This window comes from Tessaracoccus lapidicaptus, assembly GCF_001693815.1.
GTDB classification, from domain to species: domain Bacteria; phylum Actinomycetota; class Actinomycetes; order Propionibacteriales; family Propionibacteriaceae; genus Arachnia; species Arachnia lapidicapta.
Genome location: NZ_MBQD01000024.1, coordinates 113,798 through 171,468, shown reverse-complemented (window position 1 = coordinate 171,468; position 57,671 = coordinate 113,798). Strand labels below are relative to the sequence as shown.

Below are 57,671 nucleotides of genomic sequence, written 5' to 3'. Positions count from 1 at the left end.
GGCTTCGCCTCGGGCGCCGTGCCGGCCCCCGCGCAGGTCACCGCCATCTCGGGCCAGATCGCGGCCGGATTCGAGTGCCCGGTCGCCGATCCGGCGACGTGCGAGATGCTCGCGCAGACCTTCGCCGCCGGCGCGGCGGCGGGCGTGGGCGCCGGCTTCCAGGCCGGGACCGGGGCGGCCTCCGCCGCGCTCAACACCCCCGACCCCACCACGGGACTGTCGTTGGTCCAGGGTGCCGAGGCGCTGGCCGTGGGGGCCGGGCAGCTGTCCGACGGGGTCGACCAGCTCGTGACGGAGCTCCCCGCCCAGACGGAGGCCCAGCTCGGCACGCTCAAGGCCGGGCTCACCCAGCTGCGCGACGGGGCGGACACCCTCGCCACCGAGGCCCAGCCCATCGTCGACAACGCCCCGGCCATCTCGTCGGGCGCGACCCAGCTCAACGCGGGCATCCAGCAGCTCGACGAGGAGATCGGCTCCCTCCCCGCCGGTGTGGCCCAGCTCAGCGACGGCGCGGACCAGCTCGCCGACGGCGCCTCGGAGCTCGCCACCGGGGCCGGCCAACTGAGCGACGGCGTCGGACAGCTGGAGACCGGCGCCGCGACGTTCGCCGCCGGCGTCACGCAGTACACCGAGGGTGTCGCGTCCGCGTCGGACGGCACGGCGCAGCTCGCGGACGGCCTCGCCCAGCTCGCCGACGGCGCGGCGCAGCTCGACGACGGCGTCGACACCTTCGCCACCGAGCTCGCCAAGGGCGCGGAGCAGGTGCCCAGCTACTCGGCCGCGGACCGCGAACGGCTGGCCACCGTCGCCGCGTCCCCCGTGGACCGCGCCGACGACCTCGTCCAGTCCTCCCGCGTCCCCGCCGTGACGCTGCTCCTGGTCTCCGCGCTGTGGCTCGGGGCGCTGGGTGCGTGGGTCGTGGCCCGGCCGGTGCCGCGGGACGTGGTGTCGTCGCGGGCGCCGAGCGTCGTGCTGTGGGCCCGCACCATGTGGCTGCCGCTCGCGGTGGTCGCGGCCCAGGGCGTCGTGCTCGGGCTCGTCGGGGGCGTGGTCCTGGAGGCCGGGTTCGTGACCACGCTCGCGCTGGCCGCGCTGCTGACCGTCATGGGTGCGTCGTTCGTATTCGCCAACCACGCCCTCGCCGGCTGGTTCGGCCACGCGGGCCGGGCGATCTCCGTGCTGCTGCTCGTCGTGACGGTGGCGCTCGGGCTGTCGTCGGCCGTGTCGTGGCTCGCGCCCGTGACGTTCGTCTCGCCCCTGCATAACGGTGTGCTGCTGGTTCGGGCCTGGCTGGGGGGCGGCTCCGGTGAGATCGGGCTGGCCGCGACCGCCGTGCTGATGGCGGTCGTCACGCTCGGCGCGTCCGTGCTCGCGGTGTCCGCGCGACGCCGGCTCACGGCAGAGCAGTTCCGTCGCCGCGCGGCGACGGTATCCACCGTCTGAGGTTAACGGAAGTGAGCCCGGACAGTGGGCTTCGGGCGAGACCCGGTTCGAAGTGCACGCATCCAACCCCGGGTTGCACGATCGTGCATGCAGGTTGCACCGACGTGCAACCCGGAGTTGGCTAGGGCTGGCGGCCAACGGGTCGTCAAGAGTCATGCGTCACAGATGACGCCGATCTGACAAGGCTGTCAGGAACGGAGTGAGGGATGGAAACCTCCTTGGGTGTTGTCTTCCTCTCGGAAGTCGTGGGATCAGCGATGCTGCTGCTGCTCGGTGGAGGTGTGGTCGCCAACGCGATCCTCACCAAGACCAAGGGCAACGGTCAGGGATTCCTCTTCATCAACTGGGGCTGGGGTATCGCGGTTTTCGCCGGCGTCCTGGTCTCGTACAAGTCCGGCGGTCACCTGAACCCCGCCGTCACGCTCGGCCTCCTCGCCTCGGGGTCCGACACCTACGCAGCCGGTGTTGAGGTCACGGCCGCGTCCACCGTCGTCTACCTGGCCGCCGAACTCGTCGGTGCCATGATCGGTGCCGTCCTCTGCTGGCTGGCGTACAAGGACCACTTCGACGAGGAGCCGGATCCGGCCCTCAAGCTCGCGGTGTTCTCCACCGGCCCCGGCATCCGCAACTACGCGATGAACGTCGTCACTGAAGCCATCGCCACCTTCGTCCTCGTGTTCGTGATCCTGGGCGCTGGCAACTTCACCGGTGCCGGCGGCACCGACCCGGCCAACCTCGGCTGGCTCGGCGCCTTCGGTGTCGCGGTCCTCATCGTCGGCATCGGCGCGAGCCTCGGTGGCCCCACCGGCTACGCCATCAACCCGACGCGTGACCTCGGCCCGCGCATCGTGCACGCCATCCTCCCCATCAAGGGCAAGGGCAGCTCGGACTGGGGCTACTCCTGGGTTCCGGTCGTCGGCCCCATCATCGGTGGCGTCCTCGCCGGTCTGCTGGCCGGCGTCCTCCTCCCCGCAGTCTGATTCTCGAAAGGATTTGAGTAAGTAATGGCTGACAAGTACGTTCTCGCAATCGACCAGGGGACCACGAGCTCCCGCGCCATCATCTTCGACCACAGCGGCAAGATCGTCTCCGTGGGCCAGAAGGAGCACGAGCAGATCTTCCCGCGGGCCGGCTGGGTGGAGCACAACCCCGTCGAGGTGTGGGACAACGTCCGCGCCGTCGTCGCCGAGGCCCTCAGCGGCGCCTCGATAAACCACCAGCAGATCGCTGCCGTGGGCATCACCAACCAGCGCGAGACCACCGTCGTGTGGGACAAGAAGACCGGCGAGCCCGTCTACAACGCCATCGTCTGGCAGGACACCCGCACCGCGAAGATCGTCGACGAGCTCGGCGGCGGTGACCAGGACAAGTACAAGGACCGCGTCGGTCTGCCCCTGGCCACCTACTTCTGTGGCCCGAAGGTCAAGTGGATCCTCGACAACGTCGAGGGCGCCCGCGAGCGCGCCGAGGCCGGCGACCTCGTCATGGGCACCATGGACACCTGGGTGCTGTGGAACATGACCGGCGGCGTCGACGGCGGCGTGCACGTGACCGATGTCACCAACGCCTCCCGCACCATGCTCATGGACCTCAAGACCCTCGATTGGGACGCCGACATCGCGGCCGACATGACCATCCCCATGTCGATGCTCCCCGAGATCAAGAGCTCCGCCGAGGTCTACGGCGTGGGCCGCTCGAGCGGCATGCTGCCCGACGTCCCGATCGCGGGCATCCTGGGCGACCAGCAGGCGGCCACCTTCGGCCAGGCCTGCTTCGAGCCCGGCATGGCGAAGAACACGTACGGCACCGGCAACTTCATGCTGCTCAACACCGGCGAGGAGATCGTTCCGTCGAAGAACGGCCTGCTCACCACCGTGTGCTACAAGATCGGCGACAAGCCCGCCATCTACGCCCTTGAGGGCTCGATCGCGGTCACCGGCTCGCTGGTGCAGTGGCTCCGCGACAACTTGAAGATGATCAGCTCGGCCCCCGAGGTCGAGGAACTGGCGGCCACGGTCGAGGACAACGGCGGCGCGTACTTCGTGCCCGCGTTCTCGGGCCTGTTCGCTCCGTACTGGAAGTCCGACGCCCGCGGCGCGCTCGTCGGTCTGACCCGCTACGTCAACCGCGGCCACATCGCCCGCGCCGTCCTGGAGGCCACCGCCTACCAGACGCGTGAGGTGCTGGAAGCCATGGAGGCGGACTCGGGCGTGAAGCTCGCCGAGCTCAAGGTCGACGGCGGCATGACCGCCAATGAGACCCTGATGCAGTTCCAGGCCGATCAGCTCGGCGTCGACGTGGTTCGCCCCGTCGTCGCGGAGACCACGGCTCTGGGTGCGGCCTACGCGGCCGGCATCGCCACCGGGTACTGGCAGGGCGAGCAGGACGTCATCGACAACTGGGCCGAGGACAAGCGCTGGACGCCCAAGGTCGACGAGACCGAGCGGGATCGCCTGTTCCGCAACTGGAAGAAGGCCGTCACGCGGACCTTCGACTGGGTCGACGAGGACGTCAAGGAGTGATCCGCAACTGACGTTGCCACACGGAGGGGCGCCGGGAGACCGGCGCCCTTTCGCGTCGGTGCGTTCGCTGAGTTCAGCCCGCTGGTTAGCTGAAGTCGCGCCCGGCCCGTTCGCTGAGGTCGCGCCCGCCCCGTCCGCTGAGGTCGCGGCCTCTCCGTTCGCTGAGGTCGCGCCCTTTCCGTTCGCTGAGGTCGCGCCCTTTCCGTTCGCTGAGGTCGTGCCTGGTCCGTTCGCTGAGGTCGCGCCCGGTGCGGAGCACCCGGGCGAGTCTCGAAGCCGACGCCGGAGGCGTCGATCCCGCAACCCTCAGCACGAATAGCAGGCTCACTCACCGCTGGGGCTTGCGTACGGCGTCGAGGGCGGAGTTCGACGGCGTGTCGTGCTGGTGTAGGTGGCCGCGCGACGGTGGCGGGGGTCGTGCCTGGTCCGTTCGCTGAGGTCGCGCCCGGTGCGGAGCACCCGGGCGAGTCTCGAAGCCGACGCCGGAGGCGTCGATCCCGCACCCCACAGCACGAATAGCAGGCCTACGCCCCACCGGGGCTTGCCTGCGGCGTCGAGGGCGGAGTTCGACGGCGTGTCGTGCCTGGTCCGTTCGCTGAGGTCGCGCCCGGTGCGGAGCACCCGGGCGAGTCTCGAAGCCGACGCCGGAGGCGTCGATCCCGCAACCCGCAGCACGAATAGCAGGCCTACTCACCGCCGGGGCGCGCGTACGGCGTCGAGGGCGGAGTTCGACGGCGTGTCGTGCTGGTGGGGGCGGCGGCGGCACAGCGGGGGGCGGCCGCGGCGGCGCCGCGTGGCGGCCGGCGGGGCGGCGGGGCGGCGGCGGAGCGACGACGGGGGCCGGTGTTGCGGGAGCGGCCCGGCGTCGGCGGGTCCGCGACTAGCCTGGGCCCATGGCGGAGCACGTAGTCATCCGGGCAGGCGAGCACGAGGTGCGCATGACGTCGCCCGACAAGGAACTGTGGCCCGGCGCCGGGATGGCCGACGGCGCCCCCGTCACCAAGCGCGACCTCGCCGACTACCTCCTCACGGTGGCCGACCAGTTCCTCCACCTCAACGGCGACCGCCCCATGACCCTGCAGCGGTTCCCGGAGGGCATCGACGGCGAGGAGTTCTTCTCCAAGCGCCCGCCCCAGGGCGCTCCGGACCATCTGCGTCGCGTGATGTGCACCTATCCGTCCCGCCGACGACACGAGCAGCTGGTCTTCGACGAGCCGGCGGACCTCGTCTGGGCCGCGCAGATGGGCACGCTGACCTTCCACCCGTGGCCGGTGCGCACGCCCGAGCTCGACAACCCCGACGAGCTGCGCATCGACCTGGACCCGCAGCCCGGCCGCGACTTCCACGACGCCGTCACCGCCGCGCTCGCCCTCCGCGACGTCATGGCGGAGGCGGGCCTCACGGCCTACGCCAAGACCTCCGGAAACCGGGGTGTCCACGTCTACGCCCGCATCCGGCCGACGCACGAGTTCCAGGACGTCCGGCACGGCGTCATCGGGATCGCGCGGGAGCTGGAGCGCCGCATGCCTGAGCTGGTCACGACGTCGTGGTGGAAGGAGGAGCGCGGCGAGCGGGTCTTCGTCGACTTCAACCAGGCCAACCGCGACCGCACCATCGCCGCGGCCTACTCGCCCCGCCCGCTGCCCGGGGCGCCCGTGTCGACGCCGCTGTCCTGGGACGAGCTGCCCGACGCCCACCCCCGCGACCTCACCCTCCGGACCGTCCCCGCGTTGCTGCGGCGCAGGCCGTGCCCGTGGAGCGACATCGACGACGAGCCGGGCGACGTCGCCGGCGCGCTCGCCCTGTGGGAGGCGGACCTGGAGCGCGGGCTGGGGGAGCTGAACTTCCCGCCCGACTATCCCAAGATGCCCGGCGAACCGCCGCGCGTGCCGCCCAGCAAGCGCCGCTCCGATCGCGCCGACGACGACTACCTGGCGCCGAAGGCCGAACGCGACGCCGAGTGGGGCACCGCCATCGCGCCGCCCTACGGCCCCATGCTGGCGAAGGCGGTCAAGAAGCTGCCCACCGGCGACTTCCTCTACGAGCCGAAGTGGGACGGGTTCCGCTCCATCATCTGGCGGTCCGGCGACGAGGTGGAGATCGGGTCGCGCAACTCGCGCCCCATGACCCGCTACTTCCCCGAGATCGTCCGCGCCGTCGTCGACAACTTCCCCGACCACTCGGTCATCGACGGCGAGATCATCCTCGTCGATCCCACCACGGGAGACCGGCTCAACTTCGACCTCCTCCAGCAGCGCATCCACCCAGCCGCGTCGCGGATCAAGAAGCTCAGCGAGGCCACGCCCGCGAGTTTCGTCGCGTTCGACCTGCTGGCGCTCGGGCAGGAGAACTTCGTCGAGCGGCCCTTCCGGGAGCGCCGCGCGGCACTGGAAAAGGCCCTGGCCGACGCCGAGGCGCCCATCCACCTCACGCGCGCGACGCTCGATCCCGCCGTCGCGGAGCAGTGGTTCGAGCAGTTCGAGGGCGCCGGGCTGGACGGGATCGTCGCCAAGCCGCTCGGCGAGCCGTACGTCGAGGACAAGCGCGTGATGAGCAAGTACAAGCACGAGCGGACCGCGGACTGTGTGGTGGCGGGCTACCGGCTCTACCGCGGCGAGTCCGACGCCATCGGCTCCCTGCTCCTCGGGCTCTACACCGACGACGGTGTCCTCAACTCCGTGGGCGTCATCGGGGCCTTCCCGATGGAGCGCAGGCGCGAGCTGTTCGCCGAGCTGCAGCCCCTGGTCACGACGTTCGAGGACCATCCGTGGGCCTGGGCGCAGCCGGAGGAGACGTCGCCGGACAACCGCGACCAGTCGTTCCCCCGGACGCCGACGGCGGCCGCACACTCGCGCTGGAACGCGAAGAAGGACCTGTCGTTCACGCCGCTGCGGCCCGAGCGGGTCGTCGAGGTGCGCTACGACCACATGGAGGGCGACCGGTTCCGGCACACCGCGCAGTTCGTGCGCTGGCGCGACGACCGGGAGCCGAAGTCGTGTACGTATGCCCAGCTCGATGAGCCCGTGAGTTACGACCTCGGCGAGGTGCTGGGCGGGTGAGCGCGGCGGCCGCTACTGCAGCGTGATCTCGGCGATCTCGGCGCGGTAGCCGCCTTCGACCTCCGGCAGGTTCGTCACGTACACCATGAGGTAGCGCGTGTCCGTGGGCGCCTCCAGCGCGATGGTCGCCGCCCCGCTGGCTCCGTCGTCGGACCCGACGACGGTCCAGTCCTGCTCCGTCCGTGTGGACGGCTCGGAGCCGGCGGGCACCCGCAGTTCGACGGCGGTCGGACCCCCGACCAGCGAGACGGTCGCCGACGTCACGGTCCGCGCCTCACCCAGGTCCAGCACCAGGCCGACGCCCGGCTTCAGCCCGCCCATGTCCGGGCGGCGCAGGTACCGCATGGTTACCCAGGTGGTCTCGGGGTCGCCGTCGATGACGTTGGCCACCCGGTCCGGGTTCTCCTCGGCGTTGCCGCCGTCGGCCTCGGGATCGAAGTCCGTGACCGACGTGATCGTGGGCGCCGCCGCGCTGGGCGAGCCGGAGGCCGTCGACCCCTCCGTGGGGGAGCCGCTCGCCGACTGCGACGACGTCGGGCTCGTGCCGGGGTCGCCGCCGCCGGTCCACAGGGCGATGAGCGAGGCGACGGCGATCAGGGCCAGGAGCGCCAGCAACGCGATAAGACCGCGCCGGGTACGGCCCTGGTCCTCGTCCCCGTCCGCCGTGGTGGGGGCGGCCGCCGCGCGCCGGGCAGCGGCATCGTCGACCGGCAGTCCCGCCCCGGCCGCCGGGGCTGCGGGCGGCACCTCGGCGATACGCTGCTCGCGCACCGGCGTCCAGATGGCCGTGGCGGCGGCCGCGCGGGGGGCGGTGGCGGTGCCCGGGTCGGCGGCATCCAGGGCTCGGACCCGTTCCTCAAGGTCCGGCGACGCGTTGGCGGTGCCGAGCACGGCGGACAGCGCGTCGGCGAGCTGCGCCACCGACGTGATCCGCGGATCCCCCGCGGACCCGCGCTGGGTCAGGGCTGCGGTGCAGATCCGGTCCAGTGCCGGCGAGATCCCGGCCTGCACCTGGTGGGGCGGCGCCGTCTCCCCCGCGACGATGGGGGCGGGCGGCATGCCGAACGCCGCGCCCCCGGGCCAGCGGCGCACGAGGGACGCGTACAGCAGCGCGGCGAGCCCCACGACGTCCGAGCGCTCCCGCGTCGACCATGCCGACTCCGGCCCGTCGCCCCGGGTGAGGGCGGCGTCGACGCCGAAGCCCCCGAGCCGCACCGCCCCTGCCGTCGTGATGATGACGGCGTCGGGCGAGATCCGCTCGTGGAACAGCCCCTGGGCGTGCACGGCGACCAGCGCGTCAGCGAGCTCGCGCACGATGTGGGCGGCCTCCAGGGCGCTGAGCGGCCCCGCGGCCAGCAGCTCGGTGAGGGAGCGGCCGGGCGCGTACTCGCGCACGACGAAGGCACCCACCCCCATGTCGGGGTCGATTACCTCATCAGCGTCCAGGACGCGGAGGAAACGGGAGTCCGTGGCCACCGCGCCCTTGCGCGCGGCGAGCATCAGGTCGGGGATGCGCGGGTCGCCGGGGGCCACGACGTGGACCACCACGTCCCGGGAGAGCACCTGGTCGTGGGCGCGCCACGTGCCGGAGCCCGCGCTGTCACCCAGCGCCTCCACCAGCTCGTAGCGGGTGCTGAGCAGCGTGCCCGCCTCGACGGCGCCCACGGCCGGCTCCTCGCGGAACAGCCCGGGCAGGTCCAGCGCGCCCGTCGGCTCGTCGGCGAGCCCGGCCGCGACCGGGGGCAGATCCACCGGGTCCGCGCCCATCGGCGCCTCAGCCTCCGCCGGTGATCCGCCGGCGACGGCGTCATCCGGCTCCTCGTCCCACGCGTCGGGCTCGCGGGTCCACGCGTCGGGGGCATCCGCCCAGGGGTCGGGCTCCGCCGCGCTGGGGCCGGGGAACCGGTGGTCGCCCACCAGGGGGCGGTTGCGCACCACGGTGGCCGGGCCGGTGTCGAAGGAGTCGATCATGTCGGCGCGGACTGCGGGAAGGACGTCTGTCGGGTAGTCGTCCGACGGGTGCGACGAGCCGCGCGGCACTGCCACGACGGCGTCGTCGGCCGGTTCCGTGACCGGCCTCCGCCGCCCGAACCGGCTCCCCACGAGCTCCGACAGGCTGGCCAACTCCTTGACGTGCAGGAGCTTGCCCACCAGCAGGAAACCGCCGAGGATCAGCAGCCCGCCCGCCGCTATGGCGGCGATCTGCCCGAGGATCCGCTGCTCGATGACGTCGGTCAGCCACCGGGCCGCCGCGTACGCCGCGGCGCCACCGATGGCGGCCCCCAGCAGCAGCCGCACCAGGTGCAGGGCCAGGGCTCGGCCGTCGAGTCCCGGCACCCTGGAGTGCAGCGTGCGCCAGGTCACGCCGACCCCGATGAGGTAGGCCAGCGAGTAGGCCAGCGCCAGTGCCGCGGCGATCCACTCGTCGGACCCGACCGCCCACACCAGCGCGATCGCGCCCACGATGTTCAGGCCGGCGATGACGATCTGCAGGAAGAACGGCGTGCGGGTGTCCTCCAGGGCGTAGAAGGTGCGCAGGCACACGAACTGCAGCGTGAACGGGATGAGCCCGAGCGCGAAGGCCATGAGGGCCCACGCGATCCAGCCCGCATCCTCGGCGCCGGTGCCGTGGCCGAACAGCAGTCCCGCCATGGGCTGCGCGAGCGCGATGAAGGCGACGGTCGCGGGCACGATCGCCACCAGCGCCAGCCGCACCGTCTTGGTGAACTCCGCCGCGACGCCGTCGAGGTCGCCCTGCGCGGCCAGCCGGGAGGCGTTGGGCAGCATCGCTGTGGCGAGGGACACCGTGATGAGGGAGTGCGGGAGGATCCACAGCAGATGGGCGTTGGCGTACACCGTGACGCCGGCGCCGTGGCCGCCCGCGGTGGCGGAGGTGGCCAGGCGGTTGACGACCATGAGCGACACCTGGTTGACCGCGACGAACCCCATGGTCCACTTGGTGAGCGCGAACGTGTGGCCGAGCCCGGTGCCCTTGAGATCGAAGCGCGGGCGGATCCGGAAGCCGACCCGCCGGACGTACGGCAGCATGACGAGCGTCTGGGCCGCGATCCCGAGGGTGGAGCCCAGGCCGAGGACCAGCACCTGGGGAGTGGTGAACGCGCCGCCGTGGTCCTGGCCGTTGCCCCAGACGACGAAGTACAGCCCGAGCACGATGATCGAGATCACGTTGTTGGCGATGGGCGCCCACATCATGGGACCGAACTTGTCACGCGCGTTGAGCACCTGGCCCAGCAGGAAGAACGCCCCGTAGAAAAAGATCTGCGGGAGGGTCAGGTACGTCAGCGCGATCATCGACGCGTACTGCGCCGACAGCCCGGGCTGGCGCCACTCCTCGGAGGTGTAGATGGCGGTCACCACCGGCGCGGCGATGGTCACCACGACCGCGACGGCCGTGACGATCAGCATGAAGGCCGTCATGATGCGGTTGGTGTACGCCTCGCCGCCGTCGTCGTCGTTCTTGATGGCGCGGACGATCTGCGGCACCAGCACGGTGTTGAGGGCGCCGCCGGCGAACAGGATGTAGAGCGAGTTGGGCACCATGGTGGCCAGGCCCAGCATGTCGGCCTGGCGCGTGCCGTTGCCGAGGATGAACGCGATGAGCATCACGCGGATGACGCCGAGGACGCGCGAGATCATCGTTCCCGACGCCATGATGGCGCCCGCGCCGACCAGCTTCTTGGTGCTACTGACTTGACTCACGGTTCTCCTTCAAGGCCCGTTCGCGCTGCACGGCTCGGATGCGCAGGGCGGTGCCCCCGACCACCACTGCACCCGATACGACGATGATGATCCAGCCGACGCGCCCGAAGTCGGTGGCCGTGATCTCGATCGGCACCGGCGCCCCAAGGGGAGTGCCGTCGATCGTGGTCAACTGGGCGCGCACGATCGTGACGCCGTTCGCGGAGGCCTCCGGAGTGATGTCGACGGTGGCCGACTCGCCGGGCGCGACGGTGACCGGCCCCACGGCGGGGACGCGGATGCGCTGCGGCGCGTCGGAGGCGAACTCGATCCGCACCTGGATCGGGATGCCGAGCCCGTTGGTGACGGTGGCCGGGAACGTGTTGGTGCGCGATCCCATGACGAAGGACTGCGCCGCCTTCAGGGTGATGCGGGAGGCGTCCACGCGGGCGGGGGTGGTGGCGGCGACGTAGGTGACGGCGTCGGCCTCGGCCCGGAACCCCGACGAGAAGGACAGGGCGGTCAGGCGGGTCAGGTCGGCGGGCTCCTCGGCCCCCATGAGTTCGCGCCGGAACTCCGCGGTGTCGCCCGCTTCGTCGAGCGCCTCCGCGAGGGCCGGCCACGGCTCGGTGGCGGCCGCGGCGGGCCAGGTGATCGTCGAGTCCTCGGGGGCCGCGGGCCGGATGCGTCGCAGGGCGTCGTCGGCGGCGGCGTCGAGGGCCGCTTCCGCCTCCGTGGTGACCAGCCGCAGGGGCGGGGCGTCCGCCACGAGGGCGTCGGCCACCATGCGGCCGGCTCGGACCCCCTCGGGCAGCGCGGCCACCGTGGCGGAGGATCCGGCGCCCAGCACCGCCGGCGAGCCGGCCGTGGCGCCGTCGGCGCCGACGACCACGACGGTGTCCGCCCCCGTCAGGGCGGCGATCAGCCCTGCGTCGGCACCTGCACCGACGATCGCCGCGAGCGGCAGGTCGCGCCAGGGCGCAGGGGTCGCGGTGTCGGCGGCCGCCCACACCTGCTCGAGGCGCTCCGTGGCCCGCGCGCGGACCAGGTCCGGGTCGCCGTAGGGGAGCCGCCACAGCCGGTCCGCGGCGGCCAGCGCCGCGACGCGGTCCGCCCAGCGCAGCGCGACCCCGCTGCCGGACCGGCCGACGCCGGCGACTACGTGCTCGTCGGCCATCCGGGTCACCGCCTCGAGAAGCGCCGGGTCCACGGCCGCCACCACGCCGTCGCGCTCAGCGCTGGTCAGCAGCGTGTCGAGCCGGCCGGAGAGCTCGTCGGTGAGGGAGTCGTCGAGGAATTCGCCGGTGGGAAGCCACGACGGCGGCGCGGTGAGCTCCACGACGGTGCTGACCTCGGGCTGCGTCGTCGTCGCGGCCACGACGACCTGGTCCTCCCCGACGACCTGGTTCCCGCCGGAGGCGGGGATCCCACGGACCTGCACGCCGAGGAGGTAGGCCGCCTCGTCACGCGGGAAGGCGTACTGGCCGGTGGTGAGCTGCGCGACGGTGGCGCGGACCTGGAAGTCCGCCCGCTGCCCGGGCGCGAACTCGTCCTCGCGGGTGAGGATGTGCAGGTTCCCCGCGGCCTCGTCGACCAGACGGGCCCCGAGCGGGACCTCCGCGACGGCCGCGTCGAGCTGAGCCGGCGTCGTGAGGGCGGTGCTCAGCCGCCAGAAGTGCACGTTGACGTAGCGGATGGGTTCGGTGGAGACGTTGGTGAGCGTCCCGGAAAGCTCCACGACCTGTGTCGGGTCCGACAGGTTCAGGGTGGGGGTCGACACGGCGGTGAGCTCCACCTCGAGGAGGTCGCCCGCCGCGGCGGCGGGTCGCGGCAGGGCCAGCCCGGTCACTGCGAGGAGGGTCGCGACGAGCAGCGCGCGCACCCACCGACCGACCATCACCGTCCCATCGTAGATGCCGCCGCCGCGGCGGCGGCCGTCACCGCTCGCCGCGATCGGCCCACCACCGGCGCAGCAGCTCGACCGCCTCGTCGTGCGCGACCGGGCCGTGCTCGGTCCGGTGCTCCAGCAGGAAGGCGTACGCCTCGCCCACGACCCGCCCGGGACCGATGCCCAGCACAGCCATGATCTCGGTGCCGTCGAGGTGCGGGCGCAGCGCGGCCAGCTCCTCCTGCGAGGCGAGCTCGTCGATGCGCCACTCCAACTCCTCGTAGGCGCGGCGCAGCCGGGTGGCGCGCTGCCGGTTGCGGGTCGTGCAGTCCGCGCGGGTCAGCATGTGGAGGCGCTCCAGCTCGTCGCCGGCGTCGCGCACGTAGCGGCGCACCGCGGAGTCGGTCCAGGCGCCCTCGGAGTAGCCGTGGAACCGCAGGTGCAGCTCGATGAGCTTCGCCACCGACTTGACCACCTGCGTGGGGAAGTTGAGGGCTTTGAGCCGCTTGGTGGCCAGCTTCGCGCCCACGATGTCGTGGTGGTGGAACGTCACCTTCGGGCCCTCGAAGCGCCGGGTGGCGGGCTTGCCGATGTCGTGCAGCAGCGCCGCGAGCCGGTTGACGAGGTCTGGCGCGTGTCCCCGGGCCTTCTCCAACTCGATCGCCTGGTCCAGCACCGTCAGCGTGTGCTGGTAGACGTCCTTGTGGCGGGCGTGTTCGTCGAGCTCCAGCTGCAGAGCCGGCAGCTCAGGCAGGATCAGGTCCGCGATGCCCGTGCTCACCAGCAGGTCCAGCCCCACTCGCGGCGAGTCCGTGAGTAGCAGGCCCGACAACTCCGCCTGGATCCGTTCCGCGGACACGATCTGGATGCGCTCGGCCATCTCCGTCATGGCGCGCACCACCTCGGGCGCCACCTGGAAGCCGAGCCGCGAGGCGAAGCGCGCCGCGCGCATCATCCGCAGCGGGTCGTCCGAGAACGAGTGCTCCGGGGTGGACGGGGTGCGCAGGATGCCGTCGGCCAGGTCGCCGAGGCCCCCGTAGGGGTCGACGAAGGTGCGGGTGGTGACGTCGACGGCCATGGCGTTGACGGTGAAGTCGCGGCGCACGAGGTCGCCGTCGATCGTGTCGCCGAAGGCGACCTCCGGCTTGCGTGACTCGCTGCGATAGATGTCGGCCCGGAACGTGGTGATCTCGATCTGCCACTCCTGGTCCTCGGCGCGCTTGAGGGCGCCGATGGTGCCGAAGTCGCGCCCGATGTCCCACGTCGACGGCGTGAACCGGCGCAGCAGGTCGTGCGTCTGGTCCGGGCTGGCCGAGGTCGTGAAGTCGAGATCGTGGCCCAGGCTCCCGAGGAGCGCGTCGCGGACAGAACCCCCCACCAGGTAGAGCTCGTGGCCGGCGTCGCGGAAGAGCCGGCCGAGGTCGTCGATCACCGGCGCGATGCGCAGCAGTTCATGCATCGCGTTGGTCTGCGTATGGGTCAGGCTCGGCACAAGCGAGAAGTCTACGTCGTCGCCGTCGTGCGCCATCATGGGCGCTATGGCTGACATCTGGGAGAAGCTGCTGCTGAGCGTCATCGTCATCGTGGTCGCGTTGCTGACGCGCCTGGTGCTGCGGCACGTGATCCGCCGCTCCGTGGCCGCACTGGTCGAGCGCGGGCGGGACCGCAACGGCGACCTGGGTGCCAAGGCCCGCTCGATCCTCGCCCGCGCGGGAGGCCTCAGCGCCGAGCGGCACCGGCAGCGCGTCGAGACGCTGGGATCGTTGCTGCGCAACGTCGTCGACGTCGTGCTCATCCTCGTGGTCGTGCTCACGATCCTCGCGACATTCGGGGTCCCCATGGGCCCGCTCATCGCGTCGGCCGGCGTCGGCGGGGTCGCGCTCGGTTTCGGGGCGCAGTCCCTGGTCAAGGACTACCTCTCCGGCATCTTCATGTTGGCCGAGGACCAATTCGGCGTCGGTGACCTCATCCACGTCGGCGACCTCAAGGGGACGGTGCAGGAGGTGACGCTGCGCGTCACGAAGCTGCGCGACCCCTCCGGGACGGTCTGGTACGTCCGCAACGGCGAGATCCTCACGCTCGGCAACGTCTCCCAGGGCTACTCGACGGCGATCGTCGAGGTCCCAGTCGCCATCGACGAGGACCCGGAGCGCGTACAGTCCGTGCTGCGGGCCGCCGTCGGGACCATGGCGGAGGAGCCCGAGTGGTCCGAGGTGTTGTTGGAGAACCCCACCGTTCTGGGCGTCGACTCCATGAGCGAGGGCACCATGGTGCTGAAGATCCTGCTCAAGACCGGCCCGGACCAGCAGTGGGGACCCATGCGCGAGGCCCGGGCCCGTGCCCTGCGGGCGTTGGCGGCCGAGGGGGTGCGCGGACCCATCCTCCCGGGCGTTCCGGGGGCACGTCCCGGCGTCTGACCTGGCGAAACGCCGCCTCGGGGGGCCGTGAGGTTTGCGTTGTCGGTACTACTCGTGGTCGGAGGACCCATGGTCAAGCGACTCATGGAGGCCCAGGCCGCCGCCGGCGAGTTCGACTCGCAGGGGCTATACATGGTCGACACCGTCACCGGCATCGCCGGGGGCGTGCTGGCCGCTGCGTCGCGGCGACCGGCGCCGGCCGACGTGGGTGGGTCTGCAGGTGGGCGCCGGAGTCGTCGGGGCATGGGTGTACGTGATCATCCACGTCATGTTCAACCCCTACTGAGCGCGGCCGTCTTTGGCCAGCGTGGCGGCGCCGCTTACGCTGGAGGGGATCCGCGCCCGTCCCGGCGCGGGATGGTTCGGACGAGCTGCAGCCGCGGCTCGTCACCCACGAGACCGTAGAGGACGTGCATGGCTAGGACGAAGGCGAAGCGGGCGGCGGGGAAGAAGTCGCGGATCTGGAAGCGCATCGGCATCGGCGCGCTCGTGACGTTCATCATCCTCGGCCTCTCCGGGCTCGGTGCCTTCGCCTATCTCTATTCGTCGACGGACCTGCCAGACCCCAACGCGGACTTCCAGACCAACACCACGTTTCTCTACTACAACGACGGGCGCAACCAGCTGGGGTCGCTCGCCGTGCAGAACCGCGTGACGCTCGACTTCGCCGACATGCCTCAGGTGATGAAGGACGCCGTCATCGCGGCGGAGAACCGGTCGTTCTGGGAGGACCCCGGCTTCTCGATCTCCGGCATCGCGCGCAGCGCCGTGTCGATCGCGACGGGCGGCGAGCTGCAGGGTGGCTCCACCATCACGCAGCAGTACATCAAGATCCTCTACCTCGACTCCGGGCAGCGCCTGTCGCGCAAGGTCAAGGAGCTCTTCCTCGCCATCAAGATCGGCCGCGAGATGCCCAAGGAGGAGATCCTCGAGGGCTACCTCAACACCATCTACTTCGGCCGCGGCGCGTACGGCATCCAGGCCGCCGCGAAGTCCTACTTCCTCAAGGACGCCAAGGACCTCACCGTCGACGAGGCGGCCGCCCTCGCCGCCATCCTCAACAACCCGGCCGGGTTCAACCCGTCGGGCGGCCCCGAGAAGGTGGAGCGGCTCCTGGGTCGCTACCGCTACGTGCTCGACGGCATGCTCGAGATGGGCGTGATCACGGACGCTGAGCACACCCGCGCCTCCGCGCAGCTGCCGGAGTTCCCCGAGGTTCCGGTCAACGACCGCTATGGCGGCCCGAAGGGCTTCCTCATCAAGTCGGTCGAGGACGAACTGATCGCGCAGGGCTTCACGGAGGCCGAGATCCAGGGCGGCGGCCTCAAGGTCGTGACCACGCTCGACAAGACCATGCAGACCGCCGCCATCGCGACCGCGCAGAAGTACACCGCCCAGGCCGCCGCGGACGCCGACGGCTCGCCCGACGCGGCTCAGCTGCACGCCGCCATCGCCTCCGTCGACACGGGCAGCGGCGCGGTGCTGGCCATGTACGGCGGCCGCGACTACGTCTCGAGCTCCCGCAACTGGGCCACGACCGACCGGCCGGCGGCTTCGACGTTCAAGACGTTCGCCACCATCGCGGGCCTGCGCAACGGATTCTCGCTGAACTCGCTGTTCAACGGCGACACCTTCACCCCACGTGGCGACACCAAGACCGTCCGCAACGAGTTCGGGTGGGAGTACGGACCCGTGACGCTGCGGCAGGCGACCGCCGAGTCGATCAACACCGCGTTCGTCGACATGACCGAGCAGATCCCCGACGGGCCCAACGAGGTCATCAAGGCCGCCAACGACGCGGGCGCGCCCCGTAGCCGCGGCTGGGACGCCAACAACCGCATCGCGCTCGGCGCCGCCGAGGTGAGCCCGCTGAACATGGCCAACGCGTACGCGACCCTCGCCAACGGCGGACAGCGCCACACCACGCATATGGTGGCCCGGGTCGAGGACCGTAACGGGCAGGTGCTGTACGAGGCCGAGGCGACCCCCGAGCAGACCATCGAGCGCAACGTCGCCGCGAACGTCACCGACGCCCTGACGTCCGTGGTGCAGGAGGGCACGGGCCGCCGCGCCGCCGAGCTCGGCCGCCCCGTCGCCGGCAAGACCGGCACCAACGGCGTCGACGACGACATCACGTCCGCCTGGTTCGTCGGGTACACCCGGCAGATCTCCACGGCCGTCATGTACGTGGCGGGCGACTCCGGCAACGAGGACCTGGACGACTACAAGCGCCCCCAGGACCGGACGTTCTTCGGGTCGAGCTATCCGCTCATGACCTGGGTCGACTTCATGGCCCAGGCAACGGAAGGCATGCCGGTCGAGGAGTTCGACCGCCCGCAGGAGATCAAGGCCACGAAGGGCTCGGTCAGCGCGTCGCCGTCGCCGAGCCGCACCCGCAGCGCGTCCCCGACGCCCTCACCGTCCGAGTCTCCGAGCGAGGAGCCCAGCGAGGAGCCGACGCCCTCCGAGGAGCCGACCCCGTCCGAGGAGCCGACGCCCTCTGAGGAGCCGACGCCGTCCGAGGAGCCGTCCAAGCCGGGCAACGGCCAGGGTCAGGGCCAGGAACCGGCGCCCTCTCCCGAGCCCACGACGTCGGAGACGCCCGCGGCGGGGGCCGGACCAGGGTCCGATCCCGGTGACAAGCTTCCTCCGCCCAAGGCGCCCGACCTCGGCCCCAGCCCTAGCCCCACCGCGTAGCAGCCGCCCGGCGGTTGCCGTCGTCGCGGCTAGAGTGACCGCGTGACGAACGCGCTGGTCCCTGGCCTCGGCGGGCCCATGGGGCGTCACGCGCGTCCGCGGGGGATCTGGTTCGACGCGCTGCCGTGGGCCGTTGCGGTCGGGACGGCGTCGTTCCTGGTGCTGTTCCTGCGGCACACCCCGTGCGTCCAGACCGAGGTCGGCGTCGACATCAACGCCTACGCCCGGCTCTGCTACTCAGACGTCCAGACCATGGTGCGTGGGCTAGCGCTGCCCGTTGGGGCCTCCCCATTCGACGGGTCGACGCTGGCGGTCGCGCCGTTGGTCGGCGTCCTGCTCCTCGCGGGGATGGCCGTTGCGCGGCTCGTGGGGATCCCCGTCGGCCCCACGGCGACCGACCAGCAGCAACTCGACGCCAGCGTCGTCGCGGTGGGCGCGGTCACGGTCGCGCTCTACCTCTGCTTCCTCGTGTGGATCGTCACGTCCGCCCGCTGGGGGCGCAGATCCCCCGGCCGGCCCTCGTGGGTCGCGATGCTGGTGGCCGCGTCGCCCATCGTGGCCGCCTCAGGCCTCGTCAGCTGGGACCTCCTGCCGGTGGCGCTGACGTCCGCGGCGCTGGCGCTGCTGTCGCGGGGACGGGCCATGGAGGCGGGCATCATCCTCGGGCTGGCCGCCTCGGCCGGCACGATGCCGATCGGGATCGCGCTGGCGGTCACCGTCGGCGCGTGGCTGCGCGGCGCATGGCCCGCCGCCGCCCGCGTGGGCGTGCCCGCGCTGGTCACGTGGTCCGTGGTCCACGCCCCGCTGCTCGTGACCAGTCCCGGCGCGGTCTTCGCGTTCTACCACGGCGAGGTGCACAAGGAGCGCGGCTACGGCTCCCTCTGGTACCTGCTGGAGCTGCTGGGCAAGCCGGTCCGGCACGCGGGGTCGCTGGCGTTCGTCATGCTGGCGGTGTTCCTGCTCGCCGGGATCGCGTACCTGTACGTGACGCGACGGCGGCCCCACGACGCGTCGCTCATCGCCGTCGTGGTGTTGGCGGCCGTCGTCGTCGGCCCGTCGTTCCCGCCGCAGTCGTCGCTCTGGGTGCTGCTCGCGGTTCTTGTGGCGCGGCCGTTCCGCCCGGAGTTGATCGCGGCGACCGTGGCCCACGTGGGCTACTACCTGGCGATCTGGGGGTGGTTGGCCGGCAGCCTGACGCTGGCCCAGTACGGGCCGTACGGCGTGTACTGGGGCGCGATCATCGTGCGCACCGCCGTCGACACCTGGCTCCTGTCGCTGGCCCTGCGGGACATCCGCGCGGCCACCTAGACCATCCGCACCTCGTCGGCGGTCACCGTCGTCATGCGTGCTGTCACGGGAACCTCGTCGCCGATCCGCACCCCCGCGTCGGCACCGGCGACGAACACCATCGACGAGTGCATGTGCGGCGGCTCGGCGAACGCGCGCTTCCTGCCGCCGATCGCGAACGGCGACAGCGAACGTCCCAAGGCATCCAGCACCCCTTGCGCGACCGTCACGCCTCGTTGGCGCAGCGAGCGCTGCGGCGTCGGCGCGGCCATCGCCACCCCGTGGGCGGTGCCGCCGGACACGACGACGATCCACCCGTCCCGCGGCGCCTTGACCTGGTGGTAGCCCAGCCGCTCCCCGGATCGCACCCGGTGCAGGTCGAGCACCGTGGCGGTCGTGGTGTAGGCCCGCTTCTCGCCGAGCCACAGCCGCGTGCCGATCCGCATGTGCGTGCGCACCCCCAGCGCGGTGCGCAGCGCGCGGTAGTCGCTGACGCTCAGGTGGGACACCCAGACAGGGGCACGCTTGACCGCCAGCGCGGCCGATGCGAGCCGCTTGGCCTCTTCCAACGAACCCGACGCGGGCAGATGCACAGCCCATCCCTCGAACGTGAGGTCGGCCAGGTCGCGCTCCGACAGCTCGTCGGGCCGGAGGCCATGACGGTGCATGGACGTCTCGATCTCGACGATGACGCGTGCGTGGGCATGCGAAGCCGCCACGGCGCGGAGATCCTCCGCACGCGAGACGGTCGTGATGATGCGGGAGTCGTCGAGCAGGGCGGTGGCGGCGTCGTCGAAGGGCCGCCAGGGATTGAGGACGACGACGTCGCCCGCGAAACCCCCGGCGCGCACCGCGGCGACCTCCTGCGCGACACCGACCGCCAGCGTCCGCAGCCCCAGCCGCGCCGTCTCGGTGGCCAGCATCCGCAGCCCGAACCCGTAGCCGTTGCCCTTCGCGACGGGGACGAGCCCCGGCACATCCTCCAGGAGACCCCGCAGGTGGGTCTGCCAACGGGTGCGGTCCACGGTCAGGGTCAGCGGCATGGTCAGCGTCTCTTCATGTAGAGGTCGAACGCCCGGTAGAGGGCCTTGTTGAGGGGGTAGTCCCACTCGCCGAGGTAGGCTACCGCCTCGCCGCCCGTGCCCACCTTGAACTGGATGAGGCCGATCTCCGGGTCGTCGGCGCCGACGCCCTCGACGATGCCCCGCAGGTCGTAGACCGCGCAGCCCGCCTCGTTGGCGTCGCGGATCATCCGCCACTGCACCGCGTTGGAGCCGCGCACCTCACGTTTGGCGTTGGTCGACGCGCCGTAGGAGTACCAAGCGTGTTCGCCGACGCGTACGAAGGTGGTCGCCGCCACGAGGTCGCCGTCGTGCTCGGCCAGGTAGACCCGCATCCGGTCCGGGTCCTCGTCGTTGAGCGCGTCCCACATCGTCTCGAAGTAGGACAGCGAGCGGCCGGTGAAGCCGTCGCGCTGGGCGGTCTCCAGGTAGATGCGGTGGAAGGCCGCCAGGTCTGCGCGGTCGCCCTGCCGCACCGTCACGCCCTCCTTGTCGGCCTTCTTGATGTTGCGCCGCCACAGCTGGTTCATGCCCTTGAGCAGCTCGTCGTCGGACTTCTGCGTGCCGTCGTCGTGCCGCAGCGGGAGCTGGAAGTTGAACATCGGCTGTCCGGCCGCGAACCCGTGCCCCGTCGTGTCCGTCACCCAACCGCCGTGGATCAGCTGGTTGATGATCCGCGTGCCGACGAGGGTGGTCTCGTCCGGCTCAACGTCCGACAGGCGGGTGACGGCGTCGTCGGCGATGGCGGCCTTGATCGTGTCGGCGGCCCAGCGACGATGGACGACGGCGGGCCCGATCCGCACCGCGAACGCCCGGTTCCGCTTCGCGTGCACGACCAGCGCTCGCAGGTGATCCGCGACGTCCGCCCGTCCCCAGTCCAGCACCGGACCCTCGGGGAGGTAGGCCAGGTAGCGCTTCAGTTTCGGCAGCTGCCGGTAGAGGATCAGGCCGACGCCGGTGAGCGTCGCGCCGTCGAAGAACCCGACCGACTCGCCCCTCCATTCGGGCTTCACAGCCGCCCACGCCGGAGTCTGGAGGAACGACGCCGACCCCCGGTCGCGGATGAAGGCCAGGTGTTGGTCTGCGGAGATGGGGCGACAGGTGATGCTCACGAGAGTCAGGCTACCCCGTGGGTCCGTGGCGCGGCGGCCTCCTGCGGGCTGGTCTAGGCTCGGGGCCATGAGCATGAATGAGAAGCCCGAGATCGACTTCCCCGGCGGCGAGCCGCCCGCAGACCTGGAGATCACCGACGTCGTGGTGGGTGACGGCGCCGAGGCCAAGGCCGGCGACCTCGCGCACGTGCACTACGTCGGCGTGTCCTTCAGCTCCGGTGAGGAGTTCGACTCGTCGTGGAACCGCGGCGCCCCGCTGTCCTTCCCGCTGGGTGCCGGCCGCGTGATCCAGGGCTGGGACCAGGGGATCCAGGGCATGAAGGTCGGCGGTCGACGCCAGCTCGTCATCCCGGCGCACCTCGCCTACGGCGACCGCGGCGCCGGTGGCGTGATCGCGCCCGGCGAGACGCTGATCTTCGTGTGCGACCTCGTCGGTCTCAACTGAGCCGCGACAATCCGTTCGCTGAGGTCACGCCCGGTGCGGAGAATCCTTCCCGTTCGCTGAGGTCGCGCCCGACGGCGCAGCCGTCCGGGCGAGTCTCGAAGCCGACGCCGTAGGCGTCGATCCCCTAACCCCATCCACTGAAGGTGCGGGGAGCCGTGACCCGTCGCTCGGGCGGCCCTTGTGGCCGGGTGTTCTGTTCAGGCGAACGGCTGGCTGGGGGTGAGTAGTCGAGGCCGCCCGAGCGTCGGCTCCCGTCTCCCCCACTCGTTCCGGCGGTGGCGTGAGCGGGTCCGGGTGCGTGCCGGTGGCGCGGCCCTGGGTCGGGTTGGTCTGGGCGGGACGCCAGTTGGGTGATCGTCGGGTTGGGCATCCCTGCGCGCAGCCGCCCCACCGTCCCACCCCCTCTCGGGACAACCCCGTTCGCTGAGGTCGCTCCTGCCTCGTTCGCTGAGGTCGCGCCTTCCCGTTCGCTGAGGTCGTGCCCGACGGCGGAGCCGTCCGGGCGAGTCTCGAAGCCGACGCCTTCCCGTTCGCTGAGGTCGCGCCCGGTGCGCAGCACCCGGGCGAGTCTCGAAGCCGACGCCGTAGGCGTCGATCCCCCTCGGCGCAGGTCAGGTGCCGTCGCCCCAGATGTGGGCGGAGCGGCGGATGAGGTCGTCCAGGTCCGGCCGGCCAGCGTCGGACGAGTCCGTCTCGGGATGGTCGCCGTCTGGTGGGTCGTCGTCTGGGCAGGGTGGTGTCCCGGCGCGGATCTGTTGGAGTCGGAAGCGGCGGTGTTGCCGTGGGCGTCTGGCGGGATCGATATGTCGGGGTGGGGTGAACCACGGCAGTCCGGTCACCGGATCCAGATCCACCTGCCACTGCGAGGCCTCGGACTGCAACGGGTCGGGCTCCACCAGGCGGTGATGGTGCGGGCAGAGGAGTACCCCGTTTCCTAGCCGGGTGTCCCCTCCTTGCCACCACGGGACGATGTGATGTGCCTCACAGCAGGCCGGGGTGGCTGTGCAGCCGGGGAACGCGCAACCCCCGTCGCGCTGCACCAGCGCGGCCCGCAGGCCGGGGGTGAAGGTGCGGTAGGTGCGGCCCACGTCCAGCAGCCGGGATGGTCCGCCGAGCACGACGGGAATGATGCCGGCGTCGCACGCCAACCGGCGCACCTCCCCGGCTGGCAGGCCGTCGACGTCGTCGGCACCGATCAGCCCGACCTTGCCGAGGCCGGTGGTGAGGGTGTCGAGGTCGAGGGTGACGTGCACCTGCGGCCTGTCCCCACCATGTCTGGGCAGCGTTCCGGTGTTGGCGGCTTTCTGGGTGAGCAGGACCAGCGCGTCGGCACGCCTGGCATCTCGGGACGGAGCTTCGCCCGAGTCCAGGTAAGCGGCAGCGGCGGGCATCAACGCATCCAACTGCGCGGTCAACAACGCAGCATCGGCGAACGGCAACTGTCCGGTGATGCGCATCGACCCGTGATAGTCCGGCGCCAGCCGCAGGAAACGACCCCGATGGGCCGCCGCTTCCTCCCGGGCGAGACGCTTCGCGTCATCCACATCGGCCTGATCGGGGTCGATGATCTCAACCAGACGTGCTGCGAGGACCCGCAACTCGGACGGGCCGAGGGTGCCGACGTGGGCGAGGATCTCCTCCTCGCAGCGGGTCAGTTCCGCCCGGGTCAATCGCCCGGGGAGTTTGCGTAGGCCGGAGACGATGGCGTCGGCCTGCGCCAGCGAGATGGTGCCGTCGTTCAAGGCTGCGCCGACGAGCGGGAACCGGTCACACAGATCCTGCGCGAGCCGGAGACTGGCGGTGGCTTGGGCGGGGGTGGTGCGCACCGACTGCCGCACCCCCTCCACAACAGCCTCCGCGGCGGCCAGCTTCGCCTCATGCAGCAGGCGAAGCCGCAAACCCGCCAGTTGCGCTTCGGCCTCGGTGACCGCGGCGACCAGCCCACCCAGTCGGTCGACAGTCCTGGCCGCGTCGCCGTCGAGCGTGCCGACGGCGTCCCAGAGCGCGGCGAAGTATCGCTGCCCGAGATCCCGTAAGTCGCTCATGTGACCTATTATTGCGGGGGCCACTGACAATTTCGGATCGGCGGTTCGGTCACGGATCGACGCCTGCGGCGTCGGCTTCGAGACTCGCCCGGACGGCTCCGCCGTCGGGCGCGACCTCAGCAAGCGATGCCGGCTCAACCTCAGGAGCGGTGGTCAAGAGATCGACGCCTGCGGCGTCGGCTTCGAGACTCGCCCGGACGGCTCCGCCGTCGGGCGCGACCTCAGCAAGCGATGCCGGCTCAACCTCAGGAGCGGTGGTCAGGAGATCGACGCCTGCGGCGTCGGCTTCGAGACTCGCCCGGACGGCTTCGCCGTCGGGCGCGACCTCAGCGAACGAGGTGGCGCGACCTCAGGCGCGGTGGTCAAGGGATCGACGCCTACGGCGTCGGCTTCGAGACTCGCCCGGGTGCTCCGCACCGGGCGCGACCTCGCGAGCGGGGCAGGCGCGACCTCAGCGGACGGCGCGGGCGCGGCCGCTAGTCGTGCTGGATGTCGACGACGATCCGGGCCGGGTCCGACAGCGCGAAGACGCGGTAGGCCGTCTCGTCGTCCAGGCCGATCAGGATCTGCTGCTGGGCCTCGAAGAGCCCGCCGAACACCACCTCCTTCACCACCTCGAGCCCCTCCCCGTCGACAGGGGCGCCCGAGTAGCGATCGGGCGCGTCCGTGGTCCAGTCGATCCCGAAGACGCCCAATTGCAGGAACGCGTCCCCCTCGACGTCCATCGGCTCTCCCGTCGGGTCCTGGACGGCCTCGTCGGTGAAGCCCGCGAACCAGCCCAGAATGGGGTCGCTCCCAGAGAGGTCCAGCACCACGCGGTCATAGCCGTCGTGCAGCCCGACCCGGACACCCACGATCTCCTGGCCGACGGCCGGCGCACCGGCAGGGGGATCCTGGCGGGTGAGCCCGGTCTGCCACGGGTGGAGAGCCGGATCCACATCGTCGGGAACGGGCGAGTACGGAGACGCGGTCGGACCCGCGGGTGGGGTGGTGGTCCCCGGCGGACCCATCGACGAGTCGGTGGGGGAGGCCGACGTCGGGGACGGATCGGCCGGGGCCGTCGTGGGATCAGATGTGGTGGGCGAGGCGGCGGGGGTGGAGGTGGAGCTGGTCGGCTGCGTCGGACCGGAGGTTCCGTCCGTACAGCCGGCGAGCAGCAGCACCACCGCGGCTGTCGCGGCTGCTGCGCGTCGCATGGTTCAACGGTACGCCCGCCGGCGCCCCATAGCTACGGCGGATTTCCGCCCGCTACACCCCGGCGGTCTCGTCCGGCTGATGAATGCCGAAGACGTTGCCCTCGGTGTCGACGAAGTAGCCCTGCCACGCCATCCCGGTCAAGGGGAACTTGGGCATCGCGACCGTCCCGCCGGCCTCCTCGATGCGACGTGCTGCGGCGTCGAAGTCGTCGACCTCCACCGTCAGGACCGCCCCCTGCACGGTGCTACCGGCGGGGGGATTGGCGCCCTCGCGCTGAGTGACGGCCCCGCTGATCCCCGGCTGCCCCTCCTCGTGGGTGGTGAGGCCGATGTAGGGGGAGCCGGTGAAGCTGCTCCAGTCCTCCGTCTGCCAGCCGAACGCCGCGACATAGAACGCCACGGCCCGGGGGACGTCCTCGGCGTGGATCTCGAAATGCACGACACTGCCCACGGGTGACCCCTTTCGTCACGGCCAGTCTCGCACCGGACAAGCCGAAGGGCCAGAGGCGCGATGCCCCTGGCCCTGTCGACCACTGGTGAGGGTCAGCCAACCGTCAGCGCCTCGTCGACCTTGATGTCCTCCAGCGACTCGCCGATCCGCATCTCGTAGAACGAGCGGTAGACGAAGTACGCGGAGGCGAGGAAGAACACGGCCGCCAGTGTCGTGGTCAGCCCGCTGCCGTTCTGCGCGCTCAAGCTCACGGCCAGCTCGACGGCGAGGAGCCCGAACAGGGTCGTGAACTTGATCACCGGGTTGAGCGCGACCGAGGAGGTGTCCTTGAACGGATCGCCGACGGTGTCGCCCACGATTGTCGCGTCGTGCAACGCAGTGCCCTTCGCGTGCAGGTCGACCTCGACCAACTTCTTCGCGTTGTCCCAGGCGCCACCGGCGTTGGCCATGAAGATCGCCTGGTAGAGGCCGAACAACGCCATCGCGATGAGGTAGCCGATGAAGAAGAACGGCTCGATGAACGCGAACGCGAGCGTGGAGAAGAAGATGCCCAGGAAGATGTTGAACATGCCCCGCTGCGCGTACTGCGTGCAGATCTGGACCACGCGCGACGAGTCCTCGGCGCTGGCCCTCGTGACACCGTCGAGCTTGATGTTCGCCGCGATGAACTCCACGGCCCGGTAGGCGCCGGTGGTGACCGCCTGCGTCGAGGCCCCGGTGAACCAGTAGATCACCGCGCCGCCGACGAGCAGGCCGAGCAGGAAGGGTGCGTGCAGCAGCGACAGCTTCTCGACGTCGTGCTCCAGCCCGCCCGTCAGGCCCATCATGATCGAGAAGATCATCGTGGTGGCCCCGACGACGGCCGTGCCGATGAGGACCGGCTTGGCGGTGGCCTTGAACGTGTTGCCGGCACCGTCGTTGGCCTCGAGGAGGTACTTGGCGCGCTCGAAGTCCGGCTTCTGGCCGAGGTCGCGCTCGAGCTCCTCATGGATGCCGGGGATCTCCTCGATGGTCGACAGCTCGAACACCGACTGCGCGTTGTCCGTGACCGGCCCGTAGGAGTCGACCGCGATCGTGACCGGCCCCATGCCGAGGAAGCCGAACGCGACCAGACCGAAGGCGAACACGGCCGGCGCCAGCATCAGAGCGGCCAGGCCCATGGTGGAGATCCAGTAGGCGATGGCCATGAGCCCGGCGATCGCCAGCCCCAGCCAGTAGGCGGAGAAGTTGCCGGCGACGAACCCGGACAGGATGCCCAGCGAGGCTCCGCCCTTGTTCGCCGAGATGACGACCTCGCGGGTGTGCTTGGCGTTGGTCGAGGTGAACACCTTGACCAGCTCGGGGATCAGCGCGCCGGCCAGGGTGCCGCAGGACACGATGAGCGACAGCTTCCACCACAGGCCGTCCGATTGGCCGCCCAGCAGCAGCGCCGAGGTGAGGAACGTCAGGCCCAGCGAGACCAGGGAGGTGAGCCACACCAAGCTGGTGAGCGGGCGCTCGAAGTCCATCTCGTCGGCATTGCCGTAGCGGGCGCGGGTGAGGGCGCCGTTGATGAAGTACGAGGCGCCGGAGGCGATGACCATGATGGTGCGGATGACGAACAGCCACACCAGCAGCGTGATCTGCATCGTCTGGTCGGGGACGCCCAGCAGGATGAAGGTGATGAGCGCGACGCCCGTGACGCCGTAGGTCTCGAACCCGTCGGCGGAGGGGCCGACGGAGTCGCCGGCGTTGTCACCGGTGCAGTCGGCGATCACGCCGGGGTTGCGGGCGTCGTCTTCCTTGATCTTGAACGCGATCTTCATGAGGTCGGCGCCGATGTCGGCGATCTTGGTGAAGATGCCGCCGGCGATGCGCAGCGCCGACGCGCCGAGCGACTCACCGATCGCGAACCCGATGAAGCACGCGCCGGCGATCTCGCCGGGCAGGAACACCAGGATGATGAGCATCATCGCCAGTTCGACGGAGATGAGCACCATGCCGATGCTCATGCCGGACCGCAGCGGGATGTCGTGCGCGGGGTAGGGCTTGCCGGTCAGGGCGCCGTAGGCGGTGCGGGAGTTGGCGAGCGTGTTGACGCGGATGCCATACCACGCGACGCCGTAGCTGCCGGCCATGCCGATGAGCGAGAACAGGATGACCACCGCGGTCTTCCCGACGCTGAACCCCACCAGGAACAGGTAGTAGATGACGATGATCGTCGCGATGAAGGCCCACAGCAGCAGGAGGAATCGGCCCTGCTGCTTGAGGTAGGTCTTGCAGGTGGTGTAGATGAGCTCGGCGATCTCGCGCATGGCCGCGTGCGCCGGCATGCGGCGCAGCTGCGTGTAGGTCATGACGCCGAACGCCAGGCCGAGCGCGCAGACGATCAACCCGAGTCCGAGCAGGACGTCGCCGGGGAGCCCGAAGAAGGTGACGCTGCCGAGATCCGGCAGCTGGAGGTTGGCCTCGCCGCCCACCTGGTGTTCGCCCGGGGCCGGGCCGTCGTTCTGGCACGCGGTGAGCCAGAGTGCTGTCATGGATGCCAGCGCCACCCCGCCCCACCGGGGCAGGCGGCGTGTGGCCCTACGTTCGGATGCTGTCAACTGCATCTCGACCTCTTCTCCTCTGAAACAGGTCAGCGGTAAGCCGCCGTCACCGGTCATCCTACGCACGGTAGTAGGTGGATCGTCCGGGGGTTGGTTAGAACAAAGTCAGGCGGCCACGGTGCCGGCCCGGGTCACGACAAGGAGCTGGCCCGGGAGGTCTCCCGGGCCAGTGGAACATGTCAGGATGCGGCGCTCTCGATGCGTTCGAGGGCCGACAGCCAGCGTTGCGCGAGCGCGTCGGTGTCGGCGTCCTGAGGCAGGTGGTCGTGCACCAGTTCCAGCTCGGTGGCGGCGCCGATCGGGCGCATGTGCAGGTCCACGAGGGTCCGCGGCGCGCCGTCGCTGGCGTGCCAGGAGAAGCGGATCTGTTCCTTGGGGTGGAAGCTCCGGGTGACCCCGTAGGTGCCATCGGCGGCCCGCCAGTCCTCGCCCTTGTTGCCCAGATTGCCGCCCTCGCCGAGCAGCGCCTCTGCTCCGTGGGGTTTCATGAGGACCGCCCAGACGCTGTCGAGCGGATGGTCGACCACGCGGGTCACCTTCACGCTTCTCGGTTCGGTGGTTTCCTCCATGGTGTCCATGACTGACCTCCTGATCGACCGGGCAACGCCTGCGGTGCCCTGGTGCGACCCAGCGTAGTACCGCGGGCACGGGCCCGACAGGGGGGAGGGGGAGTTCGTGGTCGATGGAGTCGCTGGTAGGGGTTTCGCCCCGCGTGGCCCCGTTCACGCTATACGCTGCGAGCCATCAGACGGTCTCGCCGGCGAGCTCGATCCCCGGTCCCTCCGGCGTGGCTGAAGGGGGCAGGCATGAGTGCAAACCCGATCACGACGCTGTCGCTCGTGGCTCCGCTCACCGGCGTGTTGGTGCCGCTGGACCAGGTGCCCGACCCGGTGTTCGCCCGCAAGATGGTGGGCGACGGGATCTCCATCGACCCGCTCAGCAACGTGCTGCTCTCGCCGGTCTTCGGCGAGGTGGTCGACGTACAGCCGTCCGGGCACGCGGTCACGGTCCGCAGCGACGACGGCCTCGAGATCCTCATGCACATCGGCCTCGACACCGTCCGGCTCGTCGGGGAGGGATTCCACCCCCGGGTGAGGGAGGGCGCCCGGGTCGCCGCCGGTGACCCGCTCATCGAGTTCGACCTCGACGAGGTGGGCCGCAAGGCCAAGAGTCTGCTCACGCAGATCGTCATCACCAACTCGGAGGTCGTGGCCCGCATCGACGCGGCGACGGGGCTGGTCACGGCAGGTATCGACGTCGTCGCCACCGTTGTGCTGGCCGACCCCGCCGACGGCGCCGGCGAGTCCTCCGGGGCGGCCCGGGCCGCCGCCTCGGACGCAGTCCTCGTCCCGAACCCCACCGGCATCCACGCGCGCCCGGCGGCCACGCTGGCCGCGCTGGCGAAGCAGTTCCACTCCGACGTGCGGTTGAGGCGCGGGGACGACTCCGCCAACGCCAAATCGATCGTCTCGGTCATGGGCATGGCCGTCGGCTACCGCGAGAAGGTGACGTTCACCGCCCACGGCCCGGACGCGGAGGAGGCCGTCTCCGCGCTCGCGCAGGCGGTGCGCGACGGGCTCGGCGAGGACTGCCCCCCGTTGCCCACCGAGGAGGCGACGGCCCGCCGCGGCGTCGTGGAGCCGGAACCCGATGCCGTGGCAGCCGTACCGGAGCCGGCGGGGCCCCGGTCCGGGGACTGGAACCTCCTGCTGGGGGTCGCGGCCTCGCCCGGCCTGGGGATCGGCCGGGTCGTACAGCTGCGCCGCGACGACATCGAGGTCGACGAGGTGGCCGACGACCACCACATCGAGCGCCGCAAGCTCAACGCGGCCATCGACCGGGCGCTGCTGGACCTGTCCGCGCTGGAGAGGCGGCTGCAGGACGAGTCGTCACCCGACAAGGCCGCCATCTTCGCGGCGCACCAGGAGATCCTCGCCGACCCGGACCTGCTCGACCTGGCCGCTAGCGCCATCGACAAGGGCAAGTCCGCCCCCTTCGCCTGGCGCGGTGCGTTCACGACGTTCGCCGAGCAACTGTCGGGGCTGAGCAACGAGGTATTGGCGGGTCGCGCGAACGACGTCCGCGACGTCGGCCAGCGCGTGCTCGAGGAGCTCACCGGCCAGCGCGCCGAGCGGGCGGAGCTGCCCGATAACTGCATCCTCATCGCCGAGGACCTCACCCCGTCGGACACCGCCCAGCTGGACCGCAGCCGGGTGGTCGGGTTCGCCACCACGAGCGGCGGCGCGTCGAGCCACGTGGCCATCATCGCCCGCTCGCTCGACATCCCGGCGGTGGCCGGCATCGAGGAGCGGGCCACGGACATCCCCGACGGCGCCCTGGTGGTGCTCGACGGGGCCGCCGGGTCGCTGCGGATGAACGTCACCGACGACGACGTGGCGCAGATCCGGGTCCGTCAGGAGCGGCTGGCGCAGCGCAAGGCCGAGGAGGAGGCCCGCCAGGACGAGCCCGCGGTGACCCGGGACGGTCATCAGGTCGCGGTCGTCGCCAACATCGGCGGCGTCGAGGACGCGCGCCGGGCCATGGCCACGGGCGCGGAGGGCGTCGGCCTCCTGCGCAGCGAGTTCGTGTTCATGGGCCGCGCCACCGCACCCACGGAGGAGGAGCAGGCCGCGGTCTACGCCGACTGCGCGCGGGCGCTGCGGCCCGGGCAGCCCCTGGTCATCCGCACTCTCGACGTCGGAGGCGACAAGCCGCTCGCCTACCTGCCGATCCCGAAGGAGGAGAACCCGTTCCTCGGGGTGCGCGGCGTCCGCGTCGGGCTCGAACAGCCGGAGGTCCTGCGCACACAGCTGCGCGCCATCCTCGCCGCGGCGGACGAAGGCGCCGCGCTGCATGTCATGTTCCCGATGATCGCCACGATCGACGACTGGCGCCGCACGAAGGCCATCGTCGACGAGGAGCGCGCGGCCCACGCGCCGGACGCACACGTCAGCGTCGGGATCATGATGGAGGTGCCGTCCGTGGCCGTCATGGCGAAGCAGTTCGCCGCGGAGGACGGCTGCGACTTCTTCAGCGTCGGGACCAACGACCTCACGAGCTACACCCTCGCCATGGACCGGGGGCATCCCAAGCTCGCGGCCCAGGTCGACCCCTGCAACCCGGCGATCCTCACCCTCATCGGCGGTGCCGCCGAGGCGCTGCACGCCCGGGGCAAGTGGCTGGGGGTCTGCGGGTCCGTCGCATCGGATCCCCAGGCCGTGCCGATCCTCGTCGGCCTGGGGGTGGACGAGTTGAGCTGTTCCATCCCGGCCATCCCCGCCGTCAAGGCCATGGTCCGCGCCTACGACCTCGCTACCTGTCGAGACCTGGCCGCCCGCGCGGTCTCCTGCTCCACCCCGCAAGAAGTCCGGGCCCTCGTGCCCATGGACTAGAGCTGAGAGGGATCCGGTCATGAGCACCGCACACGACATCGTCCAGGCCGTCGGGGGGGCGGGCAACATCGTCTCGCTCAGCCACTGCGCCACCCGGCTGCGCTTCCAGCTGCGCGACGCCTCGGGGGTCGACGTGCCCACCGTCGAGTCCATCAAGGGCGTCATGGGCGCGGTCCCGCAGTCCGGCGAACGCTTCCAGGTGATCATCGGCGGCGCCGTGCAGAACGTCTACAACGAGATCAACTCCCTGCCGGAGATGGCCGACCAGAAGCCGCTCAGCGACGAGGAGATCAAGGCCGCGGCGCGGGCGGGCGGCGTCCGGGGCCGGTTCGACTGGATCGACTCGTTCTTCGAGTTCTTGTCGGACTCCTTCCGCCCGATCCTCGGGGCCCTGCTCGGCGCCTCGCTGTTCATCACGTTCATGTCGCTGATGAGCACCCTGGGCGTGATCGGGAACTGGGCCGACCCGCGGGTCACGCTCCCGGCGTCGTGGCAGTTCATGAACCTGCTGTGGCAGTCGGTGTTCGTGTTCCTGCCCCTGATGGTGGCGTACAACGCGTCCAAGAAGCTCGGCGCGGATCCGTGGGTGGGCTTCGCCATCATGGGCCTGGTGATGCTGCCGGGGTTCACGGCGCTGGGCGGGATCGGGGAGGCCTACCAGGCGACGGTCGCCGGCAGCGAGGTCACGCTCATCGACATCTTCGGCGTGCCGCTGACCATCTTCAACTACTCGTCGCAGGTCTTCCCGCCGCTGCTGATGGCGGCCGTCCTCGGCCCCCTCTACCGCATCCTCAAGCGGATCATCCCCGAGAACCTGCATCTCATCTTCGTGCCGTTCCTGTCGATGCTGATCATGCTGCCGCTGACGGCTTTCCTCATCGGCCCCATCGGCGTGTACGTCGGCGCGGGGCTGGCCTCGGTGCTGCAGGCGATCAACAGCTTCTCGCCGTTCATCTTCGCCATCGTCATCCCGCTGGCGTACCCGTTCATGGTGCCGCTGGGCCTGCACTGGCCCATCAACGCCATCATGCTGCTCAACATCTCCCAGAACGGCTTCGACTACATCCAGGGCCCCATGGGCGCCTGGAACTTCGCGTGCTTCGGCGCCACCGCGGGCGTCCTGTTCCTTGCCTGGCGGGACCGCGACATCCAGATGCGGCAGACGGCCACCGGCGCGCTGGCGGCCGGTCTCCTCGGCGGCATCTCGGAGCCGAGCCTCTACGGCATCCACCTGCGGTTCAAGAAGATCTACCCGCGCCTGCTGGCCGGCTGCCTGGTCGGCGGCGTCATCATCGGCTTCGGCGGTGGCCTGAAGACCAGCGCTTTCGTCTTCACGTCCCTGCTCACCATCCCGGCCTTCGACAATATCGGGCTCTACGCGCTGGCGATCGGCGCGGCGTTCCTCACGTCGATGCTGCTGGTGATCTTCACCGACTACCGCACGGCTGAGCAGAAGGCCGCGGCCCGTCGCGGCGGCGTCGACGCCGTCGCGGAGCCGACGCCCGAGCCGCGGGTCATCGTCGTCGACGACGTGCAGGTCAACCAGGCCCGCCAGTGGGTGACCGCACTGGGGGGCGAGGAGAACATCGACGGCGTCGAGTGGATCGCGGAGACGCGCGTGCGTGTCGGGGTGAAGGACGACTCGCTCGTCGACGTCGAGGCGCTGCAGCGAGCCGGACTCGCGGGCGCGGTCCGCGTGACGCCGAACGTCTGGCACCTCGTGGCCGGGCTCGAGGCGGAGCAATACGCCGAGGGGATACGCCGCCGCGTCGCCTCCGCCTGACCCGGGGCCTAGAGTGTGGACCATGTCAGCAGAGCCGCTGGAGATCCACATCATCGCCGACTCGACCGGGGAGACCGCTGCCCGCATCGCGCGAGCCGCGATCACCCAGTTCCCCACCCGCGAGTTCACCATCGTGCGCCACCGCAAGATGAACTCGACGGCGGCCCTCCTGCGCGCCCTGGAGGCCGTCCGCGACAGCGCGGCCCCGGCCGCGGTCTTCTTCACGCTGGTCAACGAGGAACTGGCCGATCTCGTGCGCAACTTCTGCCGCGACGCCGACATCCCCTTCGCCGACCTCATGACCGACGCCATGCACGCGCTCGAGCGGATCACCGGCATCGAGGCGGATCAAGTGGCGATGCGGCCGCCGGGTGTGGAGGCCGAGTACTTCGTCCGGATGGCGGCCATTGACTTTGCCGTCCGCATGGACGACGGCTCCATCCCGGCGGCGCTCAAGGAGTGCGACATCTGCCTGGTCGGGCCGTCGCGCTCGGGGAAGACGCCACTGTCGATCTACCTGGCCTACCTGGGGTACAAGGCGGTCAACGTGCCGCTCGTGCCGGGGATCCAGCCCCCGTCGGAACTCTTCGAGCTCGAACGCTGGCGCATCGTCGGCCTCACGATGGACGCCGAGCGCCTGCTGCTGATCCGCGGACAGCGGGTCAAGGGCATGGGAGGCTTCGGCACCAAGGACGGCTACGCGGACCTCGTCAAGATCTACGACGAGCTGGACGAGATCGGCCGCTGGCACCGCAAGCTCGGCTGCCCGGTCATCGACACCACGGGAGTGGCGATCGAGGAGGCGGCCTCGCGGATCACCGACATCGTCGACGAGCGGGCGCGGAAAGTGGGGGCGCGCCTGCGCCGCCCGCCGGGCACCGTCCGGGCGGGATCGCACTACCGGCCGTGAACTTCACCCCTAGCCCGCGCGTGTTCTGTGGCGGGTCTAGTCTGGTCCGCGGAAGGGGACATCGAGGTCCCCAGGGTGTTGTCGAAGGAGATATCCCCAGCATGAGTGACGATCGTTACATCTACGACCTCTCGGAAGGGGACGCCACGATGCGTCACCTTCTCGGCGGTAAGGGCGCCGGCGTCGCCGAGATGAATCGCGTCGGGGTCCCGGTCCCCGACGCGTTCACGGTGACGACGACGGCGTGCGTCCAGACCATGAAGCGCCGCGGCGAGTGGCCCGAGGGCCTGGCCGATCAGGTGGCCGAGGGTCTCCGGCGCCTCGAGGAGCGCACGGGCCGCACGCTCGGCGGCACCGAGAAGCCACTGCTCGTGTCCGTCCGCTCCGGCGCGGTCCACTCCATGCCCGGCATGATGGACACCATCCTCAACCTCGGCATCTCCGACGAGTCCGTCGAGGCGGTCGCGGCCGAGTCCGGCAACGAGCGCTTCGCGTGGGACTGCTACCGCCGCTTCATCCAGATGTACGGCGAGGTCGTTGAGGGCGTGCCGCAGCACCTCTACGAGGACGCGCTCAGCGAGCTCAAGCACGCGCGCGGCGTCGCGCAGGACACGGACCTGAGCGCCGAGGACCTCAAGCAGCTCGTCGGGACGTTCAAGGAGATCTCCAACGAGCATCTGGGCGGCGAGTGGACGTCGGACCCCGTCGAGCAGCTGAACCGCGCCATCGACGCCGTGTTCAAGTCGTGGCTGAACCCCCGCGCCGAGGTGTACCGCCGCGCGAACAACATCCCGGCCGACCTCGGCACCGCCGTCAACATCATGCAGATGGTGTTCGGCAACCGCGGCGACACCTCCGCCACGGGCGTGTGCTTCACCCGCAACCCCTCCACCGGGGAGAAGGCGCTGTACGGCGAGTTCCTCGTCAACGCGCAGGGCGAGGACGTCGTGGCCGGCATCCGCACCCCGCGGCCGCTGGAGGAGATGAAGGAGGTGCTGCCGGAGGCCTACGACGAGCTCATCGCGACGATGCACAAGATGGAGCAGCACTACAAGGACATGCAGGACATGGAGTTCACCGTCGAGAACGGCAAGCTCTACCTGCTGCAAACCCGCAACGGGAAGCGCACGGCAGCCGCGGCCCTCAAGGTGGCGTCGGACCTCGTCGACGAGGGCGTCATCTCCCAGGAGGAGGCGCTGCTGCGCATCGAGCCCGGACAGCTCGATCAGCTGCTCCACCCGGCCATCGACCCCAGCCACGGCAAGGACGCCATCGCGCAGGGCCTGCCCGCCTCGCCCGGCGCGGCGGTCGGTGAGGTCGTCTTCGACGCCGACACCGCAGCCGAGCGCGGCGGCCGCGGCGAGCCGGTCGTGCTCGTGCGGTTCGAGACCACGCCGGACGACATCCACGGCGTCATCGTCGCCCAGGGCATCCTCACGGCGCACGGCGGCATGACGTCGCACGCGGCGGTCGTCGCCCGCGGCATGGGCAAGCCCTGCGTCGCGGGCGCCCAGGGCATCCGGATCGACCCCGTGGGCAAGACGCTCACCATCGGCGACCGGGTGATCCGCGAGGGCGACATCATCACCCTCGACGGCACCGAGGGCCTCGTCTACGGTGAGGCGCTCGACCTCATCCCGCCGCAGATCAACGAGGACTTCCAGCGGGTCGTGCAGTGGGCCGACGAGGTCCGCAACCTCGGAGTGCGGGCCAACGCCGACAACTTCGAGGACGCCTCGAAGGCGCGCGAGCTCGGCGCCGAGGGCATCGGGCTGTGCCGCACCGAGCACATGTTCATGGCGCAGGACCGCCTCCCGGCCGTGCGGAAGATGATCCTCGCCGAGACGCCGGAGCAGCGTTCCGCCGCCCTGGCCGAGATCCTGCCGATGCAGCAGACGGACTTCGAGAGCATCTTCACCGCCATGAAGGGCCTGCCGGTCACCGTCCGCCTGCTCGATCCCCCGCTGCACGAGTTCCTGCCCAACCTCGTCGAACAGTCGCTGCTGGTGCAGCGGCTGGAGCTCCAGGGCGGAGACGAGCAGGAGCTGGGCGAGGCCCGCGCGACCCTGGCGCAGGTCAAGCGGCTGCACGAGCAGAACCCGATGCTCGGCACCCGCGGCTGCCGGCTGGCCATGCTCTACCCCGAGATCCCGGACATGCAGGCCCGCGCCATCGTGCGCGCCGCGCTGGCCGTCCTGGACCGCGAGGGTGAGACGGTCGGCGTCGAGATCATGATCCCGCTCGTGGCCCTGACCCAGGAGCTGGACGCCCAGCGGGCGGTCGTGGTCGCGGCCGTCGAGGACGAGCTGGCGAAGGCAGGCCGGACGCTCGAGTACACGGTCGGCACCATGATCGAGCTGCCGCGCGCGGCGCTGGTGGCGGACAAGATCGCCGAGCATGCCGACTTCTTCTCGTTCGGCACCAACGACCTCACCCAGACCACCATCGGCATCTCGCGGGACGACGCCGAGAACGGCTTCCTCACGCAGTACGTGATGGACCGGGTGCTCGAGCGCAACCCGTTCGAGTCGATCGACGTCGAGGGCGTCGGCCAGCTCGTGCGAATGGGTGTGGAGAAGGGCCGGTCGGTCAAGCCAACGCTCAAGACCGGCGTGTGCGGTGAGCACGGCGGCGACCCGGATTCGATCGAGTTCTTCAACTCGGTCGGGCTCAACTACGTCAGCTGCTCCCCGTTCCGCGTGCCGATCGCCCGGTTCGCGGCGGCGAAGGCGGTGCTCAAGCAGCGCTGACGGGACCATCGACGCCGGGCCGGGTGGACGACCGGCCCGGCGTCGTCGCGTCCGGCTGCTTCGGCCTGTCGCGGCAGGATGCGTGACGGATGGACCCCCCATCCGCGACAATCGTGGACGAGCCGATTCTCAGGAGGAACCATGTCCGAGCAGCCCGGATTCCGGCAGCCCGACTCCCAACCGACGCCGGAGCCGCAGGCCTCGGATCCCTACGCCACGCCGGCGCAGCCCGGCTACGTTCAGCCTGAACAGCCGGGGTACGGCCAGCCGGCGCAGCCCGGCTACGGTCAGCCTGAGCAGCCGGGGTACGGCCAGCCGGCGCAGCCGGGATACGCGCAGCCCTACGGTGCGTCGCCCGCCTATCCTTCCAGCGCCCCCGATGCCCCGCAGTACGGGCAGTACCCCACCGAGCCGGGTCAGGCACCCTACGGCCAGGGCCCCTACGGCGCCTCGTACGGGCAGGATCCCTACGCGCAGAGCCCCGCGCCGTACGGCGGCTATGGCCAGCCCGCGTACGGCTACGGTCAGCTCCAGCCCGAGCATCCGCAGGCCACGACGGTCCTGATCCTGGCCATCCTCGGCTTCTTCGTCCCCGTCGTGCCGTTCGTCGCGTGGTACATGGGCGGGCAGGCCAAGAAGGACATCGAGGCCGGCGCCCCCTACCAGTGGGACGGACAGCTGAAGATCGGTTACCTCATCGGCAAGATTCTCAGCATCCTGCAGATCGTGTCGGTCGTGCTGATCGTCGTATGGTTCGTGTTCATGATCGGCCTGTTCGCCACCACCGGCTACTGACCGACATGCAACGGGGCCGGGGCGACTCATCGGTCGCCCCGGCCCCGTCGTGTGTGGGTACCGGTGTCAGTCGTCGCCCTCGTCGACGATCACCTCAGGGGAGCGCACCAGGTGCACGATCGCGGCGGCCAGGCCGCCCCAGAGCGTGAGCATCGCGACGATCATCATGATCAGAGCAGTAGCCGTCATTTCGCCATGATCTCCTCGTACTTGGTGTCGAGAGCGTCCTCGTCGACATGCGTGATGGTGGCCCGCTTCCACGGCGTGGCGGCGAGCGCGATCGCGCCGATGATCGTCAACACGACCATGCCCCAGCCGAACCCGGCCAGCAGGCCGGTCGGGTAGCCGCCGTAGGGCGTCGTCACCTTGGTGATGATCTCGGTGATAAGGATGTAGCCGAGGACGACCGGCACGACGATGCCCATGAGGACCAGCCAGACGCGGCCGAACCGGACGCTGGAGACGCGGTCGACGTGGCTCTGCAGCAGCGGGAGCTTCCGCAGGACCCAGGCCACGGCCACGACCATGGCGAACGCGCCGGCGAGGATGCCGAACTTGTTGATGAACTCGTCGGTGATGTCGAGGAAGTACAGCCCGGTGGTGGTGGGCAGCAGCAGCATCGACACGGCGGCCATCGGCAGACCGACGACGAGCGTCGACTGGAGACGGCCCAGGCCCAGCTTGTCCTGGATCGCGGCGACGACCACCTCGACGATCGAGATCATCGACGTGAACCCCGCGAAGACCAGCGACGCGAAGAACAGCACGCCCAGCAGGGGCCCGATGCCCGTCGACGACACGATGCTCGGGAAGGCGACGAACGCCAGGCCGATGCCGCCGGCGGCGACGTCCTCCATGCTCTGCCCCGTGGACTGCATGAGGAAGCCCAGGGTGGCGAACACGCCGATGCCGGCAAGGAGTTCGAACCCGGAGTTCGCGAAGCCGACCACGAGGCCCGAGCCGGCCAGGTTGGTGCGCCGGCGCAGGTACGACGAGTAGGTGATCATGATGCCGAAGCCGACCGACAGCGAGAAGAAGATCTGGCCGTAGGCCGCGGCCCACACCGCCGGATCGCCGAGCGCCGCCCAGTTGGGCGTGAAGAAGGCGTTGAGGCCGTCGACGGCGCCGGGCAGGGTCACCGCCTGGACGACGAGGATGAGGAACATCACGAGCAGCAGCGGGATCATGACGACGTTGGCGCGCGAGATGCCGCGCTTCACGCCGAGCGCGATGACGCCGATCGTGAGGATCCACACGACGAGCATGGGGATCGCGACCTGGGGCACGAAGTCGAAGCCGACGCCCGGGGTCTCAGCCACCTGGAGGAACTCGCCCATGAGGAAGGCCCCGGGGTCGGCGCCCCAGGCCTCGGTGAAGGAGAAGAAGAAGTACATGGCGGCCCACGCCAGGATCGCGGCGTAGTAGACGCCGATGACGAAGCAGACCAGCACCTGCCACCAGCCGAGGGCCTCGGTCCACTTCTTCCCGGCGCGGCGCAGCGCCAGCGGCGGGGCGGAGCGGTAGCGGTGCCCCAGCGCGTAGTCGAAGAACAGCAGCGGGATACCGGCGGTCAGTAGGGCGACCAGGTAGGGGATGACGAACGCGCCGCCGCCGTTGGTGTAGGCGACGTACGGGAACCGCCAGATGTTGCCCAGGCCGACGGCGGAGCCGATCGCGGCGAGGATGAAGACGTTGCGCGAGCTGAAGACCTCTCGCGTCGCGAGCTTCGGTTCAGACATGTGCCTCCCTTCAGGGAGCGAGGTTGATGTGACCCGCGTAGCGTAGAACACCCCCGCACCGGCCGGTGGGAGGGGTCAGCATGCGGCGAGCCTCAGCGCACGAACACCGGGTGGTCCGGGGTCGAGCGGGCCTCGTCGTAGGTGTAGCCGTCGACGGCGAAGTCGACGATGCGCCCGGGGGTGCGCACCCGGTGCCGCACGAGCCACGCCGCCATGCTGCCGCGCGCCCGCTTCGCGTAGAAGCTCACCACGCGCGCCGTGCCCTGCCGGTCGCGGTCCTCGAAGCGGGGGGTGATGACGCGGGCGTCGAGCGCGTCGGTGTCCACCACGCCGAAGTACTCCTGCGAGGCAAGGTTGACCAGCACCGGGGAACCGGGGGAGTCGTCGAGGTCGCGGCGCAGCAGGTCCGTCACCCTCCCGCCCCACCAGTCGTAGAGGCTGCGGCCGCGCGCGGTGGCCAGCCGCGTGCCCATCTCCAGGCGGTGCGGCTGGATGAGGTCGAGGGGGCGCAGGACGCCGTAGAGCCCCGACAGGATGCGCAGGGTCTTCTGGGCCTCAGTGAAGTCGCGCTCCCCGAACGTACCGGCGGCCATCCCCTGGTAGACGTCCCCGTTGAACGCCAGCACCGCCGGACGCGCGGTGGCGGCGGTGTGCTCGGGCGTGAACTCGGCGTACCGGGTGGCGTTGAGGTGGGCCAACTCGTCGGAGATGTGCATGAGCGCGGCGATGTCGGCCGGCGACTTGCCCCGCATGACGTCGATGAGGGCCGTCGTCTCGTCCAGCAGCCGCGGCTCGCTGTGCTTGCGGGTGGGGAGCCTGGACTCGAAGTCGAGCGACTTCGCCGGCGACAGCACGGTCAGCATGCGCCGAGTCTAGCGACGCACTGGAGGGGGCAGACCGCGCGATCCGGTGCCCGGCGCCCGGGTGCGGGCGCTCAGGCCTCCGTGGAGTTCGTCGAGATGCCCGGGGCTCCCTCGTGGATGATCTTGCCCGGGTTGAGGTTGCGGCCCGGGTCCACGCCGTCGAACAGCGCCTGCTGGATGAACACGCCCGCCGGCGAGATGTCCTGGTCCATCCAGGGGCTGTGCTCCTCGCCGACGCCGTGGTGGTGCGACACCGTGCCGTGGTTGTCCATGAACGACTGCTGGATGACGCGCTTGGCGTGGTCGTAGGTCTTCTCCGCGTCCGGGGAGGAATCGGCGATCGCGAACGTGAAGTACTGGCAGGCGCCCGAGTGGTAGGAGTGGCTGAGGTGGCAGAACACCACGCCCCGCACACCGATCTCGTCCATCGCCCGCTGGAAGGCCGCCACGGTGTTCGTGTGGATCTGCTCGGCATACGCCCACGGCGTCGACGTCTCCGACACGTCCGCGACGAGGCCGCGATCCAACATGAAGTCCCGGATGTAGGGGGTGTCGTACTTCTTCTGGTCGTACAGCGACCCGGGGCCCTTGCCGACGCCCATGCCGCCGTGGCGGCGCACGATCTTGGACACGAGGCCCTTCTCGTAGCGCACGTGCGTGGGCGAACCCTCGAAGCCCACGAAGCTCATGGCGATCTTCTCCAGATCCCAGCCCTTCTGGAGCATGATCTTCTGGATGGCCTTGCTCGACAGCGATCCGAGGCGGCTCGACTTCTTGCCGTTGGCCATGATGTATTGCGTCTCGATGGCGTCGGAGACGCGCGCCATCATGACGGCGGCGTCCGACTCGACGATCTCCTGGCAGGCCTTCAGCCCGTCCTCGTACGTCGGGAAGAAGTACGCCTGGAGCTCGCGCACCTCGGGGATGCGGTGCACGTTGACCCACGCGGACGTGATGATGCCCAGGCGCCCCTCGGAGCCCAGGACCATCTCGCGCACGCTGGGCCCCGACGACGTCGACGGCAGTGGCCGCAGCGTGAGCACGCGCCCCGGCATCACCATGGTGAGGCCGCGGCAGATGTCGGCGATGTCGCCGTACTTGTCCGACTGCATGCCCGACGACCGGGTGGCGATCCAGCCGCCCAGCGTCGACCACACGAACGAGTCCGGGTGGTGGCCCATGGTCCAGCCGCGCGCGCGCAGCTGATCCTCCATGTCGGGGCCGAAGACGCCCGCCTCGATGTGCGCCAGGCCGGACACCTCGTCGATCTCCAGCACCTTGTTCATGCGCCCGAGGTTCACGCTGACCACCTGGCGGTGCTCGTCGGGCTTGGCCTCCAGGGCCGCCACGATGTTCGAGCCGCCGCCGAAGGGGATGAGCACGCCGTCGGCGGCGACGACGGCGTCGACCAGGCGCTCGACCTCCTGCTGCGTGCCGGGGTAGACGACGACGTCGGGCAGCCGGCTCAGCCGGCCGGAGCGCACGCGGAGCAGGTCGCGGACGCCCTTGCCGAAGCCGTGCACCACGCGGGTCTCGTCGTCGGTCTGCACGAACCCGGCGCCGAGGACGGACTCCAGGTCGGCGCGCAGCGCGTCGCTGAGGCGCGACGCCGGGACGTCGAGCGACGAGAACGGCGGCACGGGGGCCACGGGCGCCGTGATGTCGACGCCCACCATCTTCTTCACGAACGGCGCGAACTTCGGCTTGTCCTCGTGGTGGTAGGCCTTGCCCTCCTCGCCCCAGCCCCACCACTTCTGCTGCTTCACGCCGTCGATCATCGGTCCTCCTGCTTGTCTGCCTGCTGTTTGGCGTCGTCCTCCAAGGCCGCGATCGGGGTCTTCCCCGCGCTCTCGAGGGCCACGGTGCGCTCGAACTCGGCCAGGGTCTTCCTGCCGTAGGCGCGCGCGGTGGTGTCGTGGAGTTCCAGCACCTGACGACGCATGCGCTCGTTGAACTCGTGGGCGATCTCGCCCGGGTAGGGGACCATGGGGCGGCCGAAGACGACGTGCACCTCGGGGCGGCCCTTGGGCAGGTGCCGTTGCCGCGACGGCCAGGCGTCGTAGGCGCCGACCAGCGCGACGGGTAGCGCGGGCACGCCGCGGGAGATGCACAGCGACGCCACCCCCGGCAGGAAGGGCCCCATCGCGCCGGTGCGCGATCTGGTGCCCTCAGGGAACAGCAGCAAGGGGACGCCCTCGCTGAGCAGCTGCGCCGACATGCCGCGCTTGCCCTTGCCGCCCTTACCCCGGTCGACGGCGAAGGCGTTCATGAACAACGACATCGACATCGATTTCACCCAGTTGTCGAAGAAAAAGTCCCCGGCGGCCCCGGTGGCGACGAACTTCGACAGCCGGCCGGGCATCGAGCTGAGGATGAGGGGGGCGTCGAGGTGGGAGGAGTGGTTGCCGAAGACGACGAAGGCGCCGTCGAGGCTGTCAAGGTTCGCCAGGCCGTGGACATGGATCCGCAGCAGTCTCAGCAGCGCAGGCTTGAGCAGCAGCATCTGCGCGGTCTGTCGGGTGGTGGCCTGCAGCCGCGACGTGTACCGGGAGTTGTCCGGCTCGACGTCTCGGGCCACGTCAGTGCCGCTTCCGCGAGGCGCTCAGCTTGCGGGAGAACCACCGGGTGAACGCCCGCGGGCCGTACTCGGCGATGAAGTACGCGATCTTCCACTTCAGCGTCGGCACCGAGATGTAGCGGCCCTTCTCGGCGTCCGCCAGGGCGCCGCGGACCAGCGTCTCGGCGTCGATCCACACGATGCTGGGCAGCGACGTGGCCTTGATTCCGGCGCGCTCGTGGAACTCGGTGCGTACCCAGCCCGGGCACAGGGCCGTGGACGTCACGCCCGTGCCGCGCAGTTCCACGCCGAGCGCCTGCGAGTAGGTGGTGGCCCAGGCTTTCACGGCGGAGTAGTTGCCCGTGAAGATGGTGCCGGCGGTCGAGGACACGGTGATGATCCGGCCGTGCCCCCGGGCCTTCATGGAGCGGGCGGCGGCGCCGCCGAGGATGAGGACCGCCAGGCACATGACGTCGAGGGCGCGGGCATGCACGTCGATGTCGGCCGGGTCGAGCAGGGTGGTGTGCAGGCCGAAGCCGGCGTTGTTGACCAGTAGGTCCACCGGGCGGGAGGGATCCTCGAGGCGCGCGGCGACCCGGAGCGCGTCCTCGCGGACTGCCAGATCGGCCGTGATGATCTCGACGTCGACGCCGTGGGCCTCGGTCAGTTCGGCCGCCACGGAGCGCAGGCGATCGGTGTCGCGCGCGACCAGGATCAGGTCGGTGCCGCGCCCGGCGAGCTCGCGCGCGAACGCGTGCCCGATGCCGGAGGTACCGCCCGTGATCAGTGCAGATGCCATGAGTAGTACCGTACGCCACCCGCGCGGGTCCCCGCGATGCGGCCGTCACGGTGGTGCCGGGAGTCGTCCGATCCCGACAACGAGAAGCCCCGGCGATTGTGGGGGTGCCACAACCGCCGGGGCGTCGCTCAAGGGCTCAGCGGCCGATGATCTCCACGGTCTGCCGGGCCATCGCCAGCTCCTCGTTGGTCGGGATCACGAGCACCTTCACCGCCGAGTCCGGCGTGGAGATCTCCCGCGCCTCGCGGGACCGCACCTCGTTGGCGGCGGGGTCCAGCGTGAGGCCCATGCCGGCGAGGCGCTCCACGACGGGCCCGCGGATGTGGGCCGCGTTCTCGCCGACGCCCGCGGTGAACACCAGCGCGTCGAGGCCGCCGAGGAGGGCCATGTAGGCGCCGATGTAGAACACGAGGCGGTGCACGTACACGTCGCGCGCGAGGATCGCGGCCTCGTTGCCCGCCTCGATCTGGGCGCCCACGTCACGCATGTCGGTGTAGCCGCACAGCCCGAGCATGCCGGAGTGCTTGTTGAGGAGCGTGTCGACCTCGTCGGGCGTCATGCCGTGCGACGACAGGAACTTGTGCAGGCCGGGGTCGACGTCGCCCGAGCGGGTGCCCATGACCAGGCCCTGCAGCGGCGTGAGACCCATAGACGTCTCGACGGCCGTCCCCCCGTGGACCGCGGAGATCGACGCGCCGTTGCCGAGGTGGCAGACGATCACCTTGAGGTCGGGGTCGCCCTTGCGGCCCAGGTAGTCGGCCGCCTTCTCCGACACGTAGGCGTGGGACGTGCCGTGGAAGCCGTACTTGCGGATCCCGTGCTCCTTGGCCAGCTCCTGGTCGATCGCGTAGGTGTAGGCCTCGGGCGGGAGCGTCGTGAAGAACGCGGTGTCGAAGATGCCCACGTGCGGGATCTCCGGCAGCAGGTCCATGGCAGCACGGATGCCGGCCAGCGCGGGCGGGTTGTGCAGGGGCGCCAGCTGCGAGAGCCGCTTCAGCTCGGCGATGACGTCGGCGTCGATGCGCACCGCCTCGCGGAACCGGTCCCCGCCGTGCACCACGCGGTGCCCGACGGCGACGACGCCCTGCAGGCCGGGGCCGAACTCCTCGAAGGCCGCGACGACGGCACCGAAGGCGACGGTGTGGTTGGGGAACCAGCCCTCGCGCACCGTCTCCTCGTCACCGTGGCGGTGCTTGAGCTCGCCGGACGCCTGTCCGATACGTTCCACCAGCCCGGACGCGTGGGACTCGTGCGTCTCGGCGTCGATCACCTGGTACTTCATGGACGACGAGCCGCAGTTCAGCAGCAGGATCGGTGTGGGCACGGTCGGTCAGGGCTCCTTGATGTCGTTGAGGGGTCAGTGCTTCTGCGCCTGGATGGCGGTGATGACGATGGTCGAGACGATGTCGTCGACGAGGGCGCCGCGCGACAGGTCGTTGACGGGCTTGTTGAGGCCCTGGAGGACGGGGCCGATGGCCACGGCGCCGGAGGTCCGCTGCACCGCCTTGTACGTGTTGTTGCCCGTGTTGAGGTCCGGGAAGATGAACACGGTGGCGCGGCCCGCGACCTCGGAGCCGGGCATCTTCTTCTTCGCGACCACCTCGTCGACGGCGGCGTCGAACTGGATGGGGCCCTCGACCTTGAGCTCGGGCGCACGCTCGCGCACCAGCTGGGTGGCCTCGCGCACCTTGTCGACGTCCGCGCCGAAGCCCGAGTCGCCCGTCGAGTACGACAGCATCGCGATGCGCGGCTCGATGCCGAAGCTCTCGGCCGTGCGCGCCGACGAGATCGCGATGTCGGCCAACTGGCTGGGCGACGGGTCGGGGTTGACTGCGCAGTCCGCGTAGACGAGCACGCGGTCGCTCATCGCCATGAGGAACGAGCCGGACACCACGGACACGCCGGGCGTGGTCTTGATGAACTCCAGAGACGGCCGGATGGTGTTGGCGGTCGTGTTGACGGCGCCGGAGACCATGCCGTCGGCCATGCCGAAGTGCACCATCATCGTCGCGAAGTAGGACAGATCCGTGAGGGTCTCGCGGGCCTTCTCCAGCGTCATGCCCTTGTGGGCGCGCAGCCGGGCGTACTCGGCGGCAAACTTCTCGATCAGCTCGGGGTCCTCCGGGTTGACGACCGAGGCGGCGGCCAGGTTCAGGCCCAGCTCCGAGGCGCGACGGCTGATGCGGGCCGAGTCGCCCAAGAGGATGATGTCGGCCACCTGGCGCTGGAGGACGACGTCGGCGGCGCTGAGCACGCGGTCGTCGGCGGCCTCCGGCAGAACGATGCGCTGCTTGGCCGAGCGGGCCATCTGCATGATCTGGTGCTCGAACATCGTCGGCGTCCGGATCTCGGTGCGCGGCAGGTCGATGGCGGCGAGCAGGGCCGCCTCGTCGACGTGCTGCTGGAACAGCGCCCGCGAGGCCTCGATCTTGCGCAGCGAGCTCGTGGAGGTCCCGCGGATGCCCTGCAGCGCGACGGCTGTCGGGAAGGTGTCGCCCTGCGTCACGGCGATGGGGAGGTCGATCTCGGAGTCCACGAACAGCTTCGACACCGACTCGGGCACCTCGAAGCCGCCCGTGAGGATCAGGGCGGCCAGCGGCCCGTAGTCGGGCGAGCGGTGGGCCATGAGCAGGCCGGGAAGCAGGTCGAGGCGGTCCGCCGGCACGATGACGGTCGCCTCGCGCTTCAGCCGCGTCAGGAGGTTGGGCAGCGTCATGCCCGCGACGATCGTGTGCAGCGACTCGTGTGTGCGGAAGTCCTGGTTGCCGAGCCAGTGCGTGGCGCCGACGGCGTCGAACTGGGCCCCGACCGACGGTGCGGTGAGCACCGGGTCCTCCGGCAGCACCGAGACCGCGACGTCGCGGACACCGCGAACCGCCTCGCGGAGCGCGTCGATCTGGTCCGGCGCGGCGTGCGTGACGATGATGCCGATGACCGTGTTGTGCTTGGCTTCGAACGCCTCGACGGCCGACTCCGCGGTGCGGGCGACCTGCTCGGCGGTGCGGCCCTGCGCCTTGACGACGTACAGCACCGGCGCGTTGAGGTTCGCGGCGATGACCGCGTTGTGCTCGAGCTCCATGGCGGTCTCGATGTCCTCGTAGTCGGAGCCGAGGACGACGACGGCGTCGTGGGACTCGGCCAGCGCTGAGTAGCGGGCGACGATGGTGTCGATCGCACGGCCGGAGTCGGCGGCGTAGTCGGCGTACGTGACCCCGACCGCGTTCTCGCGGGCCTGCCGGACGCCCTTGATGGACAACAGTGCGTCGATCACCGCGTCGTCGGCGGTGTTGAGGACCAGGGGCCGGTAGACGGCGATGGATCGCACCTGGCGCGCGAAGAGATCGATGAGGCCGAGCGCGATCGACGACTTGCTGACCTGCCGCTCCGATGAGGCAATGTAAACGCTTTTCGTCACAGTGGTCACCTTATCGCCCTTTTCGGGGCGCAGGCGCGCCGCCCGGCGTCCCTGGGCAGTCCCCGGACAAGGTGAGGGGCCCGCCCTGACGGACGGGCCCCTCGGTTGGGGGGACTACTTGACGGGGACCAGGACGGCCTCCGAGCCGGCCGGGTTGTCGTAGGCGACGGCCATGAAGCCGAGCGGCTTCTGGGTCTCGACCTGACCCGGAGTGACCGTCACCGGGAGAGCGACGGTGGCGTCCGGTGCCACGGTTGCGGCCAGGCCGTTGCTCAGAGCCGGGGAGGAGACCTGGTAGGCGGCGGAGCCGTCGAACATGTCCCACTCCGAGCCGTAGAAGGACACGACGGAGTAGCTGAACTGGTTCGTCAGACCCAGCAGGCTGGCCGGCACGGGCAGGAGCACGGTGCTCGAGTCCGTCGGGGAGGAGGCCAGGAAGCCGGCGGCGTACAGACCGCCCGTCGCGTGGTCGTAGACGAACACTTCGTTGACCCCGTCGTGGTCGCCTGCGCGGATCGCGCCGGAGTCGTAGCTGAAGACCGTCACGTCCGTGGCGCCGTCGCCGTTGTTGTCGATCGGGATGTCGAACTCGATCGACGCGGCGTTGCTGAACCGGTCGTGCATGGACACGGCGAACACCAGGTAGTCGCGGCCCTTGGAGCGGAAGGACTGGATGCCCGCCGCCTTGAGGTCGAACCCGGCAGCCGTGGGCTGGTCGTCGGCGTCCTCGAGCCCCCAGACGAACACGTCCGCCCGGGCGGCCGTCGCGGCGCCCTCGTTGGTGAGGGTGAGCGTCCCCTTGGGCTCCGTGGCCGAACCCTCGAACGAGGCCGCCACGTTGGTGGCGCGCCGGGGCACCAGGAGGGCCCCGATCCGGTGGGTGGCGGTGCCACTGGCCAGTACCACGTGACCGGACACCTCGGCGAACGCGTGCTGCGTGCTGCCGAGCGACGAGGCGACGTCAGCGGCCCTGACGGTCATGGTGACGGCCACGGTCGCGGTCTTGCCTGCCCTCACGGTCACCGACCGCTTGTTCAGGCTCACGGTCGCCGGCAGCGAGGCATCGGTGGGCTCGTAGGACACTGTGAAGGTCTGGGTGGTCTTGCCCCGGTTGACCACGGTCACCGTCTTCGTGGCGGTGGTGTCGCGGCCCAGCTCGGCGAACCCGAAGCTCAGGGTGGCCTCGCGGAAGGCAGCCTTGCCGCGGGCGGTGTCGCCGTAGGCGAAGGTGCTGGTCTCCACCAGTTCAGCCGTGTCGACCAGGCCGCCGCCGCGGGTGAGGCGGTAGCCCGCCACCGCGGCGGGGTCGGCGGTCGACACCAGCGCTGCGCTGACGTCCTGGCCGCTCCACTTCGGGTGCGCCTGGACGCCGAGGGCGGCGACGCCCGCCACGTGCGGTGCGGCCATCGAGGTGCCCGAGAGGAACATCGCGCCAGTACCGGAACCGACGGCTGCCGATGCGACGGACACACCGGGCGCCGTCACCGACGGCTTGAGACCGGAGTCCCCGGACCGTGGGCCGGCCGACGTGAACGATCCGAAGCCCTCGAAGCCGGGGTTGGGGAGCGACAGCTCGGACAGTGACAGCGTGGCTCCACTGGTGAGCGCGGCGCCATCGCTGCTGCGCACGCCCAGGAACGGGATCGTGACGACTGCCGGAGTGCCGTCGTCCGGGTTCTCCGTGATGGGCCCCTCGAAGGGCGGCAGGGTGTCGGCCGAGTTCACCATAACGACGGCCACCGCGCCGGCGGCCTGCCCGTGGATGGCGCGGGCGACGCGGGCGCAGGTGCCGCGGACGCTCACGGCGATCTGGTTCGCGCCGGTAGTGATCCCCGCCTTGAGGAAGGCGTCCGGCGAACAACCGAGGCTCTCGTCCTCGGCGGTGGCCGGGTCGTCCGTGAGCCGGACCACGGTCAGTTCCTTGCTCGGCAGAGCCGCGCCGTTGGCGTTGATGGCCTCGATGTTCTTGCCCGCAACGCTCAGCGTTGCGCCGGGGAAGGACGCCGTGGCGTCGGATGCGGCGACGCTGATGACGCCGTCGCCGGTGCCGGGGGACCCGGTGAGGTAGGGGCTGGGTCCGGAGTTGCCCGCCGAGGCGACGACGACGACGCCGGCAGCCGTGGCGTTCGTGGCGGCCACGGCGCTCGGGTCGTCCTTGGTGCCGTAGCTCGACCCGAGCGACATGTTGATGACGTCCATCCCCTGCTCGACGGCCCAGTCGATGGCCTCGACCGTGACGTCGGTGGACCCGCCACAGCCGAAGACGCGCAGCGCGTAGAGGTCGACCTGCGGCGCGACACCCGGGCCGACCAGGAAGTCGGCCTCGGACGTGGTGGCGTCATAGGGGCCGGCGTACGGCTCGCCCTCGAGGGTGACGCCGCCGCCGCCGGTGGTGCCGGCGACGTGGGTGCCGTGGCCGTTGCAGTCGAGCGGGTTGGGGTCGGGCTGAGGGACGGAGCCCGCGGTCGAGGCGTCGTAGTCGTCGCCCACGAAGTCCCACCCGCCCTTGATCCGGGGAGCCTTGGGGCCGAACAGGGCCGGATCCGCGGCCTGGTCAGACGTCGCGGCGGCGGCACGGAAAGCCTCCCGGGTGCCGGGGCCACCGAAGGTCGCGTGTGTGTAGTCGATGCCGGTGTCGATGATGGCGACCTTGACGTCCTCGCCGGTGTAGCCGGAGTCCTGCCACACCTGGTCGACGCCGAGGTAGGGGATCGTCGTGGCGTTGGTGGGCTCAACGATCTGGACGGAGTGCACTGCCTTGACGCCGGGGAGATCGGCCAGCGCCGCCACATCCTTGCGCGCGATCGACACCTTCACGCCGTTGTAGGCCGTCTGCACCTGCGACCGGACCTCGCCGCCGAGCTTCGCGATGGCCGGCTTGAGCGAGTCCTGCGCCGCCTTGCGCTCCGCCTTCAGGCGCTGCTTCTCCTGAGCGGTCAGTGAGCCGCGCTGCGCCTGGACCGAGGCCACGGGCTCAGCCGCCAACTCGACCATGACGGTGACCCGACTCTCGTCGACGGTCGCGGGCAGCTGACGGCTGGAAATCCGACCGCCTTCGACGGCCTCGAACCGGTCGAGCGGGTCTTCGGGGGCGGCCTGGGCGGCCACGGGGGCTGCGATGGCCAGCAATGCGGTGAGGGCTACGGTGCCGACTCTCTTCATGCGATCCGCCGTTCACTAGGGGGCATGCGGGATGCGGTCACCCTATTGACGCCCCCCGGCTCGGTCAATGGCCGAAAGTGGGGGTCTCGAGGACAGGTTGAGGGTGCGACCGAACCACCCGTCAGTCTGGCAGCCGGCCGGGGCCCCCGGAGGCGTTGCATGAACGTGCATGTCATTAGGTGTGCTGTGAGCGGATGTGCATCATCGCGCCCGCCTAAGCTCGGGAGTCATGCGACTGTCCGTACTCGACCTCATCCCCGTCCGCCGCGGCCAGACCACCGCCCAGGCGCTGCGCGCCAGCCGGGCCCTGGTAGAGGCCGCGGACCGGCTCGGCTACGACCGCTACTGGGTGGCCGAGCATCACAACGCGGCGTCGGTGGCATCCACGTCGCCGGCCGTCGAGCTCATGTACCTGGGCCAGAACACTTCACGGATCCGCCTCGGATCCGGCGGCGTGATGCTGCCCAACCACTCGCCACTGGCCGTGGCCGAGCAGTTCGCACTGCTGGCCGCCGCCTACGGCGACCGGATCGACCTCGGTATCGGCCGCGCGCCCGGCACGGACCCCGTCACGTCGGCCGCCATCCGGGGGCAGCTTCGCGGGGGCCACATGGTCGACGCGAGCGGGCGCCCCACCGACCCTGTCGAGGAGTTCCCCACCAACATCCGCGACATTCTCGCGCTGCTCGGCCCGGAGGGGGCCGAGATCCGCTTGCGGCACGGCCGCACCTACCAACTGCGGGCCACCCCCGCCGCCGAGCACGCCCCGGAGCTGTGGCTCCTGGGGTCCAGTGACTACTCCGCCGAGTTGGCCGCCACGCTGGGCCTGCCCTACGTCTTCGCGCACCACTTCTCCGGGCGCGGTACCCACCGCGCGCTCGACCTGTACCGCGGTGGGTTCCTGCCCAGTGGCCATGCGGAGGCTCCGCGCACCTTCGTGACGGTCAACGTCTCGGTCGCGGAGACGGCGGACGAGGCCTGGGAGTTCTCCGAGCCGCACCAGTTCCTCATGGCCTCCCTGGCCACCCGGGGCACCATGGACCCCCAACCTCACGTCGGGGCCGAGGCGCGGGCGCTGTTGACCGACGACCTGCGCGCCGTGGTCGCCCCCAGCGTCGCGACCTGGGCAGTCGGCGATGTCGGCCAGGTCCGCGACGCCCTCCTCCGCACCGCCGAGGACTTCGGCGTGGACGAGATCATGGTCCACCTGGTGGCGGGGGCCCGGGAGACGGACGACGCCGACGCGTGGCCGGCGAAGCTGCGGGGGCTCGACCTGCTGGCCGAGGCGCTGCTGGACTGAGGTCAGAGGTCCAGGTGCCCGGCCTCGGTGCCCACGGGGCGGGAGTATCCGGCAGCCCGCAGGTCCTCGGTCAGGTGGTCGATCCGGAGCAGGTCGTCGCGGGCCAGTCCCGCGCGGTAGGCGCCCCGCGCCACCAGAGTGGCCGCCACGGGCGCGGTGAGGAGCTGCAGGGCGACGATGAGCAGCGCGAGACCCGCCGCCCACCAGGTGCGCAGGCTGACCGCGATGCCGGCGGCGACGCAGATCAGCCCCAACACCTGCGGCTTGCTGACGGCGTGCAGCTTGCCGATGACGTCGGGGAACCTGACGAGCGACACGGCCGCGCCGAAGCAGAGGACGGCACCCGCCAGCACCAGCAGGGCACCGGCGAGATCGAACACCTGATCAATCACTGGCCCTTCCCCTCTCCGGAGCTGCGGTACTGGCGCCGGGTGGCCATGCGGTCGGCGACGAGGCGGGCCACGGACACGGCTCCCGTGAAGCCCAGCAGCGACAGGAGCAGGAGGATGAGGACCTCAGTGGGGCCGTCCGACCAGACGGTCCAAGCGCCGAGCGAGGCCACCGCGACGGCGACGATGAGGTCGGCCGCCACGGAGCGGTCCAGCTGCGTGGGCCCCTCGGCGATCCGGTTCACCCCGATGATGCCCGCGACGGCCAGCAGGACCGCGGCGACGCCCAGAACGATGTCGGTGGCCAGGTCCATGGGTCACTCCTCCATCTGGGGGGTCAGTGCGGCCGGGTGGGCGAGACAGGCGAGGTCGAAGGCGTGGATCTGCTCCGCGGACCCGAACGCCCGCACCACGCCGGACTCGACGGCCATCACCATCCGCTGGACCTTGTCGACGGACTCGGCGTCGTGAAGCTCCAGGGCGTGGAGGTACAGCCGACGGGGGTGCCGGACCACCTCGACGACCACCGTGCCCGGGACCAGCGACAGCAGTTCGGCGACGGCCACCTGATAGAGGTCGTCGTCGGTGTGCAGGTCGACCCGCACGATCCCCGCGTCGAGCTTCACCTCCCGGAGGAACGCCAGCCGGAGGATGCGCAACGAGGAGACCACCAGGTCCAGCAGCAGGTGTCCCAGCAGGCGCAGGAAGCCCAGCGGGCGGAACCGGCCCGTCCAGTGGATCGGCGGCAGCGGGAACACGACGTCGACCACCCAGGCGATGAGGATCCCGGACAGGACGATCAGCGGCGACGCGCTGCCCCACAGCAGCGCCCACACCAGGGTCATCCCGAGGATCGAGAGGGGACGGACTCGCATCCGGTCGCGCCACGGCGTCGTCGATCTCATCGCAGCCCCTCGGGAAGCACGGCCGCGATGTAGGAGCCGTCGCGCAGCGCGGCCGCCGCCGCGTGCGTGTACTCGTAGAGCGGCCCGGCGAACACGGTCAGGCCCAGGCCGAAGACGACCAGTGCCATCGTCGCGCCGACCTGCAGCGGGGGCATGGGGCGCGTGTCGTCGTCCTCGTGGCCGTCGCCGTCGATGTCGATGACACGCGCCGCGCGTCGCTCCTCGGCGGGCGTGATGCCCCAGAAGGCGCGGTTCCAGACTTTGGCCATCGCGATGAGCGTGAGGAGGCTGGTGGCGACCCCGCCGGCCACGACCGCCCACGCGAGCGGTGTCCCGGCGGCGGCGCCAGCCTGCAGCAGCCCCAGTTTGCCGATGAACCCCGACAACGGCGGGATGCCGGCCAGGTTCATCGCGGGGACGAAGAACAGGACGGCCAGCAGCGGGGCGACGCCGAGCAGGCCGCCGAGGCCGTCGAGCGACGACGTGCCTCCGCGACGTTCGATGAGGCCGGTCACGAGGAACAGCGTGGCCTGGATGGTGATGTGGTGGGCCGTGTAGAAGATGGTCGCGGCCATGCCGGCCTCGCTGGCCAGCGAGATGCCGAACACCATGTAGCCGATGTGGCTGATGAGCGTGAACGACAGCATGCGCTTGATCTCCACCTGCGCGATCGCGCCCAGGATGCCCACCACCATGGTGAACAACGACGCCACCATGAGCACGTCGTTGACCGGAGAGGTCGGGAACAGCAACGTCTCGGTGCGGATGATCGCGTACACGCCGACCTTGGTGAGCAGGCCCGCGAACACGGCCGTGACGGGTGCCGGCGCCGTCGGATACGAGTCGGGCAGCCACGACGCCAGGGGGAACATGGCCGCCTTGATGGCGAACGTGACGATGAGCAGCACCTCGAGGAGCAGTTGCACCGGCTCCGTGAGGTCCCGCAGCCTCACGGCGAGGTGGGCCAGGTTGACGGTGCCGGTGGCGGCGTAGACGCTTGAGATGGAGATGAGGAACAGCGCGGAGCTGAGCAGGGACACGATGATGTAGGTGGTGCCGGCGCGGATCCGGTCGGCGGTGCCGCCCAGCGTCAGCAGCACGTAGGACGAGAACAGCAGCATCTCGAACCCGACGAACAGGTTGAACAGGTCCCCGGCCAGGAAGGCGTTGGAGACGCCCGCCATGAGCAGCAGGAAGGTGGGGTGGAAGATCGACACCGGGGTCTCGCGGCGCTGCTCGTCGCTGTCCTGGCCGGTGGCGAACAGCAGCACGCAGAGGGCCACCACGGAGGCGACGAACAGCATGAGGGAGCTCAGCCGGTCGGCCACCAGCGCGATGCCGAGCGGCTCGGCCCACGCGCCCAGCCAGAGCGCGACCGGCCCCACCTGGTGCGTGTGCCACATCAGGACGCCGGCCACGCCCATGATGCCGGTGAGGCTGACGACAGACACGGCGCGCTGCACGCCGGGACGGCCAGGGAGCGCCAGCGCGACGGCGGCGCCGAAGACGGCCAGGAGCATGGGCGCGGCCAGCAGGTCGGACATCATTCGCTCACCACATCCTCTCCGCTGTCGGAGAACGTGGTGTCCTCGTAGGACTCCGAGGCCGCGTCCGCCTCCGCAAGGCGGCGGATCCGGGCGTCCTCGACGTCGTCGGCGACCTCGTCGTGGCCGTGCAACTGGAAGCTGCGGTAGGCGACCGTCAGCACGAAGGCCGCCACGGCCATGGTGATGACGATCGCGGTGAGCACCATGACCTGAGGCAGCGGGTCCGATGTGGTCTCCGGGTCCCCGAGCCCGACGATGGGCGGGGTGCCGGGCCGGCCGGCGGCGACGACGAACAGCAGGTTCACGCCGTTGCTGATGACCAGGACGCCGAGCAGGATGCGGGTGAGCGAGCGCTCGAGCAGCAGGTAGACGCCGCTGGCGACGAGGACGCCGGCGGTGATGGCGAGGAGGAGGTTCGCGGTCATCGCCGTCCCCCTCCGCGTCCGGGCGCGTCGTCGTGGGCCTCACCGGTGCCCCGGTCCGCGACCTGGCCGCGGTGCCGGGCGGGCAGGGCGATCGTCGAGTCGGGCAGCGGCATGGGGGCGATCTCGTCGGTGGCGTGCTGGTCGACGCCGGAGCCGAGGCTGCGCGCGATGTCGAGGAGCATGCCTACGACGATGAGGTAGACGCCGATGTCGAACACCGTGGAACTCACGAGGTGGATCTCGCCGAACAGGGGGAGCTCGCCCCAGAGGGTGGCGACGGAGTCGGGTCCGGGCACGTTGAGGTAGAAGTCGTAGCTCTGCAGGATCCGACCGCCCGCGAGCAGGGGTGCGACGGCCGTGCCGAGGGCGAGGGCGAGTCCGCCGCCGAGCAGCCGGCCGGCGTCGAGCGGGGCGGCCTCGTCGAGTTCGTGACGGCCCGCCGCGAGGTAGCGGATGATCAGCGCCATCCCGGCCACCAGGCCGCCCGCGAACCCGCCGCCGGGGGAGTTGTGCCCCGCCAGCAGCAGGTACACGGACACGACGATCATGACGCCGAACAGGAGCCGGGTCACGACCTCGAACACGAGCGACCGCACCAGCGGGGACAGGGTCTGGCCGCCGCGCAGCCACACCCCGGGCGCGGTGTCGGCCATCGGGGCGTCCTCACGGTCCGCGAACACGTCCTCGGTGGTCGTCACCCCGCCGACGCGCGAGCGGAGGAAGATCAGCGACGCCACGCCCGTTGCGGCGATGACCAGGACCGCGATCTCGCCGAAGGTGTCCCAGGCGCGGATGTCGACGAGCGCGACGTTGACGATGTTCTTCCCGTAGCCGAACTCGTAGGCCGCCTCGTACCAGGCCTCCGACACCGGGTCGGCCACCCGGGCGCCGGCGCTGACCAGCGCCACCAGAGTCACCGTCGTCCCGACCGCGACCGCGACCAGGATGCGCCACCACCGGCTGGAACTGAGCGGCCGGTTGGTGAAGTAGCGGGGCAGCTTGCGCACCACCAGCACGAAGACCACCAACATGGCGGTCTCGACGAGGACCTGCGTGAGCGCCAGGTCCGGGGCCCCCGCCATGGCGAACATGAGCGCCAGACCGTATCCGGTGACGCCGACCAGGAGGATGGCGCGGATCCGTCCGCGCGACCATGCGGCCAGGACCGCGGCCGTGGCCATGACCGCCGCCACCAGCAGCTGTGGCCAGTGGTCGAACGCCCGGTACTCCGGCCAGATCCGGATCCGCAGCATCGCGAAGGTGGCCAGGCCGACGAGGGTGACGAGGATCGTGCCCAGGTAGATCGAGAGCGAGCCGCGCTGCGATCGGGCCGTCACCTCGACGGCCACCCGGTCCAGCCTCTGCATCGAGCGGTGGTAGACCTCCTCCGCGGTGACCGTGGAGGGGAACGTCGCTTGGACGGCCGAGATGCGGGTGCGGAAGACGAACAGCGCGATGCCGCCGGCCACGGCGGCGATCGACATGATCAGCGGCCACGTGAACCCGTGCCACAGGGCCAGCCCATGGCTCGCCTCCCCGGCCGAGACGGTGCGGGCGTACACGTCCAGCACGGCGGTGAGCTGCGGGCCCAGGAAGCCGCCGGCGAGCGAGGCGACGGCGAGCACGGCCGGCACGGCGACGATCCCGACGGCCGGCCGGTGCCAGGAGAGGACGGGACCGCCGTCCTTCGGGGCGAACGCGCCCCACCACCAGCGCAACGAGTAGGCGACTGTCAGGGCGGAGCCGAAGACCAGCGCGGCGGCCAGCGCCGCGGCGGCGAGCGGCGTCACCGGCGCCAGGTCACCGCGCACCAGGTACTCGACGGACTCGAAGGCCGCCTCCTTGGTGAGGAAGCCGATCAGCGGGGGGAACCCGGCCATGGACAGGGCGGCGAACCCGCCCAGGGCGGCCAGCCAGGGCACGCGATAGGCCACGCCGTTCAGCTCGCGCAGGTCCCTCGTCCCGGCCGAGTGGTCGATGACGCCGACGGTCATGAACAGCGTCGACTTGAACAGCGCGTGGGCGACCACCGTGGCCAGCCCTGCCAGCGCTGCCGCCTCCGTCCCGAGCCCCACGAGCAGCACCATGAAGCCCAACTGGCTCACGGTGCCGTAGGCGAGGAGCAGCTTGAGGTCGGTCTGGCGCAACGCCCGCCAGCCGCCCAGGATCATCGTCGTGGCGCCCAGGATCATCACGGTCCCGCGCCAGAACGGGACGGTCGCGAACGCGGGCGCCAGCGCGGCGACCAGGTAGACGCCGGCCTTCACCATCGCGGCAGCGTGCAGGTAGGCCGAGATGGGAGTGGGGGCCGCCATCGCGCCCGGGAGCCAGAAGTGGAAGGGGACCAGTGCGGATTTGCTGAGCGCCCCTACCAGCATCAGCAGGGCCCCGACCGTGGCGAGCGTCCCCGACGGCGGATCGGCGACCAGCTCGGCCAGCGACAGCGTGCCCGAGGTCTGCCAGAGCGCGACGATGCCCACCAGCATGGCCAGTCCACCGGTGGTGGTGACGATGAGCGCGGTCTGGGCCGCGCCGCGGTTGGCCCGGCGGGAGGGCTCGTGGCCGATCAACAGGTACGAGAAGACGGTCGTCAGCTCCCAGAACACGTAGAGCAGGACGAGGTTGTCGGCCGTGACGAGGCCCAGCATGGCCCCGGCGAAGAGCGTCAGCACCGCAGGGGAGCGGCCCGAGTGCGTGCCGTCGAAGTACCAGCGGCTGTAGAGCATCACCGCGGCGCCGACCCAGGTGACGACGAGCGCGAGTACCCACTGCAGCAACCCGATGCGCAGGCTGACGGCCACGTCGAGTTGCCGGATCCACGTGTGGTGCTCGACGTAAGCCTCCCCGCCCAGGACGGTGGGGGCCAACGTCACGAGCCACGCCCCGGCCGCCGCGGGGACGAGGGCCAGCAGGTAGAAGGTGCGGGCCCCCCAGCGCGACACCAGAGCGGGAGTGAGCGCGCCGATCACCGCATGCGCGGCGATCAGGGCTACGAGCACGCCAGAACTCCTGTCCGGTCCGGGTCCGTGG

At 70.6% G+C, this 57,671-nt stretch carries 39 protein-coding genes (1 of these 39 cut by a window edge); 14 read left to right on the top strand and 25 right to left on the bottom strand.

Annotated features, from left to right (window positions below; genetic code table 11):
• The 4 genes from BCR15_RS11590 to BCR15_RS15495 all read left to right on the top strand — a co-directional run.
• Positions 1-1,443: the 3' portion of a YhgE/Pip domain-containing protein gene (locus BCR15_RS11590; protein WP_068752362.1), read on the top strand. It extends 1,062 nt beyond the left edge of the window; only the last 1,443 of its 2,505 coding nucleotides appear in the window; the start codon falls outside the window, past its left edge; the stop codon is at positions 1,441-1,443.
• Positions 1,444-1,649: 206 nt separating this feature from the next.
• Positions 1,650-2,423, top strand: coding sequence for an MIP/aquaporin family protein (locus BCR15_RS11585; protein ID WP_078919828.1), 774 nt, complete (start codon positions 1,650-1,652; stop codon positions 2,421-2,423).
• 24 nt (positions 2,424-2,447) lie between these two features.
• Positions 2,448-3,965, top strand: coding sequence for a glycerol kinase GlpK (gene glpK, locus BCR15_RS11580; protein ID WP_068752360.1), 1,518 nt, complete (start codon positions 2,448-2,450; stop codon positions 3,963-3,965).
• Positions 3,966-4,858: 893 nt separating this feature from the next.
• A complete protein-coding gene (locus tag BCR15_RS15495; protein ID WP_083196604.1) occupies positions 4,859-7,024 on the top strand; it encodes an ATP-dependent DNA ligase in 2,166 nt (721 codons plus the stop codon).
• A 12-nt stretch (positions 7,025-7,036) separates the two neighbouring features.
• On the opposite strand, the gene murJ is transcribed toward BCR15_RS15495, so the two are convergent.
• From murJ to BCR15_RS11560, 3 genes are read right to left on the bottom strand one after another with little or no spacing between them, the layout of a single operon-like run.
• Entirely contained in the window at positions 7,037-10,744 is a 3,708-nt protein-coding gene (gene murJ, locus BCR15_RS11570; RefSeq protein WP_068752359.1) for a murein biosynthesis integral membrane protein MurJ, read from the bottom strand.
• Positions 10,728-12,620: a DUF6049 family protein gene (locus BCR15_RS11565; protein WP_068752358.1), complete on the bottom strand. Its 1,893-nt coding sequence runs from the start codon at positions 12,618-12,620 to the stop codon at positions 10,728-10,730. The genes murJ and BCR15_RS11565 overlap by 17 nt, the downstream gene beginning before the upstream one ends.
• 40 nt (positions 12,621-12,660) lie before the next feature.
• Positions 12,661-14,160 carry a CCA tRNA nucleotidyltransferase gene (locus tag BCR15_RS11560; RefSeq protein WP_068752415.1) on the bottom strand — a complete coding sequence of 500 codons (1,500 nt, stop codon included), beginning with the start codon at positions 14,158-14,160 and terminating at the stop codon, positions 12,661-12,663.
• Between BCR15_RS11560 and BCR15_RS11555 the strand changes: the two genes are divergently transcribed.
• From BCR15_RS11555 to BCR15_RS11545, 3 genes are all read left to right on the top strand, one after another.
• Positions 14,150-15,028 (top strand): mechanosensitive ion channel family protein, encoded by an 879-nt coding sequence (locus BCR15_RS11555; protein WP_218058958.1) that lies wholly within the window; start codon positions 14,150-14,152, stop codon positions 15,026-15,028. The genes BCR15_RS11560 and BCR15_RS11555 overlap by 11 nt on opposite strands.
• A 414-nt stretch (positions 15,029-15,442) precedes the next feature.
• Positions 15,443-17,725: a transglycosylase domain-containing protein gene (locus tag BCR15_RS11550; protein ID WP_083196603.1), complete on the top strand. Its 2,283-nt coding sequence runs from the start codon at positions 15,443-15,445 to the stop codon at positions 17,723-17,725.
• Between the two features lie 42 nt (positions 17,726-17,767).
• Entirely contained in the window at positions 17,768-19,033 is a 1,266-nt protein-coding gene (locus BCR15_RS11545) for a glycosyltransferase 87 family protein (protein WP_068752355.1), read from the top strand.
• On the opposite strand, the gene BCR15_RS11540 is transcribed toward BCR15_RS11545, so the two are convergent.
• Together BCR15_RS11540 and BCR15_RS11535 are read right to left on the bottom strand one after the other, a co-directional pair.
• On the bottom strand, positions 19,030-20,055 hold the full coding sequence (locus BCR15_RS11540; protein ID WP_068752354.1) for an alanine racemase: 1,026 nt from the start codon (positions 20,053-20,055) through the stop codon (positions 19,030-19,032). The two genes, BCR15_RS11545 and BCR15_RS11540, sit on opposite strands and share 4 nt — an antisense overlap.
• Before the next feature lie 2 nt (positions 20,056-20,057).
• Positions 20,058-21,185 carry a lipid II:glycine glycyltransferase FemX gene (locus tag BCR15_RS11535; protein WP_068752353.1) on the bottom strand — a complete coding sequence of 376 codons (1,128 nt, stop codon included), beginning with the start codon at positions 21,183-21,185 and terminating at the stop codon, positions 20,058-20,060.
• Between the two features lie 73 nt (positions 21,186-21,258).
• Here BCR15_RS11535 and BCR15_RS11530 point away from each other — a divergent pair, with 73 nt between their 5' ends.
• Complete coding sequence (locus BCR15_RS11530) at positions 21,259-21,630, top strand: FKBP-type peptidyl-prolyl cis-trans isomerase (protein ID WP_218058960.1); 372 nt, start codon at positions 21,259-21,261, stop codon at positions 21,628-21,630.
• 611 nt (positions 21,631-22,241) lie between these two features.
• On the opposite strand, the gene BCR15_RS11525 is transcribed toward BCR15_RS11530, so the two are convergent.
• The 5 genes from BCR15_RS11525 to BCR15_RS11505 all read right to left on the bottom strand — a co-directional run bounded on the left by BCR15_RS11525 (position 22,242) and on the right by BCR15_RS11505 (position 28,488).
• Positions 22,242-23,675 (bottom strand): HNH endonuclease signature motif containing protein, encoded by a 1,434-nt coding sequence (locus BCR15_RS11525; protein ID WP_068752351.1) that lies wholly within the window; start codon positions 23,673-23,675, stop codon positions 22,242-22,244.
• A gap of 476 nt (positions 23,676-24,151) precedes the next feature.
• Positions 24,152-24,871: an AMIN-like domain-containing (lipo)protein gene (locus tag BCR15_RS14735; RefSeq protein WP_068752350.1), complete on the bottom strand. Its 720-nt coding sequence runs from the start codon at positions 24,869-24,871 to the stop codon at positions 24,152-24,154.
• A gap of 52 nt (positions 24,872-24,923) precedes the next feature.
• The gene (locus BCR15_RS11515) at positions 24,924-25,322 is read right to left on the bottom strand and encodes a VOC family protein (RefSeq protein ID WP_068752349.1); all 399 of its coding nucleotides are present in this window, start codon (positions 25,320-25,322) and stop codon (positions 24,924-24,926) included.
• Positions 25,323-25,414: 92 nt separating this feature from the next.
• The gene (locus BCR15_RS11510; protein ID WP_083196607.1) at positions 25,415-27,841 is read right to left on the bottom strand and encodes a sodium-translocating pyrophosphatase; all 2,427 of its coding nucleotides are present in this window, start codon (positions 27,839-27,841) and stop codon (positions 25,415-25,417) included.
• A 248-nt stretch (positions 27,842-28,089) separates the two neighbouring features.
• Entirely contained in the window at positions 28,090-28,488 is a 399-nt protein-coding gene (locus BCR15_RS11505; RefSeq protein ID WP_068752347.1) for an SRPBCC family protein, read from the bottom strand.
• 228 nt (positions 28,489-28,716) lie between these two features.
• Here BCR15_RS11505 and ptsP point away from each other — a divergent pair, with 228 nt between their 5' ends.
• The 5 genes from ptsP to BCR15_RS14980 all read left to right on the top strand — a co-directional run bounded on the left by ptsP (position 28,717) and on the right by BCR15_RS14980 (position 37,540).
• Complete coding sequence (gene ptsP / locus BCR15_RS11500; RefSeq protein ID WP_068752346.1) at positions 28,717-31,302, top strand: phosphoenolpyruvate--protein phosphotransferase; 2,586 nt, start codon at positions 28,717-28,719, stop codon at positions 31,300-31,302.
• A 19-nt stretch (positions 31,303-31,321) separates the two neighbouring features.
• Positions 31,322-33,085 carry a PTS transporter subunit EIIC gene (locus BCR15_RS11495; RefSeq protein WP_068752345.1) on the top strand — a complete coding sequence of 588 codons (1,764 nt, stop codon included), beginning with the start codon at positions 31,322-31,324 and terminating at the stop codon, positions 33,083-33,085.
• Positions 33,086-33,107: 22 nt separating this feature from the next.
• The gene (locus BCR15_RS11490) at positions 33,108-33,995 is read left to right on the top strand and encodes a pyruvate, water dikinase regulatory protein (protein ID WP_068752344.1); all 888 of its coding nucleotides are present in this window, start codon (positions 33,108-33,110) and stop codon (positions 33,993-33,995) included.
• Between the two features lie 101 nt (positions 33,996-34,096).
• On the top strand, positions 34,097-36,745 hold the full coding sequence (gene ppdK, locus BCR15_RS11485) for a pyruvate, phosphate dikinase (RefSeq protein WP_068752343.1): 2,649 nt from the start codon (positions 34,097-34,099) through the stop codon (positions 36,743-36,745).
• Between the two features lie 141 nt (positions 36,746-36,886).
• A complete protein-coding gene (locus BCR15_RS14980; protein ID WP_068752342.1) occupies positions 36,887-37,540 on the top strand; it encodes a hypothetical protein in 654 nt (217 codons plus the stop codon).
• Positions 37,541-37,606: 66 nt separating this feature from the next.
• Here the strand turns inward: BCR15_RS14980 and BCR15_RS14725 are convergent, their stop codons facing one another.
• From BCR15_RS14725 to BCR15_RS11440, 9 genes are all read right to left on the bottom strand, one after another.
• Positions 37,607-37,729, bottom strand: a complete 123-nt coding sequence (locus BCR15_RS14725) for a methionine/alanine import family NSS transporter small subunit (RefSeq protein WP_141680122.1) — start codon at positions 37,727-37,729, stop codon at positions 37,607-37,609.
• A complete protein-coding gene (locus BCR15_RS11475) occupies positions 37,726-39,279 on the bottom strand; it encodes a sodium-dependent transporter (RefSeq protein WP_068752341.1) in 1,554 nt (517 codons plus the stop codon). Before BCR15_RS11475 ends, BCR15_RS14725 begins: the two co-directional genes overlap by 4 nt.
• A gap of 92 nt (positions 39,280-39,371) precedes the next feature.
• The gene (gene yaaA / locus BCR15_RS11470; protein ID WP_068752340.1) at positions 39,372-40,142 is read right to left on the bottom strand and encodes a peroxide stress protein YaaA; all 771 of its coding nucleotides are present in this window, start codon (positions 40,140-40,142) and stop codon (positions 39,372-39,374) included.
• Between the two features lie 71 nt (positions 40,143-40,213).
• The gene (locus BCR15_RS11465; RefSeq protein ID WP_068752339.1) at positions 40,214-41,920 is read right to left on the bottom strand and encodes an FAD-binding oxidoreductase; all 1,707 of its coding nucleotides are present in this window, start codon (positions 41,918-41,920) and stop codon (positions 40,214-40,216) included.
• Complete coding sequence (locus BCR15_RS11460) at positions 41,917-42,720, bottom strand: lysophospholipid acyltransferase family protein (protein WP_068752338.1); 804 nt, start codon at positions 42,718-42,720, stop codon at positions 41,917-41,919. Before BCR15_RS11460 ends, BCR15_RS11465 begins: the two co-directional genes overlap by 4 nt.
• A 1-nt stretch (position 42,721) precedes the next feature.
• Positions 42,722-43,498 (bottom strand): SDR family NAD(P)-dependent oxidoreductase, encoded by a 777-nt coding sequence (locus BCR15_RS11455; RefSeq protein WP_068752337.1) that lies wholly within the window; start codon positions 43,496-43,498, stop codon positions 42,722-42,724.
• Between the two features lie 136 nt (positions 43,499-43,634).
• Positions 43,635-44,822 (bottom strand): acetate/propionate family kinase, encoded by a 1,188-nt coding sequence (locus BCR15_RS11450; RefSeq protein WP_078919812.1) that lies wholly within the window; start codon positions 44,820-44,822, stop codon positions 43,635-43,637.
• A gap of 33 nt (positions 44,823-44,855) precedes the next feature.
• Positions 44,856-46,913: a phosphate acetyltransferase gene (gene pta / locus BCR15_RS11445; protein WP_068752336.1), complete on the bottom strand. Its 2,058-nt coding sequence runs from the start codon at positions 46,911-46,913 to the stop codon at positions 44,856-44,858.
• A gap of 114 nt (positions 46,914-47,027) precedes the next feature.
• Entirely contained in the window at positions 47,028-50,075 is a 3,048-nt protein-coding gene (locus BCR15_RS11440) for a S8 family peptidase (protein ID WP_068752335.1), read from the bottom strand.
• Positions 50,076-50,304: 229 nt separating this feature from the next.
• Between BCR15_RS11440 and BCR15_RS11435 the strand changes: the two genes are divergently transcribed.
• Positions 50,305-51,375: an LLM class flavin-dependent oxidoreductase gene (locus tag BCR15_RS11435; protein ID WP_068752334.1), complete on the top strand. Its 1,071-nt coding sequence runs from the start codon at positions 50,305-50,307 to the stop codon at positions 51,373-51,375.
• Between the two features lie 2 nt (positions 51,376-51,377).
• Here BCR15_RS11435 and mnhG read toward each other — a convergent pair whose 3' ends face one another.
• Genes mnhG through BCR15_RS11405 form a run of 6 tightly spaced genes read right to left on the bottom strand, consistent with a single transcriptional unit; the run spans position 51,378 to position 57,640 of the window.
• Entirely contained in the window at positions 51,378-51,767 is a 390-nt protein-coding gene (gene mnhG / locus BCR15_RS11430; RefSeq protein ID WP_228383457.1) for a monovalent cation/H(+) antiporter subunit G, read from the bottom strand.
• Positions 51,764-52,078: a monovalent cation/H+ antiporter complex subunit F gene (locus tag BCR15_RS11425; protein WP_068752333.1), complete on the bottom strand. Its 315-nt coding sequence runs from the start codon at positions 52,076-52,078 to the stop codon at positions 51,764-51,766. The genes mnhG and BCR15_RS11425 overlap by 4 nt, the downstream gene beginning before the upstream one ends.
• 3 nt (positions 52,079-52,081) lie before the next feature.
• Positions 52,082-52,669: a Na+/H+ antiporter subunit E gene (locus tag BCR15_RS11420; RefSeq protein WP_078919811.1), complete on the bottom strand. Its 588-nt coding sequence runs from the start codon at positions 52,667-52,669 to the stop codon at positions 52,082-52,084.
• Positions 52,666-54,216: a Na+/H+ antiporter subunit D gene (locus BCR15_RS11415; protein WP_232087629.1), complete on the bottom strand. Its 1,551-nt coding sequence runs from the start codon at positions 54,214-54,216 to the stop codon at positions 52,666-52,668. Before BCR15_RS11415 ends, BCR15_RS11420 begins: the two co-directional genes overlap by 4 nt.
• Positions 54,213-54,641: a Na(+)/H(+) antiporter subunit C gene (locus BCR15_RS11410; RefSeq protein WP_068752332.1), complete on the bottom strand. Its 429-nt coding sequence runs from the start codon at positions 54,639-54,641 to the stop codon at positions 54,213-54,215. The genes BCR15_RS11415 and BCR15_RS11410 overlap by 4 nt, the downstream gene beginning before the upstream one ends.
• Positions 54,638-57,640 carry a Na+/H+ antiporter subunit A gene (locus BCR15_RS11405; RefSeq protein WP_078919810.1) on the bottom strand — a complete coding sequence of 1,001 codons (3,003 nt, stop codon included), beginning with the start codon at positions 57,638-57,640 and terminating at the stop codon, positions 54,638-54,640. The genes BCR15_RS11410 and BCR15_RS11405 overlap by 4 nt, the downstream gene beginning before the upstream one ends.
• Positions 57,641-57,671 lie beyond the last annotated feature (31 nt).

What these genes read in the sequence shown, in the direction of transcription:
- BCR15_RS11550 (WP_083196603.1), top strand. Translation starts at nt 15,443, where the DNA reads ATGGCTAGGACGAAGGCGAAGCGGGCGGCGGGGAAGAAGTCGCGGATC.
- BCR15_RS11420 (WP_078919811.1), bottom strand. Translation starts at nt 52,669, where the DNA reads ATGAGATCGACGACGCCGTGGCGCGACCGGATGCGAGTCCGTCCCCTC.
- BCR15_RS11490 (WP_068752344.1), top strand. Translation starts at nt 33,108, where the DNA reads ATGTCAGCAGAGCCGCTGGAGATCCACATCATCGCCGACTCGACCGGG.
- glpK (WP_068752360.1), top strand. Translation starts at nt 2,448, where the DNA reads ATGGCTGACAAGTACGTTCTCGCAATCGACCAGGGGACCACGAGCTCC.
- BCR15_RS14980 (WP_068752342.1), top strand. Translation starts at nt 36,887, where the DNA reads ATGTCCGAGCAGCCCGGATTCCGGCAGCCCGACTCCCAACCGACGCCG.
- BCR15_RS11555 (WP_218058958.1), top strand. Translation starts at nt 14,150, where the DNA reads ATGGCTGACATCTGGGAGAAGCTGCTGCTGAGCGTCATCGTCATCGTG.
- BCR15_RS11565 (WP_068752358.1), bottom strand. Translation starts at nt 12,620, where the DNA reads ATGGTCGGTCGGTGGGTGCGCGCGCTGCTCGTCGCGACCCTCCTCGCA.
- ppdK (WP_068752343.1), top strand. Translation starts at nt 34,097, where the DNA reads ATGAGTGACGATCGTTACATCTACGACCTCTCGGAAGGGGACGCCACG.
- BCR15_RS11505 (WP_068752347.1), bottom strand. Translation starts at nt 28,488, where the DNA reads ATGGACACCATGGAGGAAACCACCGAACCGAGAAGCGTGAAGGTGACC.
- BCR15_RS11495 (WP_068752345.1), top strand. Translation starts at nt 31,322, where the DNA reads ATGAGCACCGCACACGACATCGTCCAGGCCGTCGGGGGGGCGGGCAAC.
- BCR15_RS11455 (WP_068752337.1), bottom strand. Translation starts at nt 43,498, where the DNA reads ATGGCATCTGCACTGATCACGGGCGGTACCTCCGGCATCGGGCACGCG.
- yaaA (WP_068752340.1), bottom strand. Translation starts at nt 40,142, where the DNA reads ATGCTGACCGTGCTGTCGCCGGCGAAGTCGCTCGACTTCGAGTCCAGG.
- BCR15_RS11415 (WP_232087629.1), bottom strand. Translation starts at nt 54,216, where the DNA reads ATGATGTCCGACCTGCTGGCCGCGCCCATGCTCCTGGCCGTCTTCGGC.
- BCR15_RS11435 (WP_068752334.1), top strand. Translation starts at nt 50,305, where the DNA reads ATGCGACTGTCCGTACTCGACCTCATCCCCGTCCGCCGCGGCCAGACC.
- ptsP (WP_068752346.1), top strand. Translation starts at nt 28,717, where the DNA reads ATGAGTGCAAACCCGATCACGACGCTGTCGCTCGTGGCTCCGCTCACC.
- BCR15_RS11540 (WP_068752354.1), bottom strand. Translation starts at nt 20,055, where the DNA reads ATGCCGCTGACCCTGACCGTGGACCGCACCCGTTGGCAGACCCACCTG.
- BCR15_RS11585 (WP_078919828.1), top strand. Translation starts at nt 1,650, where the DNA reads ATGGAAACCTCCTTGGGTGTTGTCTTCCTCTCGGAAGTCGTGGGATCA.
- BCR15_RS14725 (WP_141680122.1), bottom strand. Translation starts at nt 37,729, where the DNA reads ATGACGGCTACTGCTCTGATCATGATGATCGTCGCGATGCTCACGCTC.
- BCR15_RS14735 (WP_068752350.1), bottom strand. Translation starts at nt 24,871, where the DNA reads ATGCGACGCGCAGCAGCCGCGACAGCCGCGGTGGTGCTGCTGCTCGCC.
- BCR15_RS11410 (WP_068752332.1), bottom strand. Translation starts at nt 54,641, where the DNA reads ATGACCGCGAACCTCCTCCTCGCCATCACCGCCGGCGTCCTCGTCGCC.
- BCR15_RS11465 (WP_068752339.1), bottom strand. Translation starts at nt 41,920, where the DNA reads ATGATCGACGGCGTGAAGCAGCAGAAGTGGTGGGGCTGGGGCGAGGAG.
- BCR15_RS15495 (WP_083196604.1), top strand. Translation starts at nt 4,859, where the DNA reads ATGGCGGAGCACGTAGTCATCCGGGCAGGCGAGCACGAGGTGCGCATG.
- BCR15_RS11560 (WP_068752415.1), bottom strand. Translation starts at nt 14,160, where the DNA reads ATGTCAGCCATAGCGCCCATGATGGCGCACGACGGCGACGACGTAGAC.
- BCR15_RS11530 (WP_218058960.1), top strand. Translation starts at nt 21,259, where the DNA reads ATGAATGAGAAGCCCGAGATCGACTTCCCCGGCGGCGAGCCGCCCGCA.
- BCR15_RS11525 (WP_068752351.1), bottom strand. Translation starts at nt 23,675, where the DNA reads ATGAGCGACTTACGGGATCTCGGGCAGCGATACTTCGCCGCGCTCTGG.
- BCR15_RS11440 (WP_068752335.1), bottom strand. Translation starts at nt 50,075, where the DNA reads ATGAAGAGAGTCGGCACCGTAGCCCTCACCGCATTGCTGGCCATCGCA.
- BCR15_RS11510 (WP_083196607.1), bottom strand. Translation starts at nt 27,841, where the DNA reads ATGACAGCACTCTGGCTCACCGCGTGCCAGAACGACGGCCCGGCCCCG.
- BCR15_RS11425 (WP_068752333.1), bottom strand. Translation starts at nt 52,078, where the DNA reads ATGGACCTGGCCACCGACATCGTTCTGGGCGTCGCCGCGGTCCTGCTG.
- BCR15_RS11475 (WP_068752341.1), bottom strand. Translation starts at nt 39,279, where the DNA reads ATGTCTGAACCGAAGCTCGCGACGCGAGAGGTCTTCAGCTCGCGCAAC.